This is a genomic window from Synechococcus sp. WH 5701 (assembly GCF_000153045.1).
In the GTDB taxonomy this organism is placed as follows: Bacteria; Cyanobacteriota; Cyanobacteriia; order PCC-6307; family Cyanobiaceae; genus Regnicoccus_A; species Regnicoccus_A antarcticus.
In genome coordinates this window covers 1,468,433-1,521,654 of sequence record NZ_CH724159.1, presented here as the reverse complement: position 1 = coordinate 1,521,654, position 53,222 = coordinate 1,468,433, and the positions used below count along the sequence as shown (strand labels likewise).

General features: G+C 68.6%; 62 protein-coding genes (1 of these 62 cut by a window edge). 22 read left to right on the top strand and 40 right to left on the bottom strand.

Features of this window, described 5'->3' with window-relative positions:
• On the top strand, nt 1-521 hold the 3' portion of the coding sequence (locus WH5701_RS08660; protein ID WP_006171850.1) for a potassium channel family protein. 265 nt of this gene lie to the left of the window's left edge; the window shows 521 of its 786 coding nt (coding positions 266-786); its start codon lies off the left edge, out of view; it ends in the stop codon at nt 519-521.
• Nucleotides 522-576: 55 nt separating this feature from the next.
• The gene (locus tag WH5701_RS08655) at nt 577-822 is read left to right on the top strand and encodes a Nif11-like leader peptide family RiPP precursor (RefSeq protein WP_006171849.1); all 246 of its coding nucleotides are present in this window, start codon (nt 577-579) and stop codon (nt 820-822) included.
• A 28-nt stretch (nt 823-850) separates the two neighbouring features.
• Here the strand turns inward: WH5701_RS08655 and WH5701_RS08650 are convergent, their stop codons facing one another.
• Both WH5701_RS08650 and WH5701_RS08645 read right to left on the bottom strand, forming a co-directional pair.
• A complete protein-coding gene (locus tag WH5701_RS08650) occupies nt 851-1,147 on the bottom strand; it encodes a hypothetical protein (RefSeq protein ID WP_006171847.1) in 297 nt (98 codons plus the stop codon).
• Nucleotides 1,148-1,154: 7 nt separating this feature from the next.
• The gene (locus WH5701_RS08645) at nt 1,155-1,760 is read right to left on the bottom strand and encodes a rhomboid family intramembrane serine protease (RefSeq protein ID WP_156776614.1); all 606 of its coding nucleotides are present in this window, start codon (nt 1,758-1,760) and stop codon (nt 1,155-1,157) included.
• Between the two features lie 30 nt (nt 1,761-1,790).
• Between WH5701_RS08645 and WH5701_RS08640 the strand changes: the two genes are divergently transcribed.
• Nucleotides 1,791-2,288, top strand: coding sequence for a DUF427 domain-containing protein (locus WH5701_RS08640; RefSeq protein WP_037979845.1), 498 nt, complete (start codon nt 1,791-1,793; stop codon nt 2,286-2,288).
• 24 nt (nt 2,289-2,312) lie between these two features.
• Here the strand turns inward: WH5701_RS08640 and WH5701_RS08635 are convergent, their stop codons facing one another.
• Both WH5701_RS08635 and WH5701_RS08630 read right to left on the bottom strand, forming a co-directional pair.
• Nucleotides 2,313-2,498, bottom strand: coding sequence for a hypothetical protein (locus WH5701_RS08635; RefSeq protein ID WP_232201811.1), 186 nt, complete (start codon nt 2,496-2,498; stop codon nt 2,313-2,315).
• 105 nt (nt 2,499-2,603) lie between these two features.
• On the bottom strand, nt 2,604-3,761 hold the full coding sequence (locus WH5701_RS08630) for a fatty acid desaturase (RefSeq protein ID WP_006171840.1): 1,158 nt from the start codon (nt 3,759-3,761) through the stop codon (nt 2,604-2,606).
• A gap of 119 nt (nt 3,762-3,880) precedes the next feature.
• Here WH5701_RS08630 and WH5701_RS08625 point away from each other — a divergent pair, with 119 nt between their 5' ends.
• Together WH5701_RS08625 and WH5701_RS15755 are read left to right on the top strand one after the other, a co-directional pair.
• Nucleotides 3,881-4,924 carry an AI-2E family transporter gene (locus WH5701_RS08625; RefSeq protein ID WP_006171839.1) on the top strand — a complete coding sequence of 348 codons (1,044 nt, stop codon included), beginning with the start codon at nt 3,881-3,883 and terminating at the stop codon, nt 4,922-4,924.
• Nucleotides 4,925-4,968: 44 nt separating this feature from the next.
• Nucleotides 4,969-5,577 (top strand): DUF3598 family protein, encoded by a 609-nt coding sequence (locus tag WH5701_RS15755; RefSeq protein WP_006171838.1) that lies wholly within the window; start codon nt 4,969-4,971, stop codon nt 5,575-5,577.
• Here the strand turns inward: WH5701_RS15755 and WH5701_RS08615 are convergent.
• The 9 genes from WH5701_RS08615 to WH5701_RS08575 form a co-directional block, all read right to left on the bottom strand.
• Nucleotides 5,568-6,056, bottom strand: a complete 489-nt coding sequence (locus tag WH5701_RS08615) for a hypothetical protein (protein WP_006171837.1) — start codon at nt 6,054-6,056, stop codon at nt 5,568-5,570. The genes WH5701_RS15755 and WH5701_RS08615 overlap by 10 nt on opposite strands.
• Before the next feature lie 4 nt (nt 6,057-6,060).
• Nucleotides 6,061-6,339: a DUF427 domain-containing protein gene (locus WH5701_RS08610; protein ID WP_006171836.1), complete on the bottom strand. Its 279-nt coding sequence runs from the start codon at nt 6,337-6,339 to the stop codon at nt 6,061-6,063.
• Between the two features lie 162 nt (nt 6,340-6,501).
• Complete coding sequence (locus WH5701_RS08605) at nt 6,502-6,774, bottom strand: hypothetical protein (RefSeq protein ID WP_006171834.1); 273 nt, start codon at nt 6,772-6,774, stop codon at nt 6,502-6,504.
• 105 nt (nt 6,775-6,879) lie between these two features.
• Complete coding sequence (locus WH5701_RS08600) at nt 6,880-8,400, bottom strand: peptide ligase PGM1-related protein (protein ID WP_006171833.1); 1,521 nt, start codon at nt 8,398-8,400, stop codon at nt 6,880-6,882.
• A 7-nt stretch (nt 8,401-8,407) separates the two neighbouring features.
• Complete coding sequence (locus WH5701_RS08595; RefSeq protein WP_006171831.1) at nt 8,408-9,442, bottom strand: mechanosensitive ion channel family protein; 1,035 nt, start codon at nt 9,440-9,442, stop codon at nt 8,408-8,410.
• A gap of 32 nt (nt 9,443-9,474) precedes the next feature.
• Nucleotides 9,475-10,539 carry a bifunctional diaminohydroxyphosphoribosylaminopyrimidine deaminase/5-amino-6-(5-phosphoribosylamino)uracil reductase RibD gene (gene ribD, locus WH5701_RS08590; protein ID WP_006171829.1) on the bottom strand — a complete coding sequence of 355 codons (1,065 nt, stop codon included), beginning with the start codon at nt 10,537-10,539 and terminating at the stop codon, nt 9,475-9,477.
• Between the two features lie 26 nt (nt 10,540-10,565).
• The gene (locus tag WH5701_RS08585; RefSeq protein WP_006171827.1) at nt 10,566-11,075 is read right to left on the bottom strand and encodes a DUF3122 domain-containing protein; all 510 of its coding nucleotides are present in this window, start codon (nt 11,073-11,075) and stop codon (nt 10,566-10,568) included.
• Nucleotides 11,072-13,564 (bottom strand): GH116 family glycosyl hydrolase, encoded by a 2,493-nt coding sequence (locus WH5701_RS08580; RefSeq protein ID WP_006171826.1) that lies wholly within the window; start codon nt 13,562-13,564, stop codon nt 11,072-11,074. The genes WH5701_RS08585 and WH5701_RS08580 overlap by 4 nt, the downstream gene beginning before the upstream one ends.
• Nucleotides 13,565-13,591: 27 nt before the next feature.
• Entirely contained in the window at nt 13,592-13,837 is a 246-nt protein-coding gene (locus WH5701_RS08575; protein ID WP_006171824.1) for a hypothetical protein, read from the bottom strand.
• A gap of 62 nt (nt 13,838-13,899) precedes the next feature.
• On the opposite strand from WH5701_RS08575, the gene WH5701_RS08570 reads away from it, so the two are divergent.
• Nucleotides 13,900-15,183, top strand: coding sequence for a bifunctional cobalt-precorrin-7 (C(5))-methyltransferase/cobalt-precorrin-6B (C(15))-methyltransferase (locus WH5701_RS08570; protein ID WP_006171822.1), 1,284 nt, complete (start codon nt 13,900-13,902; stop codon nt 15,181-15,183).
• Here WH5701_RS08570 and WH5701_RS08565 read toward each other — a convergent pair.
• From WH5701_RS08565 to pheS, 4 genes are all read right to left on the bottom strand, one after another.
• Nucleotides 15,161-15,670 carry a DUF192 domain-containing protein gene (locus WH5701_RS08565; RefSeq protein WP_006171820.1) on the bottom strand — a complete coding sequence of 170 codons (510 nt, stop codon included), beginning with the start codon at nt 15,668-15,670 and terminating at the stop codon, nt 15,161-15,163. The genes WH5701_RS08570 and WH5701_RS08565 overlap by 23 nt on opposite strands.
• Nucleotides 15,667-16,335: a winged-helix domain-containing protein gene (locus WH5701_RS08560; RefSeq protein ID WP_006171819.1), complete on the bottom strand. Its 669-nt coding sequence runs from the start codon at nt 16,333-16,335 to the stop codon at nt 15,667-15,669. Before WH5701_RS08560 ends, WH5701_RS08565 begins: the two co-directional genes overlap by 4 nt.
• A complete protein-coding gene (locus WH5701_RS08555) occupies nt 16,332-17,282 on the bottom strand; it encodes an NAD(+) kinase (protein WP_006171818.1) in 951 nt (316 codons plus the stop codon). Before WH5701_RS08555 ends, WH5701_RS08560 begins: the two co-directional genes overlap by 4 nt.
• Before the next feature lie 61 nt (nt 17,283-17,343).
• Nucleotides 17,344-18,351 (bottom strand): phenylalanine--tRNA ligase subunit alpha, encoded by a 1,008-nt coding sequence (gene pheS, locus WH5701_RS08550; protein ID WP_006171817.1) that lies wholly within the window; start codon nt 18,349-18,351, stop codon nt 17,344-17,346.
• A gap of 80 nt (nt 18,352-18,431) precedes the next feature.
• Here pheS and surE point away from each other — a divergent pair, with 80 nt between their 5' ends.
• Nucleotides 18,432-19,226, top strand: a complete 795-nt coding sequence (surE, locus tag WH5701_RS08545) for a 5'/3'-nucleotidase SurE (protein WP_006171816.1) — start codon at nt 18,432-18,434, stop codon at nt 19,224-19,226.
• Here the strand turns inward: surE and WH5701_RS08540 are convergent.
• Nucleotides 19,211-19,792: a DUF3611 family protein gene (locus tag WH5701_RS08540; protein WP_006171815.1), complete on the bottom strand. Its 582-nt coding sequence runs from the start codon at nt 19,790-19,792 to the stop codon at nt 19,211-19,213. The two genes, surE and WH5701_RS08540, sit on opposite strands and share 16 nt — an antisense overlap.
• A gap of 118 nt (nt 19,793-19,910) precedes the next feature.
• Between WH5701_RS08540 and WH5701_RS08535 the strand changes: the two genes are divergently transcribed.
• The 4 genes from WH5701_RS08535 (at nt 19,911) to WH5701_RS08520 (ending at nt 23,312) form a co-directional block, all read left to right on the top strand.
• A complete protein-coding gene (locus WH5701_RS08535) occupies nt 19,911-20,936 on the top strand; it encodes a bifunctional riboflavin kinase/FAD synthetase (protein ID WP_037979842.1) in 1,026 nt (341 codons plus the stop codon).
• Between the two features lie 89 nt (nt 20,937-21,025).
• Nucleotides 21,026-22,078 carry a thiamine phosphate synthase gene (locus WH5701_RS08530; protein WP_037979840.1) on the top strand — a complete coding sequence of 351 codons (1,053 nt, stop codon included), beginning with the start codon at nt 21,026-21,028 and terminating at the stop codon, nt 22,076-22,078.
• Nucleotides 22,075-22,308: a sulfur carrier protein ThiS gene (gene thiS / locus WH5701_RS08525; RefSeq protein WP_006171804.1), complete on the top strand. Its 234-nt coding sequence runs from the start codon at nt 22,075-22,077 to the stop codon at nt 22,306-22,308. The genes WH5701_RS08530 and thiS overlap by 4 nt, the downstream gene beginning before the upstream one ends.
• Nucleotides 22,309-22,337: 29 nt before the next feature.
• On the top strand, nt 22,338-23,312 hold the full coding sequence (locus tag WH5701_RS08520; RefSeq protein WP_006171801.1) for a DUF1517 domain-containing protein: 975 nt from the start codon (nt 22,338-22,340) through the stop codon (nt 23,310-23,312).
• On the opposite strand, the gene larB is transcribed toward WH5701_RS08520, so the two are convergent.
• Genes larB through era form a run of 5 tightly spaced genes read right to left on the bottom strand, consistent with a single transcriptional unit; the run spans nt 23,263 to nt 27,167 of the window.
• Nucleotides 23,263-23,994 carry a nickel pincer cofactor biosynthesis protein LarB gene (gene larB / locus WH5701_RS08515; protein WP_006171799.1) on the bottom strand — a complete coding sequence of 244 codons (732 nt, stop codon included), beginning with the start codon at nt 23,992-23,994 and terminating at the stop codon, nt 23,263-23,265. The genes WH5701_RS08520 and larB overlap by 50 nt on opposite strands.
• Nucleotides 23,991-24,389 carry a TIGR03792 family protein gene (locus WH5701_RS08510; protein ID WP_232201810.1) on the bottom strand — a complete coding sequence of 133 codons (399 nt, stop codon included), beginning with the start codon at nt 24,387-24,389 and terminating at the stop codon, nt 23,991-23,993. Before WH5701_RS08510 ends, larB begins: the two co-directional genes overlap by 4 nt.
• Nucleotides 24,390-24,414: 25 nt before the next feature.
• Nucleotides 24,415-25,620 carry a tRNA (guanosine(37)-N1)-methyltransferase TrmD gene (trmD, locus tag WH5701_RS16825; RefSeq protein WP_156776704.1) on the bottom strand — a complete coding sequence of 402 codons (1,206 nt, stop codon included), beginning with the start codon at nt 25,618-25,620 and terminating at the stop codon, nt 24,415-24,417.
• Entirely contained in the window at nt 25,617-26,105 is a 489-nt protein-coding gene (locus tag WH5701_RS08500) for a phycobiliprotein lyase (RefSeq protein ID WP_006171796.1), read from the bottom strand. The genes trmD and WH5701_RS08500 overlap by 4 nt, the downstream gene beginning before the upstream one ends.
• A gap of 30 nt (nt 26,106-26,135) precedes the next feature.
• The gene (gene era / locus WH5701_RS08495; protein ID WP_006171794.1) at nt 26,136-27,167 is read right to left on the bottom strand and encodes a GTPase Era; all 1,032 of its coding nucleotides are present in this window, start codon (nt 27,165-27,167) and stop codon (nt 26,136-26,138) included.
• A 31-nt stretch (nt 27,168-27,198) separates the two neighbouring features.
• On the opposite strand from era, the gene WH5701_RS08490 reads away from it, so the two are divergent.
• Entirely contained in the window at nt 27,199-27,726 is a 528-nt protein-coding gene (locus WH5701_RS08490; RefSeq protein ID WP_006171791.1) for a hypothetical protein, read from the top strand.
• 31 nt (nt 27,727-27,757) lie between these two features.
• On the opposite strand, the gene WH5701_RS08485 is transcribed toward WH5701_RS08490, so the two are convergent.
• The 5 genes from WH5701_RS08485 to WH5701_RS08465 form a co-directional block, all read right to left on the bottom strand.
• Nucleotides 27,758-28,492, bottom strand: coding sequence for a Bax inhibitor-1 family protein (locus tag WH5701_RS08485; protein WP_037979839.1), 735 nt, complete (start codon nt 28,490-28,492; stop codon nt 27,758-27,760).
• Nucleotides 28,493-28,574: 82 nt separating this feature from the next.
• On the bottom strand, nt 28,575-29,573 hold the full coding sequence (locus tag WH5701_RS08480) for a PhoH family protein (protein ID WP_006171789.1): 999 nt from the start codon (nt 29,571-29,573) through the stop codon (nt 28,575-28,577).
• An 11-nt stretch (nt 29,574-29,584) separates the two neighbouring features.
• On the bottom strand, nt 29,585-29,989 hold the full coding sequence (rpsP, locus tag WH5701_RS08475) for a 30S ribosomal protein S16 (protein ID WP_006171788.1): 405 nt from the start codon (nt 29,987-29,989) through the stop codon (nt 29,585-29,587).
• Nucleotides 29,990-30,086: 97 nt separating this feature from the next.
• Nucleotides 30,087-31,565: a signal recognition particle protein gene (gene ffh / locus WH5701_RS08470; RefSeq protein ID WP_006171787.1), complete on the bottom strand. Its 1,479-nt coding sequence runs from the start codon at nt 31,563-31,565 to the stop codon at nt 30,087-30,089.
• A gap of 69 nt (nt 31,566-31,634) precedes the next feature.
• A complete protein-coding gene (locus tag WH5701_RS08465; RefSeq protein ID WP_006171786.1) occupies nt 31,635-33,554 on the bottom strand; it encodes an IMS domain-containing protein in 1,920 nt (639 codons plus the stop codon).
• Nucleotides 33,555-33,679: 125 nt separating this feature from the next.
• Between WH5701_RS08465 and pdhA the strand changes: the two genes are divergently transcribed.
• The gene (gene pdhA / locus WH5701_RS08460) at nt 33,680-34,777 is read left to right on the top strand and encodes a pyruvate dehydrogenase (acetyl-transferring) E1 component subunit alpha (RefSeq protein ID WP_006171785.1); all 1,098 of its coding nucleotides are present in this window, start codon (nt 33,680-33,682) and stop codon (nt 34,775-34,777) included.
• Between the two features lie 12 nt (nt 34,778-34,789).
• On the opposite strand, the gene WH5701_RS08455 is transcribed toward pdhA, so the two are convergent.
• Both WH5701_RS08455 and WH5701_RS08450 read right to left on the bottom strand, forming a co-directional pair.
• Nucleotides 34,790-35,716 (bottom strand): sigma-70 family RNA polymerase sigma factor, encoded by a 927-nt coding sequence (locus tag WH5701_RS08455; protein ID WP_006171784.1) that lies wholly within the window; start codon nt 35,714-35,716, stop codon nt 34,790-34,792.
• Nucleotides 35,717-35,813: 97 nt separating this feature from the next.
• Entirely contained in the window at nt 35,814-37,391 is a 1,578-nt protein-coding gene (locus WH5701_RS08450; protein WP_006171783.1) for a bifunctional ADP-dependent NAD(P)H-hydrate dehydratase/NAD(P)H-hydrate epimerase, read from the bottom strand.
• Between the two features lie 221 nt (nt 37,392-37,612).
• Here WH5701_RS08450 and mnmA point away from each other — a divergent pair, with 221 nt between their 5' ends.
• Nucleotides 37,613-38,743, top strand: coding sequence for a tRNA 2-thiouridine(34) synthase MnmA (mnmA, locus tag WH5701_RS08445; RefSeq protein WP_006171782.1), 1,131 nt, complete (start codon nt 37,613-37,615; stop codon nt 38,741-38,743).
• Nucleotides 38,744-38,750: 7 nt separating this feature from the next.
• Here mnmA and WH5701_RS08440 read toward each other — a convergent pair whose 3' ends face one another.
• The 3 genes from WH5701_RS08440 to WH5701_RS08430 are packed head-to-tail and all read right to left on the bottom strand — an operon-like array spanning nt 38,751 to nt 40,887.
• On the bottom strand, nt 38,751-39,002 hold the full coding sequence (locus WH5701_RS08440) for a 2Fe-2S iron-sulfur cluster-binding protein (protein WP_037979838.1): 252 nt from the start codon (nt 39,000-39,002) through the stop codon (nt 38,751-38,753).
• Nucleotides 38,999-40,483, bottom strand: coding sequence for a cobyric acid synthase (locus WH5701_RS08435; RefSeq protein WP_037980784.1), 1,485 nt, complete (start codon nt 40,481-40,483; stop codon nt 38,999-39,001). Before WH5701_RS08435 ends, WH5701_RS08440 begins: the two co-directional genes overlap by 4 nt.
• Nucleotides 40,484-40,491: 8 nt before the next feature.
• The gene (locus WH5701_RS08430; RefSeq protein WP_006171779.1) at nt 40,492-40,887 is read right to left on the bottom strand and encodes an Npun_F0494 family protein; all 396 of its coding nucleotides are present in this window, start codon (nt 40,885-40,887) and stop codon (nt 40,492-40,494) included.
• Between the two features lie 110 nt (nt 40,888-40,997).
• On the opposite strand from WH5701_RS08430, the gene WH5701_RS08425 reads away from it, so the two are divergent.
• Nucleotides 40,998-41,600, top strand: coding sequence for a nucleoside triphosphate pyrophosphatase (locus WH5701_RS08425; RefSeq protein ID WP_006171778.1), 603 nt, complete (start codon nt 40,998-41,000; stop codon nt 41,598-41,600).
• A gap of 7 nt (nt 41,601-41,607) precedes the next feature.
• Here WH5701_RS08425 and WH5701_RS08420 read toward each other — a convergent pair whose 3' ends face one another.
• From WH5701_RS08420 to psbD, 3 genes are all read right to left on the bottom strand, one after another.
• The gene (locus tag WH5701_RS08420; RefSeq protein ID WP_083781852.1) at nt 41,608-42,450 is read right to left on the bottom strand and encodes a YcgJ family protein; all 843 of its coding nucleotides are present in this window, start codon (nt 42,448-42,450) and stop codon (nt 41,608-41,610) included.
• Nucleotides 42,451-42,639: 189 nt separating this feature from the next.
• A complete protein-coding gene (gene psbC, locus WH5701_RS08415; RefSeq protein WP_006171776.1) occupies nt 42,640-44,004 on the bottom strand; it encodes a photosystem II reaction center protein CP43 in 1,365 nt (454 codons plus the stop codon).
• Nucleotides 44,005-44,011: 7 nt separating this feature from the next.
• Complete coding sequence (psbD, locus tag WH5701_RS08410) at nt 44,012-45,070, bottom strand: photosystem II D2 protein (photosystem q(a) protein) (RefSeq protein ID WP_006171775.1); 1,059 nt, start codon at nt 45,068-45,070, stop codon at nt 44,012-44,014.
• 190 nt (nt 45,071-45,260) lie between these two features.
• On the opposite strand from psbD, the gene WH5701_RS08405 reads away from it, so the two are divergent.
• Both WH5701_RS08405 and WH5701_RS08400 read left to right on the top strand, forming a co-directional pair.
• Nucleotides 45,261-45,818 carry a photosystem I assembly protein Ycf4 gene (locus tag WH5701_RS08405; RefSeq protein WP_006171774.1) on the top strand — a complete coding sequence of 186 codons (558 nt, stop codon included), beginning with the start codon at nt 45,261-45,263 and terminating at the stop codon, nt 45,816-45,818.
• Between the two features lie 4 nt (nt 45,819-45,822).
• On the top strand, nt 45,823-46,533 hold the full coding sequence (locus tag WH5701_RS08400; RefSeq protein WP_006171773.1) for a peptidylprolyl isomerase: 711 nt from the start codon (nt 45,823-45,825) through the stop codon (nt 46,531-46,533).
• A gap of 12 nt (nt 46,534-46,545) precedes the next feature.
• Here the strand turns inward: WH5701_RS08400 and ilvN are convergent, their stop codons facing one another.
• The gene (gene ilvN, locus WH5701_RS08395) at nt 46,546-47,076 is read right to left on the bottom strand and encodes an acetolactate synthase small subunit (protein WP_006171772.1); all 531 of its coding nucleotides are present in this window, start codon (nt 47,074-47,076) and stop codon (nt 46,546-46,548) included.
• A gap of 37 nt (nt 47,077-47,113) precedes the next feature.
• Nucleotides 47,114-48,058: an alpha/beta fold hydrolase gene (locus tag WH5701_RS08390; RefSeq protein ID WP_006171771.1), complete on the bottom strand. Its 945-nt coding sequence runs from the start codon at nt 48,056-48,058 to the stop codon at nt 47,114-47,116.
• Between WH5701_RS08390 and WH5701_RS08385 the strand changes: the two genes are divergently transcribed.
• From WH5701_RS08385 to WH5701_RS08370, 4 genes are all read left to right on the top strand, one after another.
• Nucleotides 48,018-49,205, top strand: coding sequence for a N2,N2-dimethylguanosine tRNA methyltransferase (locus WH5701_RS08385; RefSeq protein WP_083781851.1), 1,188 nt, complete (start codon nt 48,018-48,020; stop codon nt 49,203-49,205). The genes WH5701_RS08390 and WH5701_RS08385 overlap by 41 nt on opposite strands.
• Nucleotides 49,206-49,223: 18 nt before the next feature.
• A complete protein-coding gene (gene petM, locus WH5701_RS08380; RefSeq protein WP_006171769.1) occupies nt 49,224-49,322 on the top strand; it encodes a cytochrome b6-f complex subunit PetM in 99 nt (32 codons plus the stop codon).
• A gap of 100 nt (nt 49,323-49,422) precedes the next feature.
• Complete coding sequence (locus WH5701_RS08375; protein WP_006171768.1) at nt 49,423-50,385, top strand: NAD(P)H-binding protein; 963 nt, start codon at nt 49,423-49,425, stop codon at nt 50,383-50,385.
• 47 nt (nt 50,386-50,432) lie between these two features.
• Nucleotides 50,433-50,648, top strand: a complete 216-nt coding sequence (locus WH5701_RS08370) for a hypothetical protein (protein ID WP_006171767.1) — start codon at nt 50,433-50,435, stop codon at nt 50,646-50,648.
• Here the strand turns inward: WH5701_RS08370 and WH5701_RS08365 are convergent.
• A complete protein-coding gene (locus WH5701_RS08365; RefSeq protein ID WP_006171766.1) occupies nt 50,638-51,312 on the bottom strand; it encodes a pseudouridine synthase in 675 nt (224 codons plus the stop codon). The two genes, WH5701_RS08370 and WH5701_RS08365, sit on opposite strands and share 11 nt — an antisense overlap.
• Before the next feature lie 180 nt (nt 51,313-51,492).
• On the opposite strand from WH5701_RS08365, the gene infA reads away from it, so the two are divergent.
• Nucleotides 51,493-51,762, top strand: coding sequence for a translation initiation factor IF-1 (gene infA, locus WH5701_RS08360; RefSeq protein ID WP_006171764.1), 270 nt, complete (start codon nt 51,493-51,495; stop codon nt 51,760-51,762).
• 30 nt (nt 51,763-51,792) lie between these two features.
• Here the strand turns inward: infA and trxB are convergent, their stop codons facing one another.
• Complete coding sequence (trxB, locus tag WH5701_RS08355; RefSeq protein WP_006171763.1) at nt 51,793-53,193, bottom strand: thioredoxin-disulfide reductase; 1,401 nt, start codon at nt 53,191-53,193, stop codon at nt 51,793-51,795.
• Between the last annotated feature and the right edge of the window lie 29 nt (nt 53,194-53,222).

The following is a 53,222-nucleotide window of genomic DNA, read 5'->3' as shown; positions in this document are numbered from 1 at the left end:
AGTGGTTCTGGTACTTCACCCCTTTGACGCACCGAGAAAGCGGCTGGCCTCTGCTCGTGCTCACCACGTTGTTCGTGGGCTGGAGCGTGCTGCGTCTGGTGGGATTTCTGGCGGAGGAACAGAAGGTGAACGGGAGGGTGCTGATGGGGGCTGTCTCGGGATATCTGCTGTTGGGCCTGACCGCCGGCCTGTTGTTCACGGGTCTTGAGACGATCCAGCCCGGGAGCTTCTCGAGCCTGCACGACCCTGTGGCGTCTCTGTTCTCCACGGGTCCGATCAGCCAGGCCAGTCCCCAGATGCAGCTGGTGGATTTTGCCCGGCTCAACTACTTCGCTTTCGTCTGCCTGACCACGGTGGGTTTCGGTGATGTGCTGCCGACCACACCCCTCTCTCAGATGAGTGCCGTGGCCTTCAGCGTGATCGGCCCGATCTACATGGCCATCGTGATGGGTTTGCTGATCGGGCGTTATGCCTCAGGCAAGGCGGTCCGAACCGACCGCGACGACCCCCCTGGCACCTGAATCCGCCGGCGGGTCTCCGCCTGGGTTAGTACGGAAGTCAGTTGAATCCTCTTCCGTGGGCCTGCATCACCTGGACGCCTTCCTGCTCCATGCCCGCAGCTCGGCGTCGCTGCAGGAGCGCCTGCAGCAGCCCCTTGATCTGGAGGCCTTCCTGCAATTGGCCCGCCAGGAGGGTTTCCCCGTTGAGGAGGGCGACGTGCTTGCCGCCCAGCAGCGGGAGGAGGGCCAGCTGAGCGATGAGGAGCTGCAACAACGGGCCGGCATCGAAGCCCGGCGGCTACGCACGTTCATCCCCGGCTGAGCCGTCAGCGCGGAGATCAGTCCGGCGATCAGCGCAACCGCTCCTGCCCGTGGCCGAAGGGAGCACGGCTGGGCTGAGGCTGCTCGCTCAGCCAGGCCAGCAGTGCGCTCAGTCCCAGCAGCAAGGCCACGGGCAGCAGCCAGCTGCGGCGTTGCCCCCGGCGGCCATCTCGTCGACCACCGCCCAGCAGGGCCAGACGGCGAAAACCACCGGCGCTGGGGGTGGCGCCTGCACCCAGGGGCAGGCTGCAGCGGCCGCAGACCATCCGACCGGCGAGGCTGCGGTCGCGGCGAACTTCCCAGCTGCCGCAGCGGGGGCATGACATCAGCGCCTCATCTCCTGGTCATTCCCGCCGGTTCCCTGTAGACGGCCAGTGCGGCGAGCACCCCGCCCGCGAAGCCGCTCACATGACCGATCCAGCTCACACCCGCTGGAGTGAAGAAGGGCAGCAGGCCGGGCAGGAAACCGCCGTAGCTCACCAGGCTGAACAGCGAGAGCAGCAGGGGCAGCGGGCGCCGCTCCAGGAAGCCGATCACGATCAGGTAGCCCACCAGAGCGAAGACCACGCCTGAGAGCCCATGGCTGCCGTTGCTGGAGAACAGCCAGACCGGGATCGCCATCACGTACACCCCCACCCACACGGCCAGGTAGTCATGCCAGCTCTTGAGCAGCACCAGCCAGGAGAGCGGCAGAAACCAGAGGCTGTTGCCGAGAAGGTGGCCCAGGTCGGCGTGGCTGAACGGGGCGGTGAGCACCCCCAGGAACGAGCCCCCCGGCAGCATTGGCAGGTTCCAGTTCCCTGCGAAGACGATCTGATCGACCAGCTCCTGACCCCAGGCCACGGAGAGAATCAGCAGGGGAATCACGGCGGTGCCGCCGAGCCGGCTCAGGAGGCGATCCAGGCCACGGTGCTGCCGAACGGGTGAGGGGTTGGCCATGCTGACCATTGTCATGGTCAGGGCCAGCGAATGGGGATCCACCAGCCGTCAAGAGACCGCCAGCCGGAGCGGGTCTGTGACTATCCGCGACCCCCGGCGCTGGTGCCCTCTGAGGCCTGGATTCAGGTGCGGGCCCTGGGAGAGCTGCTGGCGGACACCCGCCGCTCCCTGATGGTTCTCGAAACCTTTCATCCTCCCACCCCATACCTGCCCCCGGAGGATCTGCGCCTGGAGCTGCTGCATCCCGCCACCGGGCGCAGCTTCTGTGAATGGAAGGGACTGGCCCGGTACTACGACGTGGTGGTAGGAGAGCGTCGCCTCGAGCGGGCTGTGTGGTCGTACCCCCAACCCACGGCCGCTTTTGCCGCCATCGCCGGCTGGTTCGCTGTCTATCCGGCCCTGATGGACGGCTGCTGGCTGGACGGGGAAGTGGTGATTCCCCAGCCCGGCGGCTTCTACGGAGGCTGGATCACCTCACAGGTGGAGGGTCCTTTCAAAGGGGATCCTGCCCACCCCGAATTGATCTGAGCCGGGCCGAAATCAGCCTGAAGCTCAGGCTGCGGCTGCTGGCGGCACACGGCAGCCGATCTGGATTCGCCCGGAGTCGAGCAGGCGGCCCAGCTTCAGGGCTGTGGCCTCCTCCTGGCGGTTGAAGGCCTTTTGCTGGGCGGTGACCCAGTTGATCTCCTCCACCGTGATCACACCGGTGCTGAGGCTTTCGAGGAACAGTTCACCCATGCCCATGAGGGGTCCTGCGAAGTTGTTCTCTCGAACTTATGTCTGGGGTCGGCTTGAGCCCAGGGATGCCACAGCTTTTTTAAGGGCTGCTCGGGGATCAGCCGCTCAGGCCGAGGGTGAGGGGATGGGCGAGAGGGTTTCGCTCTCCCGGTTCCAGAGCACGTACTTGAAGCAGCGCGGGATGTCGGCGATGGTCAGGCGCGTGGCCCCGGTCAGCAGGGCGGCATTGCGCTCCTGGCAGGCCCGCAGGTGGTAATTGGGGATGCGCTCGCAGAGGTGATGGATGTTGTGGCAGCCGATGTCGGCGGTGAACCAGTTGAAGATTCCGGGCAGCACCAGCAGGCTGGTGCCGGCGATCGCGCCCTCCAGCGGGTCCCAGCCTTCGCTGCGGTGGGCGTAGGAGCCCTCGAAGTTGTGCTGCACGAAGAAGATGCAGATGAACAGCGCTGCCGAAGCGGCCATCACCAGCGAGTAAAGGCTCCAGAACAGGCCGGCGCCGATCCAGTGGCAGAGCAGCACCCAGCTGGCGATCACGCAGATGTTGTTGAGCAGCAGATCGATGAATTCGGCGCCGCTGTACCAGTGGCGTGATTGAAACGACCTCACCAGCTCGGGCCATGGGGTGCGCCAGTCGGCACGGAGCCGCGTGATGGCATGGCCCAGAAACTGGGCTGATCCGAGCAACAGAGCCAGCCTGGGCTTGATCACCAGATAGAAGAAGCCGCCCGGGAAAAGCATCAGCGGGTGGCGCAGCAACCGGTACACCCACTGACCGCGGGGGCTGCGCTGCTCGTACTGCTCCAGGCTGATCAGGGCCGAGGGGCCCCGGTAGAGGTCCCAGTTGCCGTTGTGTTTGTGGTGGTAGGCATGACCCTGCGACCAGGGGTACTGGGGAATGGCATTGATCACGCCCAGCAGAAAGCCCACCGCCCGGTTCAGCCGTTTCGAGCTGAACAGGGAGTAGTGGCCGCAGTCGTGCATCAGCGAGAAGCAACGGCCCGAGAGCAGCACCAGCACCACCAACAGGGGCGGAGTGAGCCAGAGCGACTGATGAGCGACGACCCCCGTGGCTGCCCACAGCAACAGGTAGGCCCCGACCGTGCTCAGGATCTGCCAGGCGGCGAGGCGATCGTCGCTGGCCATGAAGGGCCTGAGGACGAAATCGCCATAGCGCATGTCGCTGACGGACGGGTTGGAGCGGGGCTCCGGGGAAGGAGTCTCGAGCAGAGCGGAGGTGTGCAGAAACTCTGTTCCATTGATCATTGAGCCTAGGCAGAGGGCTTGAGTTCCATGGGCCACCGTCTTAAGCCAATCCGCTCTTTTTCGGCCGGGTTCCACTCCCTTCAGCGAATCTTGTGGGCCGCCGGCTCTGCTCGAACTCCATGAACGACCCCAACGGCCCGGCCTGGCAGCGGCTGAGCCACTCCGCCCTGCTGCGCTTCCTGTTGCTGCTGGCCTGCGGCTGGGCGGTTGTGCAACTGATCGACTACTTCCGAGCGGTGCTCACCGTGTTCATCGCGGCGGCGGTGCTGGCGGTGCTGCTTGATTATCCGGTGCGGCGGCTGGTGCGCCTGGGTTGCGGACGGGGCCTGGCGATCCTGATCACCGTGCTGGCCGGCCTGGCTGTCGCCAGCCTGTTCGTGGCGGTGCTCGGGTTCCAGTTGATCAACCAGGGCAGCAGCCTGCTCAATGATCTGGTGCTGGGATTGCAGCGTCCGGATCTGCCCTTTCACAATTATCTGAACACGATCGAGCTCTCGAAGGTGCTTGAGCTGCTGCGCGCCAGCCTCGGCACCGGCCTCGGGGTGATCGGCGGTGCCTTCACCAACGTCTTCGGTGGGGTGTTTCTGCTGGTGATCGTGGTGTACATGCTGGTCGACAACGGGGCCACCTGGAGCCAGGCCCTGCGCCTGCTGCCTGAAGACGTGCGTGGCCGCTTCGACCGCAGCGTCCAGAAGAACGTGCTGGGTTTCCTGCGCGGTCAGATCACGCTGATGATCTTCCTCAGCCTCGCCAGCTTCCTGGTGTTCGCCCTGCTGGGGGTGAAGTTCTCCCTGGTGCTGGCGATCGTGGTGGGGGTGTTGGATGCCATTCCCGGCATCGGTGCCACCCTCGGCGTGATCGTGGCCTCCGGCCTGGTGTTCCTGACCCAGGGCCAGTGGCTGGCCCTGCAGGTGGTGATCGCTTCGGTGGTGCTGCAGCAGATCCAGGACAACCTGATCCATCCGCGGGTGATGGGCCGCGCCCTTGAGATCCGGCCGGTGGTGCTGTTCTTTGCCCTGTTCGTGGGCGAGCGTCTGGCGGGCCTGCTGGGGGTGTTTCTGGCTATTCCCGTGACCGGCATGATCCTGGGCTGGGGCAAGGAGAGCGAGGAGGCCGACCCGCTGCTGGAGGCGGATCCCACCCAGCCACCAGCCGCGCCGTAGTTCTGGGGCTGCCAGCATTCGAGCCCTCCTCTTTCAGCCCGCCCGTGTCCAGCCTCGATCGTCGCTCCACTCTGCTGGGGCGCAATGCCGGCCACTGGGAAGGAACCTTCATTCGCCTCGATGATCAGGGCCTGGAGAGTGAGCGTTTTGGCACACGTCTGCATGTGCACGAGACCGATGGTCAGATCGAAGCGGCCCTCACTTACCTGAACACCGGCAAGGTGGCCACGATGCGCTTTGCCGAACCGCCGGCCTTGATGGCGATCAGCCCCGATGGGCACTGGAGCCTCGGGCCCGACAAGACCGGCCCCTGGCCAGCGGTGATGGAGCTTTGCCTGGTGGACGGCGATCGCCGCCGGCGGGTGGTGGTGCGCCACGGCGTCAAGCAGCTGGAGAGCGTGGTGGTGGTGGTGGAAGCGCGCCCCGGGGTGGTGGATCCGGCCCTGGCGCCGCTCCTGCGGGCCGCGGTTCTGCCGGTCGGCGATGGTTCAGCCAGCGGCTGCTGGAAGCTCACCGACGACCTCAGTCTCACCACCGCCCTGGAGCGCCGCTTTGGCGATCCCCTGGTGGTGAGGCTCTGCTGGCGGCCCGAGCCGGGTCGGGAGCTGGTGCTGGAGCGTGCCTACGGCGCCAACGGCCTGCCTCAGCCCTGATCGCGGCAGAGGCGACCACCACGCCAGCACCACACCCAGGGGGGAACGGTCAGCAGCTGGCGTAGATCGTCGCGCTCGCGCAGGCTCACCGGCTGGAATTCGCTGATCACGTTGAACCCCTTGGTGCGCTCCGGCTGGTTGAGCACCAGGCTGCCCTCCGGCCCTGACACCGAGCGGTGGTAGGTGTCGATCGGCAGCTCCAGCGCCCCCATAGCCCGCTCCAGGTGCACCACATGGTGGGGCTGGTCCCAGCTCGGGTTGAGCACGGTGAAGGTGCGGCTGCCCAGCACCACCAGGTTGTGATCGACCTGGTGGTGGTGTACGTAGAACTGCAGGAACTCTCCGTCGTCGGGCGGTGAGAAGGCTGGGCCATGGTGCAGCACCACATCACTGGCGTTGCTGCCGGCCACGCTGGTGTCGTAGAAGGTGACGGCCGGTGTTTCCCGGAAGATGTGAATCGGAGTGAAGGTGAGTGTCATCGCCTCAGCTCACGCGCACGCCCTTCCAGAAGGCCACTCGACCCTTGATCTCACTGGCGGCCTGCTTGGGCTCGGGATAGAACCAGGCGGCGTTGGCGTTCACCTGATCCCCCACCACCACGTCGTAGTAGTGGGCTTCACCCTTCCAGCCACAGACGCTGCGGTGCGACGACGGCCGCAGGTGCTCGCTCACCAGTGCCTCGGGGGGGAAGTAGGCGTTGCCTTCCAGCTTGACGATGTCGTCACTGGTGGCGATCAGAGCGTCGTTCCAGCGGGCTTCCATGGCGGTGGGGTCAAGGTCCTTCATCCTGAAGCCCAGGGGGGCCGGTTGTGGTGCTCGGCTGGCCGATGTCATCAGGCCTATCGAGATCCGTCATGGGATGGCGATGGGGTGCCGGCAGTGATTCTTGGACGCCAGCCTCGTGAGAGACATAGCCCACCAGTGCTATGGAGTGAACTCGAACAACATCCGCATTGTTTCGATCTTCAGGCCATCGTCCTTCATTGCTTTCTGGCCTTCGGCAGACTGGAGCAGATCCATGAACCTGGCCATGTCGGCCATGATCCCAGTGGCATTCGGATTGTTGGGGTCTCGGAAGGTTCGGCAGGTGACCCCAATGGATGCGAACATTTCGTGACGACTTCCAGGGCCTTTCTTCCAGGCTTGAGCCCACGTGGCGCCAGCTTCAACGTTGTGAAAAATGATGGCTGTCGTCATGGCTGAAGCCTCAGGCTTGATGTTGATGTTTGGCGAGCTATAAGATAAGTCGCAGCTCTTCGAGCCAGGGAGAGTATGGCCGGGAATGGAAACTCCTGTCGGTCCTCATCCCCGCAAGGCCTCGGCTCCCGCGATCAGCCGCTCGGTGGTGGCCGCATAGATCGATTCAGCTTCTTCGGGGCTGCGGCCGATGCAGGTCATGCCGAGCTTGCCGAATTCCGAGAGGCAGCCCAGCAGGTGGAAGATGCTGCCGCGCAGTTCGGCCGGGTCGAAGTGCAGACCGGCGGCGGCCACGATGTCGATCAGATCCACCGGCAGCAGGCCCCGCAGCCTGGGGTCGCAGAGGTTGTCGGTGGCGGCGTAATAGAGCGGCTGGCCGGTGGGGGAGCGAAACAGGCCGCTGGCGGCATCGATACGGCCATTGGTGGCATAGCGCAGGGCCATGTAGGGGTGGGTGGTGCCGCCCTTGCGCAGGTTCACCTCGATCGCCTGCAGATCCCAGCGGTCCCCGAAGCGGCGCGCCACGAAATCCACCGCATAGCGCTCCAGGGCGCCCTCCGCCGCCAGCGCCTGGCCCACCGCCAGCCCGTGACGCATCAGCTCGGCGCGGTAGTGCTCCTCGGCGGGGAAGCGGCAGCCCAGGTAGGTCTGACCGCTCACGCCACCCAGCACCTGCTCGTGGGTGGAGAGCACCTCCACCGCCCCACCCGGGTGGATCATCCCCTGCACGCTCGGTGAGGCCAGCTCATCCCCCCCCAGCAGCCAGGCCTCCACCAGCGCTCCCTGGTCCTGCAATAACTGGCGCCACTGGGGCGGCGGCATCGCCAGGGTCTCGAGGGCCTCTTGCAGACGGATCCTGCGTTCGCGGCCGCTCAGCCCCGCCAGCTGCAGGGGCTCCAGCTCCAGGGGGGCGTTGCCTTCACCGCTGAAGCCCTGGTCCAGCTTCACCACCACCCGGCTCAGCTCGGGGTGGGCTTCCCACAGCTCGGCCGTGGCTTCAGCGAGGGCGTCGAGGTCGAAGGCCAGGGGGCTGCCGGGGGGATGGGGCACGGAACAGCGGCGGAACAGCTCACGGCTGCCGGCCTTGCCGCCCCAGTGGCTCAGGGCTGGATCGGTGCCCAGCAGCGGCACCTGCAACCGCTCCGACAGCTGCTTCTCCTGCTCGGTCACGTTGAAGCAGGTCATGAAGCTGCGCCCCGGCCGCAGCCGCTCGCGGATGCGCTCCAGCAGCGCCGGCCGCTCCAGCAGCTTCTCGGTGAGGGAGCGGGCGGAGGCGTCGTCGGTGTCGAACAGGTGCAGACGCCGGCGGGCGTGGGAGGCGGGCACCCCCGGCAGCAGCTCCAGCACCGCATCCACCACCAGTTCCGGCAACAACTTGCTGGTGAGGTACACCGCCCGCACACCGGGATCGCGCAGGCGGATGAGGGAGAACAGCTGGCGTTCCTCGTAGTGGTGGGCCCCGGTCACCAGCGCGATCTGGTGGTGATCAAGGCTGAGTGAGGGCACCACCAGCAGATCCCAGCCCTCGCCGTTGCCCTCGCGCCCATGGTTCTGGTCGCTGCTGGGGTGGAACTCGCCCCATTCCGGCCGCAGCTGGCGTTGGAGTTCGGCGAAACTGAGGGTCATGGCGGGATCAGCCCCTGATCAGGGTGTGGGTGGGGAAGGGCATTCCCGCCTGATGCTTCTCCACCACCTCACCGATGCGCAGCAACAGCTCCTGCTGCAGATCCCAGGCCGCCTGGATGTCGCCACTGGCCACGTAGCAGAGCAGCCGCAGGTTCAGGCTCGAATCCCCGTAACCCACGAAATGAACCGCCGGTGCCTTCTGATGATCGATCCTCGTATTCGACTCCAGCTGCTCCCGCAGCTCGGCGATGATCGGCTCGATCGCGGCCCGGTCGTCGTAGCGGAGGCCGAAGTCGATCCAGACCCGCCGGCTGTCGATCCGGGCGATGTTGATGATCGGCTTGATGGTGAAGATCGAATTGGGAATGAAGATCGGCTGCCGCTCCGGATCACGCAGCTCGGTGTAGAACCAGCTGATCGTCTGAACGGTGCCATTCAGATCTTCCGAGGGAATCCGGATGAAATCCCCCACCACGAAGGGCCGGTTGATGTAGAGGCTGATGCCACTTAATCCATTTTCCACGATCGTGCGAGCGCCGAAACCCAGGGCCGCGGCACCGAAGCCCCCGGCGGTGGCCAGCAAGGCGGTGGGGGTGCCCAGCAGCCGCAGCAACTTCAGGCCGATGATCACCACCACCAGCATCGTGAACAGCTTGTCGCTGATATCGAAGAGGAACAGCCGGTCGCGCTGGGGGAGACTCGGGAACACTTGCTGCGAGTAGGTGTCGGCCTGGCGCCAGATCTCGCTCTTCCAGCGCAGCAGCGTCCAGATCAGACCGAAAAAGATCAGCTCATCGCGCACTTCGGCGCCGCCCCGGGGCAGTGGCAGCAGCTCGGGGTCCAGCAGCGTCAGCAGCCACCAGGCGCTGGTGCTCACCAGGATCGTGAGCGCCAGGCTCAACCGGCTGCGCAGCACCAGGGCGCGGCCCAGCGATCCATTGGGGAGCCTCCGGCCCAGCAGCTGCAGGGCCAACCACACGCCCGCCGCCAGCAGGATCCCCAGCAGGGGGATCGGCAGGCGCAGCTGGAGCTGGTTGATCATGCCGAGAATCTAAGGAGGGTGTCCTGGCACCTTCAGCTCTCCGGCCCGTTCAGCTCCCAGATCAAATCGTCGCCCGAGCGGCTCAGACCCTGCTCCCGCCAGGGGAGTGCCATGGCCATCGAGTTCAGCTGCAGGTCCCCCAGGGGCGTGCGGGCGGCGGTGCCCCCCAGCAGCTTCGGCGCCATCACCGCCGCCACCCGCTGCACACAGCCCTGGCGCAGGGCCGCCGCCGCCAGGCTGGGGCCGCACTCCCACAGCACCTGGTTGCAGCCCCGCTGGGCCAGGGCCTCCATCAGCTCCAGCGGTTCGCAGCCGGCCAGCTCCAGCCGCTCCACCCCGAGCGCATCCAGCTGGAGCCGATCGGGCTCCGGCGCCTCCGGCCCATGGGCCACCAGGGTCGGGGCTGTGCTCTGGTCCCAGAGCTGGGCCTGCTCAGGCAGCCCCAGCTCGCGGCTGATCACCACCCGCAGCGGCTCGATCGCCCGCCGGCCGCGGCTGGTGAGCAGGGGGTCATCGGTGCGCAGGGTGCCGCCCCCCACGATCACCGCATCGCAGCGGGCCCGCAGCCGGTGCACCCACTCCCTTGACGCTGGTCCGCTGATCCACTGGCTTGCGCCGTTGGGCAGGGCTGTGCGCCCGTCCACGCTCATCGCCCATTTCAGAATCCCCAGTGGCCGGCCGCTGCGCAGCCGGTGACAGAAGGCGGCATTCAGGTTCCGGGCCTCGCTCTGGCGCACCCCCACCAACACCTCCGCCCCGGCCTGGCGCAGTGCCTCGATGCCCTGGCCCGCCACCCGCGGATCGGGGTCCTCCATCGCCACGATCACCCGCCGGATTCCTGCGGCGATCACGGCCTCGCTGCAGGGGGGCGTGCGGCCGTGGTGGCAGCAGGGCTCCAGGGTCACCACCAACGTGCCCCCCCGGGCCCGCTCTCCCGCCTGGGCCAGGGCCCCCACCTCAGCGTGGGGCCTGCCAGCGGCGGCGTGGAAGCCCTCCCCCACCAGCAGGCCGTTGGCGTCGAGCACCAGCGCGCCCACCAGGGGGTTGGGGCTGGTGCGGCCCTGCGCCAGGGCGGCCAGACCGAGGGCCCGCTCCATCCAGGCGCTCCAGGGGCGCCCCCTGCTCAAGCCTGAGCTCCGCCCAGGCTGCGCCACTCGGCCACCACGAAGGGTGGCACCGGCAACTCCGTGAACACACCCGGCAGCCGCAAGCGCAGCGGCCGGTCCTGGCTCAGTTCCGCCAGCAAGGGGCTCAGATCGAATTCGGCGGCGGCGGAGCGGCCGTCGTTGCCCAGCGCTGGACTCTCCAGGGTCACGTCGCTCAGCAGCCACTGGAACGGACCCGAACGCACCTGCAGAGAGGTGGGGTGATCCAGGCGCACCTTGCCGGGGTAGCCCACCACCCGCAGACGCAGGGGCGCTTCGGGCGCACCGTCGCGGAAGGCCACCAGCTGCCAGGCCTGGTCATCGAGGTCGCGCAGGCTCACCAGGCTGCGCAGCACGGGGCTGCCAGTTTCGCTGGGGTGCTCGTGCAGTTGCGCCAGCACTGGACTGGTTGGCAAGGTCAGAAGGCACCCCAGCACCAGCCCCAAGGCCAGGAGCAGCCGGCCGGCGCGGCGGATCAGCCGCCTCATGGTTCGCGTTCAGCGCCGGGGATCGGCTGCCAGTCTGTGTGGGTGGCCCAGAGGGCCCAGATCGCCATCGCCCGCAGGTAGTGGCAGGCCCGGAACGTGCCCACCGCCGTGATCGCCTCGGGGGTGCGGAACTGCAGCCCCCCCGCATACACCTGGCCCACCACGGCGCTGGTGATCGCCAGGGCGGTGTCGGTCTGGCCCATCAGGCGGTAGTAGGCCGCCAGGCCGAAATTGATGCCGGTCCACACCTCCAGTGGGTGGGTGCCTTTGGGGTCGAGCGGTGTGCCGTCGCGGCGCAGGCCGTTGGCCACCCCCAGCCGCCCGCCTTCGAAGCGCTCAAAGCAGGCCTCACGGATCGCCTTCAGCGAGGAGAGGGCCCGCTCGTCGCTGACCACCTGCGGCAGCCCCAGCAACCGGGCGTAGAAGTCGCCGCAGAGCTGATCGGCCATCACCACCGGTGTGCCGCTGCCGGCATCGATGCGGTAGTACTCCCCATTCCAGAGCAGCCGATCGAAATTCGCCCGGGAGGGCTCCAGCCAGCTGCCGAATTCCCGCTGCTCGGCGCCGGTGTCGAGGCCGAGGTCGAGCTGCAGGCGCTGGGCCATGGCCAGGGCCGCCTCCAGCGCCGCGATCCAGAGTGCACCGCAGTAAGCGCTCACCCCCTGCAGTGGCCAGTCGTCGAAGGTCTGATCCGGTGCGCCGCCGTTGTCGGGCAGGCCGTCGTCGTTGACGTCGAACTGCTTGAGATAGCGCAGGGCCTCCACCACCGCCGGCCAGCAGTCGGCCAGGAAGCGCAGATCCTCGCCGGTGGGCGCCAGGCTGAAGGTGCGCCACACCTGCAGCACGAAGTCGGAGGCCAGATCCTTCCAGAGGTTGCAGTCTTGATACGCGGTGTAGTTGGTGGCGTCGAACGGCCGCTCGTTGGGGGCCCCCAGGTCGTGGGGGGTGGCGCCGGCGACCTTCCGTGGCGCTTCCACCCGACCCCGCCCCTGGGTGAAATACCAGCCGATCGGCCGGGGGGTGGCATCGGCGGCGGGAATCGCGCGGGCGAAGCTGCGCAGCACCGCCTTGTCGAGTTCGGGCCAGAGCTGCAGCAGGGCGAAAGAGCCGTACAGCCGCACATCCAGGCTCTCGTACCAGGCGTAGTCGAGGCACTCCAGCACCCCGAAGCGACCCACGGGATCGGTGGAGCTGGCGGCGGTCCAGAGGCTGCCGCCGCTGGTGAGGTCGTAGAGCTCGTTGAGCAGGGCCATGCGCAGGGGCTCGGGCAGGTCGCTGCGCTCCAGCACTGGTTGCTGCCAGGCCTCGATGGCGTCGCGCCACTGGCGCCAGTCGCGCAGGGCCTCGGCGGCGATGGCGACGGCGCTGGTGCCCGCGGCCCCGAAGAAATCCGTGTAGCGGCGCAGGGCGGATGTTCCGGTGGCGAAGGCGGTCACGGGCAGGTCCCAGCTGATCACCACCGGCAGCTCGATCTCAGCCCCCGGCTCAAGCCTCAGGCGCAGGGCGATCGCGGCGCTGGCCTGCTCGCTGCCGGTGCTGCGGCGGTCGTTGTTGCTGTCGGGAATCGATCCGTCGCGGGCGAAGGGCTCCCAGATCTCGGCGCCATCACCGCTGGGATCCCAGCGGCTGCAGCGCATCACCTCCACCCCCTCGAGCTGGTCGGGCACCGCCAGGCACCACTGACCCTCCCCCTCGGCGATCGGCTGGCTGGGCGCCCCCTCCAGCAGCACGCCCTTGAGGCCGGGAGCGTCGATCAAGCGGTTGCGCTGGCCCACCCCCGCTCCGATGGCGGGCAGGTAGTTGTGCTCCGGACTGCCGTCGTCGCGGAAGGTGACGGCTGCGCTGGGATCGGTGTTGGTGAACCAGCCCACGGTGTTGCGCCAGCTCAGCAGCAACGAGAGATCCAGGGGCTTTTTGGTGGAGTTGGCCAGCCGCCAGCGGAAGACGGCCACCGGGTAGCTGGTGCGCTGGTAGTCGCCGGGGAGGATCGGACTGAAGGCCTCGCAGCTGACCTCGGTGTGGAAGTTGTCCTGGTAATCGAACCAGTGGAGCGGGTAGCGGGCGGCGTAGGTCCCGGCCTCGCCCTCCAGCCACTGCCAGCCGCCCAGGGGGCGCTCGCTGGCCTCCGGCCGGGAGTCGTCGCGCTCCGGCGCCATCGCCAGGGCCCGCGCCCGGCTCGCCGTGCCGTCGTGCTCGAAGAGGGCGAACTGGCAGTCAGGCAATACGCCGAACCAGTGCTCACCGCCATCGAGATGCCAGAGGTTGAAACTGCCATCGGGCCCACGGCCGATGCAGCCCGCACCGAAGCCCCCGAGGGGCGCGCCGTGGTTGGGGCCGTCGTCGAGATTGCTGGCATAGCGCACCGTGTAGGGCGCCTCCCAGCCCTGGCCGATCGGCCGCTGCCAGCTGGCGGGGGGGGCCTGAGCGGGCCGACCGGTGCCGGACCCCCGCAGCAGCGAGGAGAGGGCGGACAGGCCGAACGGAGCCATGGTGCTCATCGAGATGGCGCCAGCTTGTCAGAGCTGGCCCGCCCCGGGGGCCACTTCCTGCTCGATCAGGGCATCGAGGGTGATCGCCGAGCGCACCACCGCCTGGTAGCGCAGCACCACCCGCCGGTTGCGCTCCAGCCAGAGGCCGGCCTCCTCGCCGCCGCCGCCCGTGGCTTCGGGGCTGAGCAGCTCGATTTCGGCCTGCCGGGCCAGCAGGGCCAGGGCCAGCTCATGCACGCGCTGGCGGCGGGAGGGGGACTCGGGTGCGGCCATGGCGGCTTCAACTCGCGGGCATCATGGCGAGGCCCGGCCAGCCGCCGCACCGGAGTCGCCCTGTGCACCCACCGCACCAGCCGCACTGCCTTGAGGTGATCGGCACCGACGCCGCTGGGCTGGCCTCGCTGCCAGCGCCGGCGGCGGCCCTGGTGCGCCAGGCCGAGCTGGTGGCGGCACCGGCCCGCCTCCTGCCGGAGCTGCGCCAGGCCCTGGCGGATGCGGCTCAGCCGCCGGCGCTGATTGCCAGTGATCGCCCCGAGCAGCTCTTTCCCCAGCTGGAGCAAGCTCTGGCTGCTGGTTGGGCGGTGGTGCTGCTGGCCAGTGGCGATCCGCTCTGGTTCGGCATCAGCCGGCTGCTGCTGGATCGCTTTCCCCGCGAGTGCCTGCGCTTTCACCCCGCCCCCTCCAGCCTGCAGCTGGCCTTCGCCCGCCTCGGTCGCCCCTGGCAGGACGCCAGCTGGATCAGCCTGCATGGCCGCGACCCCGAACCCCTGGCGGCGGCCCTCCAGAGGCGACCCGCCGCCCTGGCGGTGCTCACCGATCCCGGCCGCGGCGGTGCCGAGGAGGTGCGACGGATCCTGGCTGCCTCCGGCCTGGAGGCGGCCTATGCGCTCTGGCTGTGCGAGCGGCTCGGCCACCCCCAGGAGCGGGTGCAGCGGCTGGCGCCCCAGGCGGCGCTGCCGGCCGATCTCGATCCCCTGCATCTGGTGCTGCTGATCGCCGAGCCGCCGGTCCCTCCCGATCCCGCCGGCCTGCCACTGTTCGGCCTCGAGGATGGCCTCTGGCTGCAGCACACCGATCGCCCCGGCCTGATGACCAAGCGGGAGGTGCGCATCCAGTTGCTCGCCGACCTGGAGCTGCCCGCCAGCGGTGTTCTCTGGGATGTGGGGGCCGGGGTGGGCTCGGTGGGCCTGGAGGCCCTGCGCCTGCGCCCGGCCCTGGAGCTCTGGGCCCTGGAGCGGCGAGGCGGTTCAGCGGCCCTGATCCGGGCCAATGCCGAACGTCTCGGTGTGGCGCCGGCGGGGGTGCTCGAAGGCGACGCTCTCAGTGTGCTGGAGCAGGGCGGCCCCCCCGATCCCGACCGGGTGCTGCTCGGAGGTGGCGGTCGCCAGCGTCTGGCGCTGCTGGAGATCGTGCTGCGGCGCCTGCGGCCCCTCGGCCAGGTGGTGATTCCCCTGGCCACCCTCGAAGCCCTCGCCCAGTTGCGGCCGCCGCTGGAGCGGGCCGGGCTGCGGGTGCAGGTGAGTCAGCTGCAGGCCTGGCGGGGTTCCCCCCTGGCGGAGGGCACACGTCTGGCGCCACTCAATCCGGTGCTGGTGCTCAAGGGGCGCCGGGTCGATTGAGCCAGCGGATCGGCGCCGGGGTGCCCACAACAACGCCGAGGCGGGCCGCTTCGCCGGCATCCAGCTCCACCACCCCATCGGCGGGTTCCTGGGGCCCATAACTGCGGCAGGGCAGGCGCGGGCAGGGCTGTGCCGCGGCCTCGATGGCGATCACCCGTCCCTCGCGCAGAAAGATCATGTCGAGCGGGCTGATGGTCTGGTGCATCCAGAAGCGCGCCGGCTCGGGGGGATCGAAGCGGAACCACATCCCCCGCAGGGGCCCCAGCGGCGGGCGCTGCATCAGCCCCAGGCTGTACTGGCGCTGGCTCCTGGGCACCTCCAGCTGGATGCAGCCGCCTGAGGTTCCCTCCAGGCACCACTCCGCCTCCAGCGGCAGCACCTGGGGCGGAGCCTGCGCTCGACTCTCCCCACCAAGAGCCCGGGGGGCGCCAAGGGTGAGGGCACCCAGCGCCACCCCCAGCGGCGCCAGCAGCCGGGCCTGGGTCATGGGGCGGGGCGTTCCGGGCGTGGGACGCGCTCGCAGAGGCAGTACCCCCGCCCGCGCACGGTGTGGATCAGCCGCCGCTCGCCGTGTTCCTCCAGCTTCTGGCGCAGGTAGCGGACATACACCTCCACCACGTTGCTGGCGGTCCCCTGCTGGTCGTTCCACACCTCAGCGAGGATTTGCTCGCGGCTGAGTACCATGCCCGGCTGACGCATCAGCGTGAGCAGCAACTGGTATTCGCGGGCGGTGAGCGCGAGTGGACGCCGCCCCCGCCGCACGTCCCGGGTGGCGGGATCCAGGCTCAGGTCGGCGAGCTGCAGGGGCGGCACCTGGCCGCGGATGTCGCCGCGGATCTGCAGCAGCAGGCGCAGGCGCATTAGCAGGTCGCTGCCGCCGGCGCTGGAGAGCCAGAAATCGTCGGCGCCGGAGCTGAAGCAGAGGGAGCGGGCCTCGACGCTGTCGCAGACCAGATCCAGCAGGATCGGCACGTCCTCCAGGATCATGCGCAGGGCCGGAATCGTGGCCACCCCATCGGCTCCCGACACCAGCACCGCCGCCGGCGGATCGGGCAGGGCTCCCACCGGCGCCGTGCGGTAACCGGAGGCCTCCAGCCGAGGGGCCATCGCTTCGGCCTCCTCCCCCACCAGGAGGATCAGAGGCCCACTCATGGACGCGCTCCGGCGCCGGGGCCGTCGCGGCCGCCGAACTCACCGTTGCCGGGCTTGGCCACATGGGGGAGTCCCCAGCCCAGCTTGTTGCGCAGCACCTGGAAGAACTCGTGGTCCTGCAGCCGCACGAAACGGGCGGGGTGGGGGCTGCGGCGGATCAGCACCCGGTCTTCCGGCCACACGTAGCAGCCGGCACTGCCATCCACAACCATCATCAGCCGCTCGGGGGTGGCCGGGAACACCGTCACTGGCTCCTGGTCGCTGAACACCAGGGCGCGGGAGGCGAGGGAATGGGGCGCGATCGGGGTGAGCTGCAGCACCGGGCAGTCGGGGGTGATCACCGGCCCGCCGGCGCTGAGGGCATAGGCGGTGGATCCGGTGGGAGTCGAGAGGATCACCCCATCGGCGGAGATGTCCACGGGCACATGGCGACCGATGGCGATCTCGAAGTGGCACATGCTCGTGAGCGGTTCCCGGTGCAGGGCCATCTCGTTGAGGCAGAGCACCTCCCAGCGCCGCTGGTCGCCCCGCATCACGCTCACCACCAGCATCGTGCGCTCCTCCACGCTCCAACGGTCGGTGAGGAGCTGCTCCATGGCCCCATCCAGCTCGCTGACGTAAGCCTCGGCCAGGAAACCCAGGTGGCCGGTGTTGACGGTGAGAATCGGCACGCCGATGGGTGCGGTCTGACGCGCGGCGGAGAGCACGGTGCCGTCACCCCCCAGCACCACTGCCAGACTCATCTCCGGGTGGAAGCTCTCCGGTACGCAGGCACTGAAGCCGCGGCTGCGCAGGTGATGGTCGGGATTGGCGAAGCCCACCATGCCGCCGGAGCTGCTGACCCGCAGCACGCTGGTGCCGGCCGCCTCCAGGCGGCTCTGGATGATATCGGCCGTCTTGACGGCCAGATCCTTGCCGTCGTTGACGATCAGTCCGACGCAGGGCACCGGTCGGAGGCGAGAACCTGTTGAGTTTATGGGGAGCCTTCCGGCCGCGGCCTGATTGCCATCAGAACTGTTCCAGGAAGCGCAGGTCGCTGGTGAACAGGCGGCGGATGTCGTCGATGCCGTGGCGCACCATGCAGAACCTCTCCACCCCGAGGCCGGCGGCGAAGCCGCTCCAGCGCTCGGGATCCAGCCCCAGGCCCTCCAGCACCGCCGGATCCACCATCCCGCAGCCCATCACCTCCAGCCAGCGCCCCCGCCACTGCACATCCACCTCTGCTGAAGGCTCGGTGAAGGGGAAGTAGCTGGCCCGGAAGCGCACCGGCAGATCCCCGAAGAACTGCTGCAGGAAGGTGGTGACGGTGCCGCGCAGGTGGCTGAAATCCAGCCCTTCATCGATCGCCAGCACCTCCACCTGGTGGAACACCGGCGAATGGGTGGCATCCACCGCGTCGCGCCGGTACACCCGCCCGGGCGCCACGATCCGCACCGGCGGCGGGTTGCTCTCCAGATGGCGGATCTGCACCGGCGAGGTGTGGGTGCGCAGCAGCCGCTCACCGGGCAGATAGAACGTGTCCTGCATGTCCCGGGCCGGGTGGTGCGGCGGGATGTTCAGCGCGGTGAAGTTGTAATGGTCGGTTTCCGCCTCCGGCCCTTCCTCAACCCGGTAACCGAGCCCGGCGAAGATGTCGACGATCTCCTCGATCGTGCGGATCAGAGGGTGGCGGTGCCCCACCGGCACGTAACGGCTCGGGGCGGTCACATCGAGCCTTTCCCCCGCCAGCTTCTCGGCCATCGCGGCGCCTCGCAACCCCTCCAGCCGCTGACCCATCAGCGCCTGCACCTGCTCCTTGAGCACGTTGGCCCGCTGGCCCACCACGGGCCGCTCCGCCGCATCGAGCTTGCCCATGGCCCCCAGCACCGCCGAGAGGCGGCCCTTTTTGCCCAGCAGACCCACCCGCAGCCCTTCCAGCTCAGCGGTGTCAGCGGCGGCGGCGATCGAGGCCGCCGCTTCGGCTTCGAGGGCGTCGAGCTGGTCGGTGAGCTGCTGCAGGCTGATCGTGGCGCTCACGGATCGGGGGCGGTAGCGATCGACTGTACGGAGCGAGCCTGCCTAAGTTGCCGCCTGCGCCCCTGCCCCTGCCGGTCCCGATGTCCAGCCTGCGGATCCTGATCAGCAACGACGACGGGGTGTTCGCGGAGGGGATCCGAACCCTGGCGGCCGAGGCGGCGGGCCGCGGCCATGAGGTCACGGTGGTCTGCCCCGACCAGGAGCGCTCCGCCACCGGCCACGGCCTCACCATGCAGACCCCCCTGAGGGCGGAGCGGGCCGACCGGCTCTTCGCCGATGGCGTCAGCGCCTGGGCCTGCAGCGGCACCCCCTCCGACTGCGTCAAGCTTGCGCTCGGACGGCTGCTGAGCGCTCCGCCCGACCTGGTGCTCTCCGGCATCAACCACGGCCCCAACCTCGGCAGCGACGTCTTCTATTCCGGCACGGTTTCGGCGGCGATGGAGGGCACCCTCGAGGGACTGCCCGCCCTGGCGGTGAGCAGTGCCTGCTTCGACTGGCGCCAGTTCGGTCCGGCCGCCGTGCTCGCCCTCGATGTGGCGGAAGCGGCCCTGGCCGGGGCCTGGCCGGAGGGGCTGCTGCTCAATCTCAACGTGCCGGCCCTGCCGATCGAGCGGATCGGTTCCCTGCGCTGGTGCCGCCCGGCCGTGCGCCGCTACCGCGACCAGTTCGACCAGCGCACCGACCCCCGCGGGCGCACCTATTACTGGCTGGCCGGTGAGGTGGTCGACGACCTTGAATCCGCCACCGCAGGCCCCCGCGACTGGCCCACGGACGTGGCTCAGATCCATGCCGGCGGCGCCGCCCTCACCCCGCTGCAGCCGGAGCTGTTCTGGCGGGGTGGCCTCGAGGAACTGCCGGTTCAGCTGGGGCGGTGAACCCGCTGCAGCAACCAGAGGCTGATCCACAGTCCGATCAGGTGGGCGAACAGCACCTGGGTGTTGCTCAGCACCGAGAGCATCTCGATGGAAGTGATCGGCAGCCCCATCAGGCCGCCGCGGGTGCCCGGCGGCACCGACAGCTGTGCTCCGAAGAAGCCAGGCACCTGCATCGAGGCCTGGACGAACAGGCTGCCGGCCAGGGCCTGGTACCCCACCGCCGCCAGGGTGAGCCCGGCCAGATCGGCCAGGACGCCCCGTTTGACCAGGCGGCTGGTTTCGCCGCGGCTGGGGCGGGCGGGGCTGGCCAGGGCCCGGCCGCAGCGCACCACCAGCCAGCTCTGCCAGAGGCACCAGAGCAGGATGAAAAACGACAGGGTGGTGAGTGACAGACCAGGACCGAGCCCGAGGGAGCGGGCGCTGTTGGCCGCCAGTCGCCCGCCGATGTTGTTGAAGGCCAGCACGCCAACCACCACCACCCCGAGGCACATCTGGGTCCAGAAGCGGATCCAGCCCACCCGGCGCAGGGCAGCCGAGACCAGCTGAAGATCGAGGCGGTCAACCATCGGGGCGCAGAACCGGGGGGCGGAGCCTCACAAACTTGCCATGGCCTGCAGCAGCGGCCGCCACAGGGCCGGAACCCCCATGGAAGGATGGTTTCCAAGCCGGGCCACGTCCGTTTCCTTGATTCCCCTGCGCTCCCCCCAGGAGGCGATGCGGCCCACCGCGGTCGCCCTGGGCAGTTTCGATGGTCTGCACCAGGGGCACCGCCGGGTGATCGCCGCCATCGCCGCCGCGCCCACCCCGGGGTTGATTCCCACGGTGGTGAGTTTCTGGCCCCATCCCCGCGAGCTGCTCTACGGCGAACCGCGTCTGCGCCTCGATCTCCCCGGCGAGAAGCTGGCGCTGCTGGAGCCCTACGGCATCCGCCAGCTGGTGCTGGTGCCCTTCACCCGCGCCCTCTCCCTGCTCAGCCCGGAGGCCTTCGTGGAGCAGGTGCTGGTGGGGGAGCTCCAGGCCAGGGAGGTGGCCGTGGGCGAGAACTTCCGCTTCGGCCATGACCGGGCCGGCGACACCGCCAGCCTGCGCGAGATCGGAGGGCGCCATGGCCTGCGGGTGCTGGTCTCCTCGATGCTCTGGGATGGGGCCGAGCGGATCAGCAGCAGCCGCATCCGCCGGGCCCTGGCCGCCGGTGCCATCGACGAGGCCAACCGCCTGCTCGAGCGCCCTTACCGCTTCAGCGGCAGGGTCGTGCGCGGGCGTGGGCTGGGCCGGCAGCTCAGTTGGCCCACCGCGAATCTGCAGGTGGATGGCCGCAAGTTTCTGCCCCAGGAGGGGGTCTATGCCGCCTGGGTGCGCAACCTCGAGCCCGCCGAGGGGGGCGAGGCGCTGCAGCCCTGTGGTGCGCCCATGGCGGCGGTGATGAATCTGGGTCCCCAGCCCACGGTCGACCCGCTGGCCCCTTCGGCGGTGGAGGTGCACCTTCTGGATCGGGCTCTGGAGCTGGTGGGCAGAGATCTGGAGGTTGAGCCGGTGCAGCTGCTGCGCCGCCAGCAACGCTTTGCGGGCCTGGAGGAACTCAGCTGCCAGATCGGTGTGGATGCGGCACTGGCCCGCAGCCTGCTGAACCGCAGCTCAGCCGGGGGCGTAGGCGTTGCCCAGACCCCAGCTGATGAAGGCGGCGATGCCCCCGAGCAGCAGAATTCCTGAGATCAGCACCAGCATCGGGCTGTCACCACCGCCGAAATCCATTGCCGTCCGCTCTGGAGTCGGCTTCACCTTACGCAGGTTCCGCTCCCGTGAATGCCGCCCCGACGACGCCTGAACCGGCCGTGCTGCGCCTGCTCGACGCGAACCTGGACCGTGCCCGCGAAGGCCTGCGGGTGCTGGAAGACTGGTGCCGTTTCGGCCTCGACCGCCAGGATCTGGTGGCCCGGCTCAAGGATCTGCGTCAGCGTCTGGGCCGCTGTCACCTCCCCGCCTACAAGGCCGCCCGCCACACCGCCAGCGATGGGGGTGCGGGCCTGGCCCATCCCGCCCAGGCCGAGCGGCAGCAACCGTCTCAGGTGGTGGCCGCCAACGCTGGCCGCGCCCAGGAGGCGCTTCGGGTGCTGGAGGAGTTCGGCCGCGCCGGTGATCCGCTCCTGGCCGCCGAGGCCGCCGCAATCCGCTACGCCCTCTACGACCTGGAGGTGGATCTGATGCGGGCCTGTGGCGCCGCCGCGGGCCGCCGTGAGCTGCTGCTGCGCTGCCATTTGTATCTGATCACCAGCCCGTCACCTCGCCTGCTCGAGACCGTGGCCGCGGCGCTTGAGGCGGGGGTGCGCCTGGTGCAATACCGGGCCAAGCAGGCTGACGACCTGGAGCGCTGGCAGGAAGCCCGTGCCCTGCGTCAGCTCTGCTCGAGTCATGGCGCCCTGTTCATCGTCAACGACCGGGTCGACCTGGCCCTGGCCGTGGAGGCCGATGGGGTGCACCTGGGCCAGGGTGACCTGCCCCCCGCCGAAGCGCGCCGCCTGCTGGGCCCGGATCGCCTGATCGGCCGCAGCACCCAGCGGATCGAGCAGTTGCGTCAGGCGGTGGCCGATGGCTGCGACTACGTGGGCGTTGGCCCCATCAACGCCACCCCCACCAAGCCCGGCCGTGAACCCGTTGGCCTGGCCTACGAGCGCGAGGCGGCGGCTGAAAGTCCGATTCCGTTCTTTGCCATCGGCGGGCTCGATGCCGGAGCGGTGGCGCCGGTCGTGGCGGCCGGCGGTCGCCGGGTGGCGGTGGTGAGGGCGATCATGGAGGCAAGCGATCCGCATGCGGCCAGCCGAGAGCTGCTCGCGGCCCTGCAGGAGGAGGCATGAGCGAGGAGAACGGGGCCAGCGGCAGCCTCACGATCCAGCTGAACGGGGAAGCACGCACCTGCCCGGCTCACTTGCCTCTGCTGGAGGTGCTGCGCCACTTCGGCTACGAACCGCGGCTGGTGGTTGTGGAGTTCAACGGCGAGATTCTGCCCCGCACGGCCTGGGCCGAGCAGGCCGTTGGTGGGGACGCCGTACTTGAGGTGGTCACCATCGTGGGGGGTGGTTCCTAGATTCGGCGAACTTGCTTCGGGTGACATCTGTGTCCCCTCGTCCCTTCCCAATCGCCTTCGCCAGGTTCCGCCGGCTCTCCCTGCTGGTCCTGATGCCTCTCCTGGTGAGCGGCCTGCTGCTGCTGTCCTCGCCGGCTCCCAGCTGGGCGGCCCGCGGCGGGCGCATCGGCGGCGGCAGCTTCCGCTCGGCCCCCTCCATGCCCCGCAGCTACAGCGGCGGTGGCGGCAGCTACCGGGGTGGCTATGGCGGTGGCGGTTACCGCGGTGGCTATGGCGGCGGGATCGGCTTCCCCTTCCTGATCCCCATCTTCGGCTTCGGCGGCGGCGGGCTGTTCGGTTTCCTGATCCTGATGGCGATCGCCGGTTTTCTCGTGAACGCCCTGCGCGGCGCCGGCGGCGGCATGACCAGCGGCGGCGGTTCCCTGGCTGCGGCTCCCCGCGCCGATGGGCCCGTGAGCATTGCCCAGTTGCAGGTGGGCCTGCTGGCCTCGGCCCGTGAACTTCAGGATGACCTGCGCCGCCTGGCCGCCACCGCTGACACCACCGGCAGCACCGGCCTGCAGCGGCTGCTGCAGGAAACCAGCCTGTCCCTGCTGCGCCAGCCCGATCTCTGGGTCTACGCCAACAGCGAACTGGGCCAGGTGCCTTTCGCCAGCGCCGAATCCACCTTCAACCGTCTCTCGATGACCGAGCGCAGCAAGCTGCGCAGCGAGGTCACCTCCAATGTGGGCGGACGGCGCTTCCAGGATGAAGCTGCCGCCAGTGGCCCCACCGATGCCACCAGCGACTTCATCGCCGTCACCCTTCTGGTGGCCAGCCGTGGCCGCATCCCCCTCAAGACCATCAGCAGCGCCGATGATCTGCGTGACGCCCTCGGGGTGATCGGTGCGGTGTCCGCCAATGATCTGATTGCCCTCGAGGTGATCTGGCAGCCCGAGGGCAAGGGAGAAGTGCTCAGCACCGAGGAGCTGCTGACGGCCTATCCGCAGCTGCAGCACCTCTGAGGGCCAGCAGGATGCGCAGGGCCGCCATGGCGGCCCCGTAGCCGTTGTCGATGTTCACCACACTCAACCCCGGGGCGCAGCTGGCCAGCATCCCGTTCAGGGCGGCAGCCCCGCCGGCGCTCACGCCGTAGCCCACCGACACCGGAACGCCGATCACCGGCTGGGGCAGCAGCCCCGCCAGCACCGTGGGCAGGGCGCCTTCCATGCCGGCGCAGGCAATCAGCACCCAGGCGCTTCGCAGCCGCGGCAGCTGCTCCAGCAACCTGTGCAGGCCGGCCACACCCACATCCACCACCAGCTCGGTGCTCACCCCATGGCAGCGCAGGGCCAGCTGGGCCTCATGGGCCACGGGCAGATCACTGGTGCCGCCGCAGAGCACCTGCACCAGACCGAGGGCCGGATCGGCAGCGGGCAGGGCGCCGCTGGTGAGACAGCGGGCCTGGCGGTGGTGCTCCAGGGCGGTGGCGATCTCGGGCCGCTCGCGGCGCAGCCACGTCTCGATCGCCGCGGCTTTCCCGGCGGTCACCCGCGTCACCAGGGCGAGCTCGCCGGCCTGGTGCAGACGCTCGAGGATCGTCGTGATCTGATCGACGTCCTTGGTCTCACCCCAGACCGCTTCCAGCATTCCCAGCCGCTCACGCCGCCCCAGATCCAGCCGCGCCAGGGGCTCGCTGGGATTCATTGGGCGATCAGCTCGCCGCTGAAGAGCAGGGGGAAGGGCTGAGGATCGCTGCGACCGGTGCCCTGCCGCGCCAGCTGATCAAAGCGCTCCTGCACCCGCTCCACCTCGGCGGTGGCGATGCCGTGCCACTGGCGACGACTGGCCCAGTAGATCAGCAGCACTCCCTCCTCGCTGTCGGCATCCCAGTAGATCCGCCGCTCGAGGAAACCGCTCTGCGCCTGCAACCAGGGCTCCCAGCTCTGCCGCTCCGCCTCCAGCCAGGCCTCCCGATCGGCGGCAGGCACCTTCAGCCGCAGGACCTCCACCACCACCTGCTGCTGGATCCCGTCCTGTTGGACAACGTCGCTGGGAGCCGCGGTGACGGCGGTGGGTGTCACGCCCAGGAGCAAGGACAACAGCAGCAGCGCCAGGGCGCAGACCCTACCCATTCCCGCCTCCCCACGGCTCCAGCAGGGCCACGGCGTGGCAGGCGATCCCTTCCTCCCGTCCGGTGGGGCCGAGGGTCTCATTGGTGGTGGCCTTGATACCCACCTGGTCTGGATCGAGCCCCATGCGCTGGGCGATGGCGACGCGCATGGCGGCGATGTGGGGCCGCAGCTTTGGGCGCTCGGCGATCACCACCGTGTCCACATTCACCACCTGCCAGCCCCGCTCCCGCACCAGGGCCACCACCTGCTCCAGCAGCACCAGGCTGTCGGCACCGCGCCAGCGCTCGTCATCCGGGGGGAAGTGCTGGCCGATGTCCCCCAGGCTGAGGGCCCCCAGCAGGGCATCCATCAGGGCGTGCACGAGCACGTCGGCATCGCTGTGGCCATCGAGGCCCAGCCCGGCGGGGTGCTCCAGGGTCAGGCCCCCCAGGATCAGGGGGCGCCCCGGCACCAGCCGGTGGATGTCGTAGCCGTTGCCGATCCGCATCTGCGACCGCCCCTGCTGCTGCTCCTGCCAGCGACGGTAGAGGTCGGGACGCCGCCGTTTCGTGCGCTCCTGCTGCTGTTCGGCCCGCCAGCGGGCGATGGCGCCGTGGTCGCCGCTACGCAGCACCTGCGGCACCGCCAGACCCCGAAACTCGGCCGGGCGGGTGTAATGGGGATGCTCCAGCAACAGGGCGCTGTGGCTTTCCTCCAGCAGCGACTCGGCGCTGCCCACCGTGCCCGGCAGCAGCCGCACCACGCCGTTGATCAGCACCATCGCCGCCAGCTCGCCGCCAGTGAGCACGAAATCTCCCAGCGACACCTCCTCATCAGCGAGGGTGCGGATGCGCTCGTCGAAGCCCTCGTAGTGGCCGCAGAGCAGCACCAGCTGGTCGTGATCCGTGGCCCAGCGCTGCAGGTCGGCTTGGCGCAGGGGCTGACCCTGGGGGCTGAGCAGCAGCACCCGGCGCCGCTCCAGCACGGGGATCGACTCGAAGGCCGCGAAGAGCGGCTCGGGCTTGAGCACCATTCCCGCCCCGCCGCCATAGGGCTGGTCGTCGACCTTGCGGTAGCGATCGCTGGCGTGGTCGCGGGGATTGTGGGTGTGCAGCTCGGCGATGCCGGCGTTGAAGGCCCGCCCGATCACCCCGAGGCTGGTCAGTGGCGCAAACGACTCGGGAGCCAGGCTCACCACATCCAGCCGCATCGCGCTCAGCTCTCCGCTGGGGCCGGGCGGCTGACGCGGCGGATCTCCGAGCAGAAACTGGCCTGCTCTGGCTGGCCATCGGCGCCGTTGACGATCACGCTGCGCAGGCGCAGGTTCGGTTTGGTGAACCAGATCCGTTCGCGCTGCTCCTGGCCAGCGCTGGTGATCACCAGCTCCAGGCTGCCGTCGGGCCAAAGTTGCCAGTGGCCAATGCTGCCCTCGGCGCCCAGCAGGCTGCCGCCGGCCTCGAAATCGAGCTGCCGGGCCTGGCCATCGGGAGCCGTCACCTCCAGCCCCCCCAGGGAGCGGCCGGGGGCGGCCGGGCGCAGGCTCACCCCCAGGTCGCCGCGGTTGCTGTCATGCCAGGCGTCATCGTCGCCGCTGGCGGCTGTGGTGGCCTCCATCCGACTGCGCAGCACCATCCACTGACCGGCGCAAAGGTCGAGAAAGGCTGGCAGGTCCTCGGGGGGGAAGGCGGGGCTGGTGCCGTTCACGGCGGTGGCGCACTCTGGCCCTCCATCCTCTCAGTCGCCGCGGTAGCCGAGTTCCGCCAGCCGCGCCGGGTTGCGCCGCCAGTTGGGCACCACTTTGACGAACAGCTCCAGGTACACCGGCCCGTCGAACACCTTCTGCATCTGGGCCCTGGCCCCGCTGCCGATCTCCTTGAGCATCTGACCGCGCTTGCCGATCAGGATTCCCTTCTGGCTGGAGCGCTCCACCAGCACCGTGGCCAGCACGGCGATGCGCTTGCCGTCTTCGACGATCCGCTCGACCTGGACCGCCACAGAGTGGGGCACCTCCTCGCGGGTGAGGCTGAGCACCTGCTCGCGGATCAGCTCTGCCAGCAGCAGTTGCTCGGGTTGATCGCTGACCGCATCCGGCGGGTAGAGATGGGGGCCGAGGGGCAGCCGCGCCGCCAGGGCCTCCACCAGTTCGGGGCAGCCGGCACCGGTGCTGGCACTGCAGGCCAGCAGTGGCCAGTCGCTGCGCCGCTGACCGGGATCGGCCGGATCGGCGCGCTGATCGGAGAGCACCAGCAGCTCCCGGTAGCTGGCCTCCAGCTCGGCGGCCCTCTCCGGGTCCACCAGATCGCTCTTGTTAAGGGCCACCAGCACCGGCGCCCGGCTGAAGCGCAGGAGCTCCACGATGAATCCATCGCCGCGCCCCGCCGGCTCGCTGCCATCGACCAGGAGCAGCACCACGTCCACTTCGCCGATGGCGCTGCGGGCGCTTTTCACCAGCCGCTCCCCCAGCAGGTGGTGGGGCTTGTGGATGCCGGGGGTGTCGAGCAACACCAGCTGGGCGCTGGGGGTGGTGAGGATGGCCCGCAGCCGGTTGCGGGTGGTCTGGGCCACCGGCGAGGTGATCGCCACCTTCTCGCCCACCAGGTGGTTGAGCAGGGTCGACTTGCCCACATTCGGGCGGCCGATCAGGGCCACGAAACCGGAGCGGAAGCCTTCGGGGGCCTGCTGCGGCAGCGGCAGAGGCACCGGCAAAGACAGCTCTGCGCCCAGCGGCTGCTCCGATTTGGTCTCGCTCAGGCCCGGCTTGTCCATAACCTCAACACTGCCAGCCCACCGGTCCAAGATGTCGGCTTCCACTCCCGCCACCCCCACCTTTCCCCAGGCGATGGAGATCGCGGCAGCTTGGCTGGGCCACTGGCAGAACGGCGAACTCAGTGATGAGGTGCTGGCCGACCGGGTGGGGGAACTGGTGGCCAGCCTCGATGGTGCCCGCGGCTTCTTCGTGGTGTCCCTCACCAGCGACGCCCCGCTGATGGACCGCCTGCCGGAGTGCCTGGTGCTGAGCCTGCGCCAGGCCGGTGATGGGGTGGTGGATCTCAGCGCCCGCAACCTGGCCATGAGCACGGCGATGGCCCTGCATCACCAGCGGGCCGGAGATGAGGGCCAACGGGCCGGATCCGAGCGGGTGGCTCGGAGGTGCACTGAACTGCTGCGGCTGCTGGAGCCAACGGCGGTGAAGCAACGGCTGGAGAGGCTGCTGGCCGGCGCGGAGGGATCGGGAGAGGATGTGGACTTCCTGGATCGCTGGGGCTACGACGAGGCCCAGCGCCAGGCCATCCGCTCAGCTGTGCTGGCGGTGGCTGACGACTGAGCCAGGCCGGGTTGCTACTGCTGGAGCTGGTTCAGTCGCGGCGGCCGCCGCCGTTGAGGGCGATGATCAGGCGCAGGATGAAGATGAACAGGTTGATGTAGGTGAGGTACATGCCCAGGGCGCCGGCCAGGTACTGGTCGTCGCTGTAGGTGCGGGGCATGGTGTAGAAGTCGAGAAAGGCGGCTCCCACGAACAGCACGGTGCCGAAGCCGGCGATCAGCAGTTCGAATCCGCTTCCCCCGAAGCCGGGGATGAAGATGCCGCCCACGATCTGAATCACCATGGCGATGATCAGGCCGAGGATGCCCAGGCCCACCACACCGGCCAGGGCCTGACCGATGGAGTCGCTCATGCGACGACCCACCACCGACGCGATCAGGAAGGTGATGCCTGTGGCCAGGGTGGCGGTGCCGATGGCGCCGACCCCGGCAACGCTGAGGGCATAAGCCACGATTCCGCTGAGGGTGAAGCCGGTGATCAGGCTGTAGGCCGTGAGGATCGGCAGGGCCGTGCCGTTGTTCCCCTTGGTGGCCGCGCTCTGGGCCACGAAGAAGAGGATGAAGTTGCCGATCAGGGCCACCCAGAACAGGGGCATGAACAGCCCCGGGCTGCTGGCCATCAAGGTGAGGCCTCCCATCACTCCGGCGGCGGTCAGCACCATGCCGCCACCCACGTAGGGCAGCGCTTTGTTGACGACATTGGGACCGACCAGCGCGCCCTGCTGGGCCTCGCGGATCGCTTCCTGGAAATTGCTGCTGGCTGGCATGGGACCAGTGAATTCGGTTCTCACCATCCTGCCAGTGCCGGCGGGTTGGGAGTGTGCGGTTCTCCTCATCCCCGCTGGGCGCTCATCCTCTCTGGGCCGTCCGGGCAAGTCCAGCCGCGTCGCGGCGGGCGTAGGCCTGCACCATGCGCTGCACCAGAGGATGACGCACCACATCGGCGGCGGTGAGATGGCAGATCGCCACGCCCTCCACATCCGCCAGCACGCCGGCGGCCTCCACCAGGCCACTGAGCTGGTCGCGGGGCAGATCCGACTGGGTGGGATCCCCGGTGACCACCATGCGCGAATTCTCCCCCAGCCGGGTGAGCACCATGCGCATCTGGGCGGTGGTGGTGTTCTGGGCCTCGTCGAGGATCACGAAGGCATCGGCCAGGGTGCGGCCGCGCATGTAGGCCAGCGGCGCCACCTCGATCACCCCTTTCTCCAGCAGAGCCGTGGTGCGCTCCGCCCCCAGCAGCCCATGCAGGGCGTCATAGAGCGGGCGCAGGTAGGGGTCGACCTTCTGCTGCAGGTCCCCGGGCAGGAAACCCAGCCGCTCGCCGGCTTCCACCGCGGGCCTGGTGAGGATCAACCGTTCCACCCGCCGCTCCTGGAGCATGCGCACGGCCTGAACGGTGGCCAGGAAGGTCTTGCCGGTGCCGGCTGGACCCAGGGCGAGGGTGAGGTCGTGGCCGTCCATCGCTTCCACGTAGGCCTTCTGGCGCACGGTGCGGGGCCGCAGCAGCTTGCCGCTCTGGCTGCGGGCCAGCACCTGCTGGGAGAGTTCGCGATGCTCGCTGCTGCGGCCGGCGTCGAGGGCGGTGAGGGCGGTCTGCAGATCCACGGCGCCGATGGGCTGGCCCTCGCCCCAGAGCGGCCGCAACAGCTCCACCAGAGCCGAGGCCCGCTCCAGCTGAGAGGGCCTGCCCTGGATCACCAACTGAAGACCCCGCAGCACCAGGGAGGCACCGGTGAGGGCCTCAAGGCGATGCAGGGTGGTTTCGGCCTCGCCGGCGAGGGCAAGGGCGGCTTCCTGGTGGGGAAGGTCGATCGAAAAGAGAGGAAGCGTTTCAGCCCCGGCCATGGGGCGTCCGCTCAGGCATCGGCGCTGACGGCCTCAGCTTCAGGCTCGGTGGCAGCTGCTGCAGCGGCTTCAGCAGCGGCGGCTGATTCAGCAGCAGCGGCCTTCGCGGCTTCCTTGACCACCGCTTCGCGGGCTGCGGCCTGCTTGGCCTTGCCGACGATTTCACCGGGACGGATGGTTTTCTCGATCAGGCCGCCCTTCTCGAGCAAGGAGCGGACCGTGTCGGTGGGTTGGGCGCCCTGGCTCAGCCGCACCCGGATGGCTTCGGCGTCAAGGCGGGTTTCCTTGGTGCGGGGGTTGTAGAAGCCGAGCTCCTCGAGCGGCAGACCGTCCCGGCGGGACGTGCTGTTGGTGGCCACCAGACGGAAGCTCGCTTCCCGCTTCTTGCCGAACCGCTTCAGGCGGAGCTTGATCATCGTGGCCTTGCCTTGCTGACTTGGGTGTTTGGGGTGGACGGAAACTCCGCCTGGCGGTGAGTTCACGCGCCAAACAAGCACCTTACCTTGCCGCCCATCAGAGCTGGCCAAACCCCTTGCGCTTCTTCGGGGGACGACTGGCCTTGCGGGAGCCGCTGCCCCGCCCAGCGGCCGTCGGCATCCCGGGCATTCCAGGCATTCCGGGCATGCCGGGCATGCCGGGCATGCCGGGCATGCCACCGCCCATGCCGGGGAAGCCTCCACCCATGCCCGGCATGCCTCCACGGGTCATCTGCTGCATGAAGCCGCGCATCTTCTGAAAGTCGGCCAGCACCTTGTCGACGTCGGCAGGGCTGTGGCCGCTGCCGGCCGCGATCCGCCGCCGCCGTGAAGGCTGGGCGGCCAACAGCTGGGGCTGCTCCCTCTCGGCCGCTGTCATCGAGCCGATCATCGCCTCGATTTTTCCGAGCTGCTCCTCGCCCTGCTTGAGCATGCCGTCGTCGATCTTGTTCATGCCCGGGATCAGCTTCATCAGGCCGCCCAGGGAGCCCATGCGCTTGATCATGCGCATCTGCTGCAGGAAATCGGAGAAGTCGAAAGAGGCTTCCTGCAGCTTCTGCTGCATCTTTGCCACATCGGCCAGCTCCACCTCCTTGGAGGCCTTCTCCACCAGGGTGAGCACATCGCCCATGCCCAGGATGCGGCTGGCCATCCGCTCGGGGTGGAAGGGCTGCAGCGCCTCCACCTTCTCGCCGGTGCCGATGAACTTGATCGGGGCGCCGCTCACCTTGCGGATCGAGAGGGCCGCTCCGCCGCGGGAGTCGCCGTCGAGCTTGGTGAGTACGGCGCCGGTGAGACCCACCTGCTCGTGGAAGGCGCGGGTGAGCTCCGCCGCCTCCTGGCCGATCATCGAATCCACCACCAGCAGCACCTCGTCGGGTGCCGCGGCCTGGCGGATCCGCACCATCTCCTCCATCATCGCGGTGTCGATCTGAAGGCGGCCGGCGGTGTCCACCAGCACCGTGTCAAAGCCTTCCTCCTTCGCCCTGGCGATGCCGGCGGCGGCGATGTCTTCGGGTCTGGCGTCAGCCCCCAGGCTGAACACCTCCACGCCGATCTGTTGTCCCAGCGTCTGCAGCTGGTCGATGGCGGCGGGCCGGTAGACATCGGCGGCCACCATCAGCGCCCGTTTGCCCTGCTCCTTGAGGTGCAGACCGAGCTTGGCGGTGGCGGTGGTCTTGCCGGCCCCCTGCAGGCCCGCCATCAGGATCACGGTGGGGGCCTGATCCGCCACCGCCAGCGGGGCGTTCTCACCGCCCATCACCTCCACCAGGGCCTGATGCACCAGCTGGATGAACTGCTGATCGGGGCTGACGCCGCGCACCACCTCGGCGCCCACCGCCTGGGTGCGCACCTCTTCGATGAACCCCTTGACCACCTCCAGGCTCACATCGGCCTCGAGCAGGGCACGACGCACCTGCTTGAGGGCCCCCTCCACGTTGCTTTCCGTGATCCGGTCCTGGCCCTTCAGGCTCTTGACCGCATCCTCAAAACGCTGGGAGAGCTCGTCGAACATGGCGTTGTTGAAGGGGTGACCCCAGGAGGGGTGATCGTTGAACCAGACCCTGACACAACGCAGGGGACATCAGCGGCGACTGTGGAAATCAGCCAGTTTCCAGGTGCCGCCATCACGGGCGAACACATAGATGTTGCGCAGTTGGGCGTTGGTTCTGGGCTTGATCACCTTGTCGCCTGAACGGCGCTCCTCGCTGTAGTCGAGTTGGACATCGGCTTCGATCCGCCGTGGACTCTGGTTGGTGAGCCGGAACTGCTGAATCCTGGCCTGCACCTGTTGCTGTTCCCCCAGGGCCTTGAGTCCCCTGGCCTGGGAGCGCAGGTCGGCCACCAGGGCCGGGCGGGCGAGCTGATCGAGGTCGGCCTGGCTGCTGCGTCCGTCCAGAAGTGCCGCTTTGGCTGCCAACCAGCGCTCCAGCAGGAGGCGCACTTCCTGCTGGGTTGGGCTGGCGCTGGTGAGGGGGCCTGGGGCGGTGGGCGCCGACACCGGCGGGTTTGTGCTGGTGGGGGCCTGGCTACTGGCGGGGGGTGTCGCCAGCGGGGGTGCCGCCGGCCGGGGACGCATCACCAGCGAGAGCCCGGCGATCAGGGCAGCCCCGGCTGCCAGAGCGATTCCGGCCATGGCCAGCGGCCGGGCAGCCCGTGGCCGTTGCTCTCGGGCCGCAGCTTCAGCGGACGGCTCCGGGGCTGGGGGCTTGAACCCTTCGCTGCTGTCAGGGGCGAGGGGCTCCAGCTCAGGCATTGCCCAGGGGGCAGCGCTTGCCGCGACTGAGGAGTCTGTAGCGATCACCCCCACCGCCTGGCCGCGGGCCTGGCGGCGATCCTGCTGATCCACGAAGGCCTGCACGTCCCGGTCGGCGAAGTAGGCCTCGAGATCGGCATCCACCTCGATGTCGCGGTAGCCGGGGAGGACGTCCCGGGCCAGCCAGTCCCGGCAGTAGGCACAGAGCTGGGCGAGGGGATCCTCGGCCTGCTCCTCGGCCCAGGCCTTGAGCTCGGGCCCTGCTCCGGCGTTGAAGTGCTGCACGGCCGGCTCGATCTGGCCGAGCAGCAGATACAGGCAGGCCAGCAGGGGCTGGATGCCGGGCTGGGCGGAGGCCTGCAGGCGGTCCTGGGCGGCGGCGATGCGCTCGGGCTTGCGCTGGGCGAAGCCTGAGGCGGTGAGGGCGTAGCTGGCCAGAAACTCCGCCGCTGCCGAGCCGCCTTTGGCCCAGCGGTCGAAAAGATCGACCTGTTCCTGGGCGGTGAGGAAGAGCCGGATCTGCTTGATGAAGGCCTGGAAGTCGTCGCGGGGCAGGCTGGGATCGTCTTCGCCCTCCAGGCCTCCGCGGCGCTTCACCAGACTCTCCAGCAGTTCCAGCCCTTCGGCGCGCTCCTGGGTTGCCGTCAGAGGCCGGCTGACCAGGCCCAGCACCCGGAAGGGCAGCAGCGCGTGCAGGTCGTTGGCCAGCTGCAGCCGTTGCTCAGGCATCTGGCCCATGCGTTGCAGTTGCTGGAGGCCTTGTTGCAGGAGCTGGGCCGCAGCCTCGTAGTGGCGCTGGCCCTGCAGCTCCGTGGCGGCGGCGCGGCAGGCCAGGGCCGCCAGCAGGCAGAGGTCGGCTTCGCGGCCGCTGCCCAGGGCAGGGGCCTGGGGCGGCTGCAGGCAAGTGATGGTGGCCTCAAAGGCCTCCAGGGGCATCCCCGCTTCCAGCAGCAGCATCAACCCACCGAGGTCCTTCGATGGCGCCACATCAAGGCCGGCCGCCACCCCCTCTCCTTCGCCCGCCTGCTCGATCTCCATCAGCTGGGCCTCGTAGGCCTGGCGGCGCTGGGGGTCGGAGAGCACGTCGGCGCTGGCTTCCAGCAGATCGGCCCGGGCCCGGATCGCCTCCAGGGTGAAGCCCTGATCCGGCGCTTTCTCCAGGCGATGCTGAAGGGTGCGCAAGACGTTCTGGGCATCGGTCGCCGGGCTCACGCCGAGCAGACGGAAGTGGTCGATCGGCAGTTCCAACCCCTTCAACTCACGGGCCCTTGATCCTGGGCGTTGGGGCGAGTGTAGGCAGCGGCATCGGTTTTGACCTTTCCCGCTCAGTCCTCCCCCTACAGTCGTTGGCAACAGCTTCGACTCCCCTTGCCATGACTCAGGAGATCGCCGCCACGCTCCAACCGGCCGCAGACGGAGCTGCACAAGAAGCAGTCGGCAGCCACGCCGAACGCCTGGCGGCGCTCTACCCGGCGGGTCCGGCCACGGTGACTCGAGAGGAGGGCCTGACCCTCTACCGGGACATGACTCTCGGCCGCCGCTTCGAAGACAAGTGCGCCGAGATGTACTACCGGGGCAAGATGTTCGGCTTCGTTCACCTCTACAACGGCCAGGAGGCCGTCTCCACCGGGGTGATCAAGGCGATGCGTGCCCAGCATGACTGGTTCTGCAGCACTTATCGCGACCACGTGCATGCCCTCAGCGCCGGTGTGCCAGCCCGCGAGGTGATGAGTGAGCTGTTCGGTAAGGCCACCGGCTGCAGCAAGGGCCGCGGCGGCTCCATGCACCTGTTCTCCAAGGAGCACCATCTGCTCGGGGGCTATGCCTTCATCGGCGAGGGCATTCCCGTCGCGCTCGGCGCCGCCTTCACCAGCCGCTACAAGCGTGATGCCCTCGGTGAGGCAGACAGTGATGCCGTCACCGCCGCCTTCTTCGGCGATGGCACCTGCAACAACGGCCAGTTCTTCGAGTGCCTGAACATGGCGGCGCTGTGGAAGTTGCCGATCCTGTTCGTCGTCGAGAACAACAAATGGGCGATCGGCATGGCCCACGACCGCGCCACCAGCGATCCGGAGATCTGGCGCAAGGCCGCCGCCTTCGGCATGGCGGGTGAGGAGGTCGACGGCATGGATGTGCTGGCGGTGCGCGCCGCTGCCCAGCGGGCCGTGGAGCGTGCCCGGGCCGGCGAAGGTCCCACTCTGCTGGAGTGCCTCACGTATCGCTTCCGCGGGCATTCCCTGGCCGACCCCGATGAGCTGCGCAGCGAAGTGGAGAAGGAGTTCTGGGCCAAGCGGGATCCCCTCAAGGCTCTGGCCGCCCATCTCACCAGCCACGATCTGGCCAGCCTTGAGGAGCTCAAGGCGATCGAGAAGGAGATCGACGCCGAAGTGGCCGATGCCGTGGAGTTTGCCGTCGGTGCACCAGAGCCCGATCCCGGTGAGCTCACCCGCTACATCTGGGCTGAAGACTGACCCTGGGCCGAATCAGAGCTGGCTGGGCAGCCGGCTCGTGAGGCTGCGCAACTTGCGCAGTGCTTTGAGTTCCACCTGACGCACCCTCTCCCGGGACACGTCGAGCAGGCGGCCGATCTCAGCAAGGGTGTGGCGTTCGTGCCCATCAAGGCCGAAGCGCAGATCGAGCACCTGGCGTTCCTGCTCGCTGAGGTAGCTGAGCCAGCGCTCCAGCTGCTCGTGGTGCATGCCCCGCTCCACCTGGTCGAGAGGCTCGTCGTGGCTGGAGTCGGCGATCAGATCACCGAGGAAACTGCGCCCCTCCTCACCATTCACCGGGGCATCCAGACTGGAGGTGGTCAACGACTGGCGCAGCAGCCCGTCGAGTTCCTGGATCGGGATCGCCATGGCTTCGGCGATCTCGCTGCGGCTGGGCATGGCCCCGAGCTTGTGGGCCAGCTCCAGGCTGACGCGGCGCACGGCGCTGAGGCGTTCGCTCAGGTGAACCGGCAGACGAATCGTGCGGGACTGGCAGGCAATCGCCCGGGTCATGCTCTGGCGGATCCACCAGAAGGCATAGGTGGAGAATTTGTAGCCGCGGGTGGGATCGAACTTTTCAACGGCCCGCTCCAGGCCCAGTGATCCTTCCTGGATCAGATCGAGCAGTTCCAGTCCCTTGCCCTGGTACTTCTTGGCGACGCTGACCACGAGGCGCAGGTTGGCCTTCATCATGCGCTCCTTGGCGCGACGGCCCAGGCGCAGCAGTTGTTTCTGGCGAAGGCTGGGGGGATCCTCCACGCCCGAATCGATCAGCTGCATCATCGCCTGCACCTGGTTGCCCAGTTCAATCTCCTCGGCTGGAGTGAGCAGGGGCACCCGTCCGATCGTGCCCAGATACCAGCTGATTGGATCGCTCCCCCGCCGCCGCTGTTCGCGGGGCAGAAGGGTGGAGGCTGTCATGAGCCCATCAGGAAAGTGAATTCAATCTCTGATGAATGGACCAGGGAGTGATGTGATTTCAACAACCTTTCAAGGTTGTGCCAGTAAAACGACACAGTCAACCCCCGGAAGGACTAGTCCCAGCTGAACACCACTGGCCCAGAGTTGCTGCCAGTGCCATGGGCGTCACCTGACCGGGTCCGAGCCGCTCACGGGCCGCCAGCCCCGCCTGGGCGTGGGCCAGGGCGGCAGCAGCCAGGGTGGAGGCTTCCCCGGGTGAGACCCCGGCAGCCAGAGCCAGAGCCCCTTGCCCGGCCGCGAATCCCGCCAGGACATCGCCGGCGCCGGCCCGGGCCGCTTCCGCTGCCGCCTCCAGCAATTGCCAGCGCCGGCCGTCGGGCGCGGCAATCACGTTGCGGGCTCCCTTGAGCAGCAGGGCCGCGCCGCAGCGGCTGGCGGCAACGGCGGCGGCCTCCAGGGGCTGCTCGCCGGCCAGATCGGGAAACAGGCGGGCGAATTCACCCTGATGGGGCGTCAGCCAGGTGGGACCTTGCCTCCCCTGCAGCCAGGTCATTGCCTCACCGGCCACCCCGGCGGCCAGCTGGTTGAGGCCATCGGCATCGATCACCACCAGTCCCGCAAAGGCCTGCAGGCTCCCCCAGAGCGGCGGGCTGTCGGGCCGCTCCGCTGAGGCGGCTGGCCCCAGGCCCGGACCGACCAGCACGGCATCAAGGCGATCGAGGGCGCCCGGCTCACCCGGCGCAGGCCCCAGAACCACATGGGGCAGCAGGCTCCAGAGCTGGTGGGCCACGGGCCCCGGCACGGCCGCCCGCAGGCTCCCGCAGCCGCTGGCGCTCGCTCCCAGCAGGCTGAGCAGGGCGGCACCGGGATAGGCGGCGCTGCCGCTCACCACCAGCAGGCGGCCACGGCCGTACTTGGCGGCATCCGGCGCAGGCTCAAGCGGTGGGGCGCTGGTCTGATCCAGGCCACTCAGCACGAGGGGCTGATCCGGCGGCAGTTGTCCCAGCAGAGCCGGCGGCAGCCCCAGATCAAGCCGCACCAGCTCCCCCACCCAGGCCAGGGCGCTGTCCTGGACCAGCCCCTGCTTGAGCAGGCCCAGGCAGTAGGTGGTGCGGGCACGGGCGGCCCAGCTCCCCAGCAGCCGGCCGCTGTCGGCGCACAGTCCCGTAGGCGTGTCGATGGCCACCAGCTGATCGGGCCTCAGCCGCGCCCGATCGCCCAGGAGGGACTCGATCGCCTCGCCGGGAGGACGCCGTTGGCCGATGCCGAAGAGCCCATCGATCCAGAGGGCGGCGCCGGCGGGATCAGGGCTGGAGCTCAGCCGCTCGATCCCAAGCCACTGGGCATGGCGCCAATGGGACTCGGTGAGCGGTTTGTGGCGCTCAAAGGGGCTCCAGAGCCGCACCCTCACCCCGGCCAGGTGCAGCTCCCGGGCCACCACCAGGGCATCCCCCCCGTTGTGCCCGGGGCCCACCAGCACCAGCGCCCCCTGGCGCAGGGCCTCGGGCTTGCTCAGCAGCCGCGCACTGATGGCCAGGGCGGCTTTTTCCATCAGGGCTTCCACCGGCAGGCCGCTGGCGAACAGCTGCTGCTCCAGCTGGGCCATCTGCTCCGAGCGCACCACCAGGTGGGCGGCATCCCGGCGGGGCCAGTGAATCTCGTGGCTGTTGCTCAAGGGGGGCTCCGGTGCAGGCAGAGGGACGCGGGACCCGCCGGCGGAGCCCCCGTCCCATGATGGGAACACGGCTTTGTTTCGTTTCTCCCCCGCCCCGGAGGCTTCCGGTTTTGACCACCACCGCCCCAGCGTCCGGCCCAGGTTCCGCCGGTCGAGCCCGTTCCCCTCTCGCGGCTGCCAACGGTCCTGTCACCGCTGCCGGTGCTGCGGCGCTTGAGCGCTTGCGCGCCTGGCCCGGGGAGCATCGGGTGGCCGTCGGCCTCTCCGGCGGGGTCGACAGCTCCCTGACCGCCGCGCTGCTGGTGGCGGCCGGGTGGCAGGTGGAAGGTCTCACCCTCTGGCTGATGAGCGGCAAGGGGGCCTGTTGCGCCGAAGGGTTGGTGGATGCCGCCGGCCTCTGTGAGCAGCTGGGGGTGCCGCACCATGTGGTCGACAGCCGCGAGCGTTTCCGCGAGCAGATCGTGGAGTTTCTGGTGCAGGGTTACGAGGGAGGGGTGACGCCCCTTCCCTGCTCCCGCTGCAACCGGGAGGTGAAGTTCACCCCGATGCTGGAGTGGGCGGAGGCCGAACTCGGGATCAGCCGCATCGCCACCGGTCACTACGCCCGGGTCCGCCTTGCCGACGCAGGTGCCAGGGCCGGCCGCCACCAGTTGCTGCGCGGCCTCGATGTCCACAAAGACCAGAGTTATTTCCTCTACGACCTGCCCCAGGCGGTGCTGGCGCGGTTGGTGTTCCCCCTCGGCGAACTCACCAAGCCCGATACCCGGCTGGAAGCCGAAGCCCTCGGCCTGCGCACCGCCCGGAAACCCGAAAGCCAGGATCTCTGCCTGGCCGATCACCACGGTTCGATGAAGGCCTTCCTCGATGCCTACCTGCCGCCCCGCCAGGGTCAGATCGTGCTGGCCGACGGCACGGTGGTGGGCGAGCACGATGGCATCGAGCATTTCACCATCGGCCAGCGCAAGGGGCTGGGGGTGGCCTGGAGCGAACCCCTGCATGTGGTGCGCCTCGATGGGGCGATGAACCGGGTGGTGGTCGCTCCCCGCGCCGAGGCGGCCCGCAGCGGTTGCGTGGTGGGCGCGATCAACTGGATCTCGATCCCACCGCCCGAAGCACCGCTGGAGCTTGAGGTGCAGGTGCGTTACCGCAGCGCGCCGGTGGCTGCCCAGCTCATCCCCCTCGAGCCCACGGCCGCCGATGCTGCCGCAGCCCGCCCCCACCGAGCCCGGCTGAACTTCCACGAGGAGCAGTTTTCGATCACCCCTGGCCAGGCGGCGGTGTTCTATGCCGGCGAGGTGGTGCTCGGTGGCGGGCTGATCCAGCGCCACCCGCCCGATCCTGCTCACCAGTAGGCCCGGTTCACCAGTAGGGATCGCTGGCCAGCTCCACCCGCAGCTCGCCGCTGCGGGCAGCGGGCACCGTGGCGATGCAGGCCCGCACCACCCGGCCGTTGACCTCGATCTCACAGGCGCCGCAACTGCCACCCAGGCAGCCGGTGGGGATCGTCTGGCCGGCTGCGGCGGCCGCCTGCAGCCAGTCGCGGCCTGGTGGCACCTGGGTGCTGCGGCCATTGGGCCAGTGCACGATGACCGGCGTAGCGGCTGACTTCATTCCCGCTCCAGCAGTGGGGCCAGGTTCACGTGGGTCTCGAAGGCCTCAGCGAGCCGATCGAGCAGCGCCTCGCGTTGCTGGCCGTGGTGCGGTTGCTGCTCCCCCAGGGGACTCAGACCGCGGCGGCGGCGCAGCTGGTTCAACCAGCGCCGCCGCCAGGGGCCCGAGTCGAACACTCCGTGCAGGTAGGTGCCGGCCACCACCGTGCCGTTCTGGTCGGCTCTCCACCAGCCGAGGCCCGAGAGCTCGGCGATGGGCTGGCACTGGTCAGGGTCCTCGCACTCGCTCTGGCCCCGGTGCAACTCGAATCCCTCCAGCGCCAGGCTGCTGCCCGGCGGCCAGAGGGCCGGGGCACACACCTGCTGCGTCGCCTTGTTGTTGCCGTAATGGGTGATCAGGGGCAGCAGCCCCAGCCCGGCGTGCTCGACCCCGCCGCCACACCCTTCGAGGCCGTGCGGATCCAGCAGACGTCGGCCCAGCATCTGCAGGCCACCGCAGAGGCCGAAGAGATGGCCGCCACCGGAGACATACCGCCGCAGGTCGTCGCCAAGGCCGCTGGCGCGCAGGGCCTCCAGATCCCGCAGGGTCTGCTTGCTGCCGGGGATCACCACGGCATCGGCGCTGCCCAGAGCTTCTCCGGGGCGCACCCAGCGCAGCCGCACGCTCGGTTCGGCTTCGAGGGGATCGAGATCGGAGAAATTGCTGATCGAGGGCAGGCGAAGCACCGCGATCTCCAGTTCGGCGTCGGGTTTGCGCGCCTTGCGCTCCAGCAGGTCGAGGGAATCCTCGGGAGGAAACAGTTCATCGAGCCAGGGCATCACCCCCAGCACCGGCAGGCCGGTGTGGCGCTCCAGCCAGCTGCGGCCCTCGTCGAAGAGCTCCCGGCGGCCACGGAAGCGGTTGATCAGGATGCCCCTGATCAGGGGCCGCTCCACCGGCCGCAGCAGCGCCAGGGTGCCCACGATCTGCGCGAAGACTCCCCCCCGCTCGATATCGGCCACCAGCAGGCAACGGGCCCGCAGGAACTGGGCCAGGCGCAGGTTGGTGAGATCCCGGGCCTGCAGATTCACCTCCACGGGGCTGCCCGCCCCCTCCAGTACCAGCCGACCGCCCGGATGGCGCGCCTGCAGCTCGCTCAGGCCCTGGCGGATCGCCGCCCAGCCCGGACGGAACCAGTCGCGGTAATAGTGCTCGGCGCGGCAGACCCCTACCGAGCGGCCCAGGTGGATCACTTCGCTGGTGCTGTCTCCCTGGGGCTTGAGCAGCACCGGATTCATCGCCACCGTGGGCTCCAGACCCGCCGCCCAGGCCTGGAGGGCCTGGCTGTAGGCCATCTCGCCGCCTCCGGCATCCACCCAGGCATTGAGGCTCATGTTCTGGCCCTTGAAGGGCAGGGGCGTCTCGCCGCGCCGCCGCAGCACGCGGCAGAGGGCGGCGGCCATCAGCGATTTGCCGGCGCCACTGCTGGTTCCGAGCACCATCAGGGGCTTCACAGGCGCGGCCAGCGGCGACGCAGCCCGTGGCGGATCACCTCCAGCAGGGAAGCCCTTGGGATCTCTCCGCTCCAGCGCTCCAACAGTTCACGGCCCATCGGCGTCAGCCGCACTCGCTCGGTCAGTCCCTGGCCGTCCACTTCCCGGCGCAGGACCCCCACCCGGATCAGCCAGATGAAGTGGTCTTCAGCCCGGTCGCTGCTCAGGGGGGCGAAGCTGAACTGCGCCCGGTCGGCACGTCGGTGGAGCTCCTCGCTGCTGATCGCCTCGCCGCTGAGCAGCCCATAAAAGGCCCGCCGAAAGGGCAGGCAGCGCAGGGCACTGGCCGCCCGCTCCAGCGAGCGGGGATCGTTGAGGGTGCTGGTGAGGGAGCCTGGGGTCGAGCCATGCATGCGCCGATTCTCCTGGATCAGCGTGCGCTCTGGTGGGGCCGAAACGGCAGGGTCTCCCTGCGGGGGAGGAGGATCGTTGTGGCCGTGCCAAGGCCAGGAGGTCAGGGTCCATGCCGCAAGCCCCACTGGTGCTGGCCTCTGCCTCGCCGGCACGACGCCGGTTGCTGGAGCAGGCGGGCATCCCCCACCGGGTGCAGGTGAGCGGCGTCGATGAGGAGGGCTGGCGGGATCCCGATCCGCGCCAGCTGGTGCAGGCTCTGGCACGGGCCAAAGCCGAGGCGGTGGGGCGTGAGCTGGTGCTGAGCGAGGGCGAGCGTGTGGGTGACGTGCTCGGCTGCGACTCTCTGTTCGTGCTCGCCGGGGCCGTTTTCGGCAAGCCCCGTGATGCCGAGGAGGCCACCAGCCGCTGGCGGCGCATGGCTGGATCGTGGGGGGAGCTGCACACCGGCCATTGCCTGCTGCCCGCAGGCCCGACAGCAAGGGGGTCAACCGGCCTGCCGCCGAGGCTGGCCACCGTCACAACCCGCGTCAGGTTCGCGGATCTCAGCGAGGCGGAGATCGCCGCCTACGTAGCCAGCGGTGAGCCGCTCAACTGTGCGGGCGGGTTCGCTCTCGAGGGCCGCGGTGGGTTGCTGGTGGAGCAGATCGAGGGCTGCTTCAGCAATGTGATCGGCTTGAGTCTGCCCCTGTTGCGCCGTTGGTTGTCGAGCTGAATCTGCATCAGCGGAACAGGTTGTTGAACAGATCCTGCAGGAACTGCCCAGTTGGATTCTGCGTGGGAGGATAATTCTGAGGGTAGTTCTGAGGATATCCCTGCTGAGGATAGCCCTGCTGGTATGTCGGATAACCTTGTTGATAAGTCTGCTGATTGCCTGTTCGGGCTGCTAGCTGCAGGTCGGCCCAATTGAATACCACTTCATTCCCGCTTCTGGTGTAACGCGCAGGCCATAGTCTTGTGCCATCACGAAGCACGAGTTCTCCCTGGCGGTTGTAGAAGGCAAACTGTCGTCCATCCTGAAACTCTACGGAATAGGCGGTTCCATTCGCTGTGTTTCGCCGCCTGAGACTGCAGTTGCCGTTGAAGAGTCTTCGCCCGCGCTGGGAGAGTTCGCAGACGCTTGCCTGCTCATTCTGGTTCCAATTCTTGTTCCCCCACTGATTCCCTGCTTTCCAGTCGCTGCCGAACAGCTGACGACTCAGGCGGTTGCTCACGTTGGTTTTCTTCCAGCCGTCTTCCCAGCAGATCTGGCGCCGCAGATCACAGACCTCCCCACCACTGAGTTGAAAGTCCCTGGGGATCGATCGTCCTGAGAGCTGACGCTGCAAGTTCTGCTCGGCGCGCCGGTCGAAGTAGCGACGGGTCAGTGGCAAGGACACCCCGTTGCTGTCGTAGCAGATGCGAACCGCCCTGTCGCAGATCACTCCGCTGCTGGGAAAGTCAAGGGAGCGGGACTGGGCCAGTGCTGGTATCGGCAAAGCGACTGCCGGCATGCACAGCGCCAGTGCGGCCAGCCATCCCGCCGAGCGGCGCTGTTGATGAAGGAACGTTTGTGTGGCAGTCATGGCGTGGCTCAGTGAGCTCAGTGGGACGGCAGGTTCAACCGTCTTCAACGTAGGCAGGGTGGATGCAGCGGATGCATCCAGAGTCCTTCACCGTTGCGCTGAGGGATGACCAGGTCTTTCGGCCATGAAAAAACCCCCGCATCGGCGGGGGTTGGAGACGTCGCAAAGCGATCAGGTTCTGATAACGAGTCAGTCGAGATCCGGCATCGCCAGGGTGGGCTCGGCCTGACGGTCGATGCCCTTCTCGAAACCAGCGGCGGCTGCGCGGGCGCGGCCGGCGTGCCAGAGGTGACCCACCAGGAAGAAGAAGGCGAGCACGAACTGGGTGGCTGAGAGCCACTGACGCACGTTCACGAAGTTCACCGAGTTGGGCTCGGTGATGATGCCGCCCACGGAGTTGAGGGAGGCATTGGGAGCGTGGGTCATGTATTCAGCCGCGCGGCGCACCTGCCAGGGCTGAATGTCGTTCTGGAGCTTGTCGAGGCTGAGGCCGTTGGGGCCACGCAGGGGCTCCAGCCAGGGACCACGGAAGTCCCAGAAGCGCATGGTCTCACCACCGAAGATGATCTCGCCGGTGGGGGAACGCATCAGGTACTTGCCCAGGCCGGTGGGGCCCATGGCGGAACCGATGTTGGCACCGAGGCGCTGGTCGCGCACCAGGAAGGTGAAGCTCTGGGCCTGGGAGGATTCGGCGTTGGTGGGGCCGTAGAACTCGGAGGGATAGGCGGTGTTGTTGAACCAGATGTAGGCCGAGGCGATGAAGCTCATGAAGCTCAGAGCACCGAGGCTGTAGCTCAGGTAGGCCTCACCATTCCAGATGAAGGCGCGACGCACCCAGCCGAAGGGCTTGGTGATCACGTGCCAGATGCCACCGAAGATGCAGATCAGGCCGAGCCAGATGTGGCCACCGATGATGTCTTCCATCGAGTTGACACCGATGATCCAACCCTCGCCGCCGAAGGGGGCGCGGAACAGATAACCGAAGATCACACCCGGATCAAGGGTGGGGTTGGTGATCAGGCGCACGTCGCCACCGCCAGGTGCCCAGGTGTCGTAGACACCGCCGAAGAACATCGCCTTGAACACCAGCAGCAGGCAACCCACACCCAGAAGGATGAGGTGATAGCCGATGATGTTGGTCATCTGGTTCTTGTCGCGCCAGTCTTGGGAGAAGAACGAGGAGTAGTTCTCCAGGATTTCAGGACCCCGCAGGGCGTGGTACAGACCGCCGAGGCCGAGAACGGCGGAGCTGATCAGGTGCAGCACACCGACCACGAAGAACGGATAGAGGCTGGTGACCTCTCCGCCGGGGCCGACGCCGTAACCGAGGGTGGCCACGTGCGGGAACAGGATCAGACCCTGCTCGTACATGGGCTTGTCGAAGCTGAAGTGGCTCACTTCGAACAGCATCATTGCTCCGGCCCAGAAGACCATCAGACCCGCGTGAGCCACGTGGGCGCCGAGCAGGCGGCCGGAGAGATTGATCAGGCGGGCGTTACCGGCCCACCAGGCATAACCGGTGGAGTCGAGGTCTTTGCCCCCGACGGCCACCATGGACGAATTAAAGGGCGTTTCCACGGGGCAGGACCTCTTCAGGGAAGACGAAATTTTCATGTGGCTGGTCGGCCGGTGCCATCCAGGCACGCAGACCTTCGTTCAGAAGAATGTTCTTCGTGTAGAAGGTCTCGAATTCGGGGTCCTCAGCGGCGCGGATCTCCTGCGACACGAAGTCGTAGGCACGCAGGTTGAGGGCCAGGCCGATGATGCCGATGCTGCTGGTCCACAGACCCATCACCGGCACGAACAGCATGAAGAAGTGCAGCCAGCGCTTGTTGGAGAAGGCGATCCCGAAGATCTGGCTCCAGAAGCGGTTGGCGGTGACCATTGAGTAGGTCTCTTCTTCCTGGGTGGGCTCGAACGCCTTGAAGGTGTTCGCCTGCTCGGAATCCTCGAACAGGGTGTTCTCCACCGTGGCGCCGTGGATGGCACAGAGCAGAGCACCACCGAGGATGCCGGCCACGCCCATCATGTGGAACGGGTTCAGGGTCCAGTTGTGGAAGCCCTGCAGGAAGAGCAGGAAGCGGAAGATGGCGGCCACCCCGAAGGAGGGGGCAAAGAACCAGCTGCTCTGGCCCAGGGGGTACATCAGGAAGACACTGACGAACACCGCGATCGGACCGGAGAAGGCGATGGCGTTGTAGGGACGGATGCCCACCAGACGGGCGATCTCGAACTGACGCAGCATGAAGCCGATCAGCGCGAAGGCGCCGTGCAGGGCGACGAACGGCCAGAGGCCGCCGAGCTGCACCCAGCGCACGAAGTCACCCTGGGCTTCCGGGCCCCAGAGCAGCAGCAGGCTGTGCCCCATGGCATCAGCGGGGGTGCTCACCGCGGCGGTGAGGAAGTTGCAACCCTCCAGGTAGCTGCTGGCAATGCCGTGGGTGTACCAGGAGGTGGCGAAGGTGGTGCCGGTCAGCCAGCCGCCCAGGGCCAGATAGGCCGTGGGGAACAGCAGCAGGCCGGACCAGCCGACAAAAACAAAGCGGTCACGCTTGAGCCAGTCATCGAGGACGTCAAACCATCCCCGTGCGGCAGGCGCGCGCCCTACAGCGATCGTCATGGGTAGAAACGGTGCGGAAATCCCGCTTGGCTGTGGGATACCGGGCGATGGTAACAATGTTCATGGGCAGCGCGAGCGCGCCCGCAATGGGCTGACATTGCCCGTCTCGGCAGGGTTTCTAGGTATTTCTTCCAATTGCCCTTGCCCGCCGCCGTCCAAGATGACGGTCCACCGCCTCCCCGCCGACCCCATGGCCAACGGCGCCTCCGCCACCCGCCCTTCCCTGCTCGAGCAGCCGGTGCAGGGCTCCCGACGGCTTTCCAACTATCTGGTGGCCTCCGCGGTCACCGCCGGCGGGATCGGCTTCCTGCTCACGAGCCTTTCCAGCCGTCTCGGCCGCGATCTGCTGCCCCTGGGCCATCCAGCTGAGCTGGAGTGGGTTCCCCAGGGACTGGTGATGGGGGCCTACGGCATCGCCGGTGTGCTGCTGGCCACCTATCTCTGGTCGGTGATCACCCTGGATGTGGGGGCCGGCAGCAACCGCTTCGATCAGGAGAGCAGCCAGGCCACCATCACCCGGCGGGGTTTCCGTCAGAAGATCGAAGTGGACATCCCCCTGCGCGAGATCCTGGCTGTGAAGGTGGATGTGCGCGATGGTCTCAATCCCCGCCGCCGGCTGTCGTTGCGTCTGCAGGGCCGCCGCGACCTGCCCCTTACCCGGGTGGGTGAGCCCCTGCCTCTCGCCGAGCTGGAGCGCAGCGGCGCCGAACTGGCCCGTTTCCTCAAAGTTCCCCTTGAAGGAGTCTGAGCCGATGACGATCCGTCTCAGCCGCCTCCTGCTCGTGGGCGTGCTCCTGCTGACCCCATTCGGGCTCGGGGCCTGTGCCGCCGATGCTCCGAAAAGCCCTTTGGGCTGCGCCGCCTCAGGCGCCCCCTGCCTGAGTGGTCCGGCCCTGGTGTCGCTCAAGACCAGCCGCGGGGATGTCGAACTCGAGCTCAGCGGCGATGCCGCGCCGCTCACAGCGGGAAACTTCGTCGATCTGGTGCGCCGCGGCGCCTACGACAACACGGTGTTCCACCGGGTGGTCAATGAGCCGACCCCTTTTGTGGTTCAGGGTGGTGATCCCCAGAGCGCCGACCCGAAGGTCCCGGCCACCCTCTACGGCACCGGAAGTTTTGTCGATCCAGCCACCGACCAGCCCCGGCTGATCCCCCTTGAGCTTCAAGTCAATGGGGAACCCGAGCCGCGCTACGGCGCCGAGGTGGTGGATCCAGCCGACAGCGCCAATCTCAGCCTCAAGCACGACCGCGGAGCCCTGGCCATGGCCCGCTCGGCCGATCCCAACTCCGCCAGCGCGCAGTTCTACATCGCCCTCAAGCCCCTCACTGAGCTCGATGGCCGCTACGCGGTGTTCGGCCGGGTGGTGAAGGGAATGGAGGTGGTCGACCGGATCAAGCAGGGCGACCGGCTGATCAAGGCCACCCTGCTGAAGGGCGGCACCCTGGTGAAGGACAAGCCCTGAGCCAGATCCGTATCAGGCGGGAACGCGCTTGTCGGAGGCGGTGACTTTGAGGAAAGCGGTGTTCACACCGGAAGCCCGCTCCAGGGCCACCTTGCCGGTGCGGGCGATCTCCAGGATCCCGTAGCTCTCGAGAATCTGCTCGAGCGCCACGAGTTTGCCCGGATCGCCCACCACCTCCAGGATCAGGGCGTTGTCGGCCACGTCCACCACCTTGGCGCGGAACACCTCCACCAGATCGAGGATCGCGGCCCGGTTCTCCGGCGGAGCCGCCACCTTCAGCAGCATCAGCTCCCGCTCCACTGCGGGGATGCGGGTGAGATCGATCACGTTGAGCACGTTGACCAGCTTGTTGAGCTGCTTGGTCATCTGCTCGAGGGTGTGATCGTCCCCCTCCACCACCATCGTGAGCCGGGAATGGCCGCGCTGCTCGGCTGGACCCACCGCCAGGCTCTCAATGTTGAAGCCACGGCGGGCGAACAGCCCGGAGATGCGGCTGAGGGCGCCGGATTCGTCCTGCACCAGCACCGAGAGGGTGTGTTTCATGGCCGGGGCGGCGCTCGACGGGGCATCAAGCCCCAAATTACGTGCCGGCCTCCTGCGGCTCGGCATCCAGCCGCTCCAGCCAGCTCAGCAGCAGCGCCTCAAAGGCTTCTGGGGCCTCGTCGTGGGGGCAGTGGCCGACTCCCTCCAGCCGCTCCAGCTGCAGGTCCGGTCTGAGGCGCGCGATCAGCTCCCCCACCTCGATCGGCACCAGCCGGTCGGCCTCGCCCCAGATCAGCAGAAGGGGCTGCACCAGGCGCGCCAGCAGCGCCTCGGCCGTGGCACCCCTCGGCCGCAGGGCCATGCCGATGCTCATGCCCCGCAGAGACCAGGCGGCGGTGGCCCGGCGAGCGGGGCGGGCGAACAGCCGGCGCAGTTCCGCGTCACCGATCACCGGTTGGTTGTAGGCCGACTGCAGCCCCAGATCCAGCAGAGGAGTGCGGGCGATCAGGGGTACCACAAGCTCCAGGGGCAGCAGCCGGCAGAGCACCTGCACCAGCAACCGCTGCAGGCGCCGACGCCAGGGGGGACGCCGCCGTGGCACGGCCATCACCAGGCTGGGATCAGGCAGGGGCACCGCCGCCACTGCCCGCACCCAGGCCGGGCTGAACACCGCCGTGGTCAGAGCCACCAGCCCACCGAGGGAGTGGCCCAGCAGCACGGCGGGCCGTTGCACCACCTGCTGCAGGAACGCCGTGCTCTGGCGGGCCCAGAGCCGGTTGTCGAGGGGCAGGGCCGGCTGGTCGGAGGCACCGAAGCCGATCAGATCAAGGCCATAGACACACCAGCCCGACGCCACCAGGCCGGCCACGTTGTGGCGCCAGTGGCCGCTGCTGGCGGCGAAGCCATGCAGCAGCAGCAGCGGCGGATGGGCGGGGTCACCGAGCACACGCCAGTGACAGGCCAGGCCGCGCCAGTGCCAGGTGCCATGCAGGCCCCAGTCGATGCCATCCCCTGCGACAGGCTGGGCTGGAGCTGTCACCACCGGAGTCGGAGCCACGCCGAACGATCCTCACTATTGCGAAGGAGCGGCCCAGCTGCGGCTGGGGGGAGGCTTCTTCCGCTCCGACTCGCGCCCGGCCAGGGATCTGGGGGTGCTGCTGGCCCGGCGGCTGGCGGGTCACGGCCCCCTGCGGGTGCTGGATCTGATGGCTGGCTGCGGCGTGCGCTCCCTGCGCTATGGCCTCGAGGCCGGTGCAGCCGCCATCTGGGCCAACGATGCCGATCCGGAGCGGCTGCCGCTGCTGCGGGTCAATCTGGAGCCCCTGGGACAGCGCCTGGCGTTGCGGCTCAGTGCCCACACGGCCCAGAAGCTGCTGGCCGATTGCCTGCTGCGCGATCAGCGCTTCGAGCTGGTGGATCTCGATGCCTTCGGCTGCCCTGCGGCGCTGCTGCCGCTGGCCCTGGAGGCCGTGCGCTTCGGCGGCGTGCTCTACCTGGCCAGCACCGATGGGCGCTCCCCCACCGGCCACGACCGGGTGGCCGCCCTGCGCTCGCTGGGGGCAGCGGCCCGGGCTCACCCCGCCAGCTGGGAGCTGGCCCTGCGCCTTCAGCTCGGGGTCGTGGCCCGGGCCGCCTGGTGTCTGGGCCGGGGCCTCAGGCCCCTGCTGAATTTCAGTGATGGCCGCACCTTCCGCACGGCCGTGCAGGTGCAGCGCAGCCCTTTGGCCTTGGAAGAAGACCAGCTCGGTCTGCTGGCCCACTGCCATGGCTGTGGGGATCAGCAGGTGCAGAGCCTCAAACGCCTGCGGGGCTGGCAGGACTGCGGCTGCAGTGCCCCCCCACCGTTGGCGGTGAGTGGTCCGCTCTGGATCGGTCCGCTCCAGGATCCCGGCTGGCTGGGCGATCTTTCGGTCCTGGCCGCCGGTGGCCACGCCGCTGAGGAGAGCCGGCGGCTGCTGGCCAACCTGAGTGCCGACGCGGGGGAGGGCGCACGGGTCTGGCCGATGGCGGAGATTGCCCGGCGATCGCCGGCCGGCACGGTGCGCCTGCGGCACCTGCTGGAGCGCTTGCGCCGGGAGGGTTGGAGCGCGGGCGTCAGTGGCGTGATGCCGGGGCAGCTGCGCACCTCAGCGCCCTGGGCCGTGGTGCTGGAGCTGGCCGCTGCGGGAGATGGGACACTGGGGGAGTAGCCGTTCTCGCCTGCCCCCATGGCCTCGGAAATCTTCTTCACCGCAGCGGTCTTCTGGGTGTTGATCCCCGTCGGCCTCGTGGGCGGAGCCCTGCTGCTCAAACTGCAGAAAGACTGAGCCTCGGGCACCGAATTCCGGCCCCTTGGCCAGGCTGTTTCCACCGGCGCGCTGGAGACAGGCGCACCTCTAGGCTCAGCCCCTCCTGGTCGGGTGCTTCATGCAGGTTCTGGTCGTCGGCGGTACCGGCACCCTTGGTCGCCAGATTGCCCGCCGTGCCCTCGATCAGGGCCATCAGGTGCGTTGCATGGTGCGCTCACCCCGCAAGGCCGCCTTCCTGCAGGAGTGGGGTTGCGAGCTCACCCGCGGCGATCTGCTCGAGCCCGAAAGCCTGGCCTATGCCCTCGAGGGTCAGGACGCGGTGATCGATGCGGCCACCGCCCGCCCCACCGACAGTGCCGGCATCTACACGATCGACTGGGACGGCAAGCTCAACCTGCTCAGGGCCTGTGAGCAGGCCGGCGTGAAGCGATTCGTGTTCGTCTCGCTGTTGGGGGCGGAGCTGCACCGTGAGGTGCCGTTGATGGACATCAAGTACTGCACCGAGCAGCTGTTGATCGGCTCCGGTCTTGACTACACGATCCTGCGCTGCGTGGCCTTCATGCAGGGGGTGATCGGTCAGTTCGCCATTCCCGTGCTCGAGAGCCAGACCGTGTGGGTGAGCGGTACCCCTACCCCGATCGCCTACATGAACACCCAGGATGTGGCCCGCTTCGCCGTGGCGGCCCTGATCCAGCCTGCCACCGTGCGACAGGCCTTCCCGGTGGTGGGTCCCAAGGCCTGGAACACCGGCGAGGTGACCCAGCTGTGTGAGCGCTACAGCGGCAAGCCGGCCCGGGTGTTCCGGGTGAGGCCCTTCCTGATCCGCCTGATGCAGGGGCTGGCGTCCTTCTTCGAGCCGGGGGTGAATGTGGCGGAACGGCTGGCTTTTGCCGAGGTCACCGGCGGAGGTCAGCCCCTGGATGCCCCGATGGAGGCCAGCTACGAGGCCTTCGCTCTTGATCCCGGCGAGACCACCCGCCTGGAGGATTACCTCAAGGAGTACTACGACACGATCCTGCGCCGCCTGCGCGAGCTGGATGCCGACCTCGACAAGGAGGGCAAGAAGAAGCTGCCGTTCTGATTGTCCGGCAGTTCTTTTGTACCATCGTCCATCTTGCTTGCTCGTCCATGTCCATTGCCCAGATCAAGAATCTGCAGCGCCGGCTCGCCAATCTCGAGCAGGAAGCCACCGCCGAGCTGAACCGGGCCTGCGGCCATGAGCTCTGGGTGACTCTGGGTTTTGATGCCCTCGACAGCCTCGAGGAGGCTGACCGGCGGGCCCGCGCGAACTACTACTACGGCCAGCTCCAGACCGTGCGCGAACTCCAGCAGGTCATTGGCTGAATCGGCTGCCTCCGCTGACCCGGCCGCCTCGCCCGGAGAGGAGTCGGCTCAGGCGTTCCTGCTCGGCAGCGGTCACCGGCCGCCACTGACCGGGCGCCAGCCCCTCGAGGCTGAGGGGCGGCTCTCCATCCATCAGGTCGATCGCCACCCTCAGCAGCCGCAGGGTGGGCAGTCCCACGGCCGCGGTCATCCGCCGCACCTGGCGGTTGCGCCCCTCCCGCAGCCCCAGCTCCAGCCAGGAGGTGGGGATCGAGCGGCGCTGGCGGATCGGCGGCACCCGCTCCGCCAGGCCTGGATCCGCCAGGGCGATGGCCTGGGCGCTGAGGGTGCGTCGGCCCTGCACCATTACCCCCTCTCGCAGCTGCTGCAGGGCCGCATCGCTGGGCGTTCCCTCCACCTGCACCCAGTAGCGGCGCCAGTGGCCCCAGCGGGGATCGGTGAGGCGTTGCTGCAGCGGGCCATCGCTGGTGAGCAGCAGCAGGCCTTCGCTGTCGGCATCGAGGCGGCCGGCGGCGTAGACCCCAGGCACGGGCACCAGGGGAGCCAGGGTCGACCAGGGGCTGAGCGGCTCGGGGCTGAACTGGCTGAGCACCCCGTAGGGCTTGTGCAGCAGCAGGGTGGTCGGGGCTGGCCTGGCCCCGGAGGCTGACTCAGAGCCCGCCATTGCTTTGGCGGGCTTTCCAGAGATTCACCACCCCGATCGAAATCAGCAACAGGCCCAGATCAAGGGTCAGGGGTGGAACGACCAAGGCGGAAGCCGGCAACGTCCCAGACCCTAGGGCTCTCCTGCCAGCAGGGTGCCAATTTAAGGTGGAGTCACCTTTGCATCGAGCCACGGCAGCGCATGATCGAAACCTCGGGAGTGATCGAGAAGGAACAGGGCAACGGGTTCTACCTGGTCACCCTCGATCAGCCCTCCGGGCACCAGTGCCTCTGCCGTGCCGCCGGCAAGCTCACCAAGTTCCGCATCAAGCTGCTCGCCGGCGACAAGGTGCTTGTCGAGATCAGCCCCTACGACCTCACCCGCGGCCGGATCACCTACCGGGAACGCAACGCCGGAGCGACTGGCCCCAGGCCCGGCGGCAACCGCCCCGGTGGACCGAGGCGGCGCTGATCTCCAGCGGCTTCAGTCCGTGGCTCCGGCTCAGGCCACCGGCACGGGCAGGAGAGCCTCGATCGCAGCCTTGAATTCGCTGCGCTGCTTCACCCCCCGCCACTGCTGGCGCAGCTGCTTGCCCTGGAAGAGCTGAACGGTGGGCGTGCCGTTGACCCCGGCCTGGGTGGCGATTTCCTGCTCGGCTTCGATGTCGATCTCCACCCCCTGGGCGGCACCGTCGAGCTCCAGCAGCACCCGCTTGAGCTGGGGCTTGAGCACGTGGCAGGGCCCGCAGCTGGGGGAGGTGTACACCACCAGCAGGGGCTTGTCGCTGTCGTGGTAGAGCTTGCGCAGGGCAAAGCCGCCTTTCTGCCAGAGGGCAGCGGGGTCGTAGTTGTCGGCGTCACTCACGGCGGTATGAGCGGGCTCCCCGCTGGGCTCCGGCTCCACGTCGGTCCGCTTCACCGTGGTGGCCAGGCCGTGGTGCGTGAGCCAGCGCTCGGCGGCCAGGGCCGCCTGGCAGCCGCTGCCGGCGGCGGTCACCCCCTGGCGCCACTGGGCGTCGGCCACATCACCGGCGGCGAACACGCCTTCGAGGCTGGTGTCAGGCTGGCCCGGGGTGGTGACCAGATAGCCCTTGGCATCCACCGCCAGCTGGTCCCGCACCAGGTGGGTGTTGGGGGTGTGGCCGATGGCATAGAACAGGCCCCGCACCGGCAGCTCTTCCGTGCTGCCGTCGTCGGGATTGCGCAGGGTGAGGGCCTCCAGCCAGCCGTTCCCCGACACATCGGCCACCTCCCGCTGCCAATGAACGGTGATGGCGGAGTTGGCCAGCACCCGGTCGGCCATGGCGCCGCTGGCACGCAGGCTCTCGCGGCGCACGATCAGGTGCACATGGCTGCCGTATTTGGTGAGATAGACCGCCTCTTCACAGGCCGAATCTCCCCCGCCGACCACCGCCAGCTGCTCATTGCGGAACTGGGGGGTGGCCCCATCGCAGATGGCGCAGGCACTGATGCCCTGGCTCCAGAACTGCTGCTCGTGGGGAAGGCCGAGGCGGTTGGCGCTGGCGCCGGTGGCCAGGATCACGGCCTGGGTGCGGATTGTGCGCCCCTCGGCGCTGACCCGGTAGGGGCGCTCGGAGAGGTCGATCGCCTCGGCATCGGCCTCCACCAGACGGGTGCCCCAGCGCACGGCCTGGGCCTTCATGCGGTCCATCAGATCCGGGCCGAGGATGCCATCGGGGAAACCGGGAAAGTTCTCCACATGGGTGGTGGTCATCAGCTGCCCGCCGGGGATGCCCCCGTCCTGGAAGCCGGTGATCAACAGGGGACTGAGGTTGGCGCGGGCCGCATAGATGGCGGCGGTGTAGCCGGCCGGGCCTGAGCCCACGATCACCAGGTTCTCCACTGCAGCCTCGTCGCTGCTGGGGCCTGAGGAAACGCTCATCGGGTCTAATGCGGACTGACTATGAGTTG

Coding starts and splice junctions, on each gene's coding strand:
- WH5701_RS08375 (WP_006171768.1), top strand. CDS start 49,423: ATGCAGGTTCTGGTCGTCGGCGGTACCGGCACCCTTGGTCGCCAGATT.
- WH5701_RS08580 (WP_006171826.1), bottom strand. CDS start 13,564: ATGGCTCCGTTCGGCCTGTCCGCCCTCTCCTCGCTGCTGCGGGGGTCC.
- WH5701_RS08425 (WP_006171778.1), top strand. CDS start 40,998: ATGCCGCAAGCCCCACTGGTGCTGGCCTCTGCCTCGCCGGCACGACGC.
- WH5701_RS08400 (WP_006171773.1), top strand. CDS start 45,823: ATGACGATCCGTCTCAGCCGCCTCCTGCTCGTGGGCGTGCTCCTGCTG.
- WH5701_RS08640 (WP_037979845.1), top strand. CDS start 1,791: ATGGGGATCCACCAGCCGTCAAGAGACCGCCAGCCGGAGCGGGTCTGT.
- WH5701_RS08435 (WP_037980784.1), bottom strand. CDS start 40,483: ATGGTGCTCGGAACCAGCAGTGGCGCCGGCAAATCGCTGATGGCCGCC.
- WH5701_RS08490 (WP_006171791.1), top strand. CDS start 27,199: ATGTCGGCTTCCACTCCCGCCACCCCCACCTTTCCCCAGGCGATGGAG.
- WH5701_RS08575 (WP_006171824.1), bottom strand. CDS start 13,837: ATGGCCGCACCCGAGTCCCCCTCCCGCCGCCAGCGCGTGCATGAGCTG.
- WH5701_RS08595 (WP_006171831.1), bottom strand. CDS start 9,442: ATGATCAACCAGCTCCAGCTGCGCCTGCCGATCCCCCTGCTGGGGATC.
- thiS (WP_006171804.1), top strand. CDS start 22,075: ATGAGCGAGGAGAACGGGGCCAGCGGCAGCCTCACGATCCAGCTGAAC.
- WH5701_RS08385 (WP_083781851.1), top strand. CDS start 48,018: ATGCCATCCCCTGCGACAGGCTGGGCTGGAGCTGTCACCACCGGAGTC.
- psbC (WP_006171776.1), bottom strand. CDS start 44,004: ATGGTGGCCGTCGGGGGCAAAGACCTCGACTCCACCGGTTATGCCTGG.
- WH5701_RS08540 (WP_006171815.1), bottom strand. CDS start 19,792: ATGGTTGACCGCCTCGATCTTCAGCTGGTCTCGGCTGCCCTGCGCCGG.
- WH5701_RS08605 (WP_006171834.1), bottom strand. CDS start 6,774: ATGACGACAGCCATCATTTTTCACAACGTTGAAGCTGGCGCCACGTGG.
- ilvN (WP_006171772.1), bottom strand. CDS start 47,076: ATGAAACACACCCTCTCGGTGCTGGTGCAGGACGAATCCGGCGCCCTC.
- ffh (WP_006171787.1), bottom strand. CDS start 31,565: ATGTTCGACGAGCTCTCCCAGCGTTTTGAGGATGCGGTCAAGAGCCTG.
- pdhA (WP_006171785.1), top strand. CDS start 33,680: ATGACTCAGGAGATCGCCGCCACGCTCCAACCGGCCGCAGACGGAGCT.
- WH5701_RS08455 (WP_006171784.1), bottom strand. CDS start 35,716: ATGACAGCCTCCACCCTTCTGCCCCGCGAACAGCGGCGGCGGGGGAGC.
- surE (WP_006171816.1), top strand. CDS start 18,432: ATGTCCAGCCTGCGGATCCTGATCAGCAACGACGACGGGGTGTTCGCG.
- WH5701_RS08625 (WP_006171839.1), top strand. CDS start 3,881: ATGAACGACCCCAACGGCCCGGCCTGGCAGCGGCTGAGCCACTCCGCC.
- WH5701_RS08585 (WP_006171827.1), bottom strand. CDS start 11,075: ATGAGGCGGCTGATCCGCCGCGCCGGCCGGCTGCTCCTGGCCTTGGGG.
- WH5701_RS08430 (WP_006171779.1), bottom strand. CDS start 40,887: ATGCATGGCTCGACCCCAGGCTCCCTCACCAGCACCCTCAACGATCCC.
- psbD (WP_006171775.1), bottom strand. CDS start 45,070: ATGACGATCGCTGTAGGGCGCGCGCCTGCCGCACGGGGATGGTTTGAC.
- WH5701_RS08630 (WP_006171840.1), bottom strand. CDS start 3,761: ATGATCAATGGAACAGAGTTTCTGCACACCTCCGCTCTGCTCGAGACT.
- WH5701_RS08645 (WP_156776614.1), bottom strand. CDS start 1,760: ATGGCCAACCCCTCACCCGTTCGGCAGCACCGTGGCCTGGATCGCCTC.
- era (WP_006171794.1), bottom strand. CDS start 27,167: ATGGACAAGCCGGGCCTGAGCGAGACCAAATCGGAGCAGCCGCTGGGC.
- trxB (WP_006171763.1), bottom strand. CDS start 53,193: ATGAGCGTTTCCTCAGGCCCCAGCAGCGACGAGGCTGCAGTGGAGAAC.
- petM (WP_006171769.1), top strand. CDS start 49,224: ATGGCCTCGGAAATCTTCTTCACCGCAGCGGTCTTCTGGGTGTTGATC.
- WH5701_RS08365 (WP_006171766.1), bottom strand. CDS start 51,312: ATGGCGGGCTCTGAGTCAGCCTCCGGGGCCAGGCCAGCCCCGACCACC.
- WH5701_RS08635 (WP_232201811.1), bottom strand. CDS start 2,498: ATGGGTGAACTGTTCCTCGAAAGCCTCAGCACCGGTGTGATCACGGTG.
- WH5701_RS08420 (WP_083781852.1), bottom strand. CDS start 42,450: ATGACTGCCACACAAACGTTCCTTCATCAACAGCGCCGCTCGGCGGGA.
- WH5701_RS08565 (WP_006171820.1), bottom strand. CDS start 15,670: ATGACCCAGGCCCGGCTGCTGGCGCCGCTGGGGGTGGCGCTGGGTGCC.
- WH5701_RS08405 (WP_006171774.1), top strand. CDS start 45,261: ATGGCCAACGGCGCCTCCGCCACCCGCCCTTCCCTGCTCGAGCAGCCG.
- WH5701_RS08480 (WP_006171789.1), bottom strand. CDS start 29,573: ATGGCCGGGGCTGAAACGCTTCCTCTCTTTTCGATCGACCTTCCCCAC.
- WH5701_RS08615 (WP_006171837.1), bottom strand. CDS start 6,056: ATGACACTCACCTTCACTCCGATTCACATCTTCCGGGAAACACCGGCC.
- rpsP (WP_006171788.1), bottom strand. CDS start 29,989: ATGATCAAGCTCCGCCTGAAGCGGTTCGGCAAGAAGCGGGAAGCGAGC.
- WH5701_RS08560 (WP_006171819.1), bottom strand. CDS start 16,335: ATGAGTGGGCCTCTGATCCTCCTGGTGGGGGAGGAGGCCGAAGCGATG.
- WH5701_RS08440 (WP_037979838.1), bottom strand. CDS start 39,002: ATGAAGTCAGCCGCTACGCCGGTCATCGTGCACTGGCCCAATGGCCGC.
- WH5701_RS08485 (WP_037979839.1), bottom strand. CDS start 28,492: ATGCCAGCCAGCAGCAATTTCCAGGAAGCGATCCGCGAGGCCCAGCAG.
- WH5701_RS08600 (WP_006171833.1), bottom strand. CDS start 8,400: ATGACCCTCAGTTTCGCCGAACTCCAACGCCAGCTGCGGCCGGAATGG.
- infA (WP_006171764.1), top strand. CDS start 51,493: ATGATCGAAACCTCGGGAGTGATCGAGAAGGAACAGGGCAACGGGTTC.
- WH5701_RS08610 (WP_006171836.1), bottom strand. CDS start 6,339: ATGGAAGCCCGCTGGAACGACGCTCTGATCGCCACCAGTGACGACATC.
- WH5701_RS08650 (WP_006171847.1), bottom strand. CDS start 1,147: ATGTCATGCCCCCGCTGCGGCAGCTGGGAAGTTCGCCGCGACCGCAGC.
- larB (WP_006171799.1), bottom strand. CDS start 23,994: ATGAATCCCAGCGAGCCCCTGGCGCGGCTGGATCTGGGGCGGCGTGAG.
- ribD (WP_006171829.1), bottom strand. CDS start 10,539: ATGGAGCGGGCCCTCGGTCTGGCCGCCCTGGCGCAGGGCCGCACCAGC.
- WH5701_RS08370 (WP_006171767.1), top strand. CDS start 50,433: ATGTCCATTGCCCAGATCAAGAATCTGCAGCGCCGGCTCGCCAATCTC.